Annotated in this window: 42 protein-coding genes, 2 tRNA genes and 3 rRNA genes (2 of these 47 only partly in view); 18 read left to right on the top strand and 29 right to left on the bottom strand. The window is 37.3% G+C overall.

Features of this window, described 5'->3' with window-relative positions; all coding sequences use genetic code 11:
* Together FLUTA_RS12040 and FLUTA_RS12035 are read left to right on the top strand one after the other, a co-directional pair.
* Positions 1 to 721, top strand: the final stretch of a protein-coding gene (locus FLUTA_RS12040) for a T9SS type B sorting domain-containing protein (RefSeq protein WP_013687155.1). It extends 3,272 nt beyond the left edge of the window; the window shows 721 of its 3,993 coding nt (coding positions 3,273–3,993); the start codon falls outside the window, past its left edge; its stop codon occupies positions 719 to 721.
* A 1-nt stretch (position 722) separates the two neighbouring features.
* The gene (locus FLUTA_RS12035) at positions 723 to 1,757 is read left to right on the top strand and encodes a PorP/SprF family type IX secretion system membrane protein (RefSeq protein WP_013687154.1); all 1,035 of its coding nucleotides are present in this window, start codon (positions 723 to 725) and stop codon (positions 1,755 to 1,757) included.
* A 222-nt stretch (positions 1,758 to 1,979) separates the two neighbouring features.
* Here FLUTA_RS12035 and pruA read toward each other — a convergent pair whose 3' ends face one another.
* Positions 1,980 to 3,608 (bottom strand): L-glutamate gamma-semialdehyde dehydrogenase, encoded by a 1,629-nt coding sequence (pruA, locus tag FLUTA_RS12030; RefSeq protein ID WP_013687153.1) that lies wholly within the window; start codon positions 3,606 to 3,608, stop codon positions 1,980 to 1,982.
* Between the two features lie 135 nt (positions 3,609 to 3,743).
* On the opposite strand from pruA, the gene FLUTA_RS12025 reads away from it, so the two are divergent.
* Positions 3,744 to 5,009, top strand: a complete 1,266-nt coding sequence (locus FLUTA_RS12025) for a tetratricopeptide repeat protein (protein WP_043023796.1) — start codon at positions 3,744 to 3,746, stop codon at positions 5,007 to 5,009.
* Here the strand turns inward: FLUTA_RS12025 and apaG are convergent.
* Positions 5,002 to 5,394, bottom strand: a complete 393-nt coding sequence (gene apaG / locus FLUTA_RS12020) for a Co2+/Mg2+ efflux protein ApaG (protein WP_013687151.1) — start codon at positions 5,392 to 5,394, stop codon at positions 5,002 to 5,004. The genes FLUTA_RS12025 and apaG overlap by 8 nt on opposite strands.
* Positions 5,395 to 5,603: 209 nt before the next feature.
* Between apaG and paaE the strand changes: the two genes are divergently transcribed.
* Genes paaE through FLUTA_RS12000 form a run of 4 tightly spaced genes read left to right on the top strand, consistent with a single transcriptional unit; the run spans position 5,604 to position 9,350 of the window.
* On the top strand, positions 5,604 to 6,674 hold the full coding sequence (gene paaE / locus FLUTA_RS12015) for a 1,2-phenylacetyl-CoA epoxidase subunit PaaE (RefSeq protein ID WP_013687150.1): 1,071 nt from the start codon (positions 5,604 to 5,606) through the stop codon (positions 6,672 to 6,674).
* A 2-nt stretch (positions 6,675 to 6,676) separates the two neighbouring features.
* Positions 6,677 to 7,750 (top strand): 2Fe-2S iron-sulfur cluster-binding protein, encoded by a 1,074-nt coding sequence (locus FLUTA_RS12010; RefSeq protein WP_013687149.1) that lies wholly within the window; start codon positions 6,677 to 6,679, stop codon positions 7,748 to 7,750.
* The gene (locus tag FLUTA_RS12005) at positions 7,743 to 8,414 is read left to right on the top strand and encodes an SDR family NAD(P)-dependent oxidoreductase (RefSeq protein WP_013687148.1); all 672 of its coding nucleotides are present in this window, start codon (positions 7,743 to 7,745) and stop codon (positions 8,412 to 8,414) included. Before FLUTA_RS12010 ends, FLUTA_RS12005 begins: the two co-directional genes overlap by 8 nt.
* 6 nt (positions 8,415 to 8,420) lie before the next feature.
* Complete coding sequence (locus tag FLUTA_RS12000) at positions 8,421 to 9,350, top strand: tRNA dihydrouridine synthase (RefSeq protein WP_013687147.1); 930 nt, start codon at positions 8,421 to 8,423, stop codon at positions 9,348 to 9,350.
* On the opposite strand, the gene FLUTA_RS11995 is transcribed toward FLUTA_RS12000, so the two are convergent.
* From FLUTA_RS11995 to FLUTA_RS11955, 9 genes are all read right to left on the bottom strand, one after another.
* A complete protein-coding gene (locus FLUTA_RS11995) occupies positions 9,347 to 10,045 on the bottom strand; it encodes an MBL fold metallo-hydrolase (protein ID WP_013687146.1) in 699 nt (232 codons plus the stop codon). The genes FLUTA_RS12000 and FLUTA_RS11995 overlap by 4 nt on opposite strands.
* 354 nt (positions 10,046 to 10,399) lie before the next feature.
* Positions 10,400 to 10,513 (bottom strand): 5S ribosomal RNA (gene rrf, locus FLUTA_RS11990).
* 123 nt (positions 10,514 to 10,636) lie between these two features.
* A 23S ribosomal RNA gene (locus tag FLUTA_RS11985) occupies positions 10,637 to 13,514 on the bottom strand.
* Between the two features lie 148 nt (positions 13,515 to 13,662).
* Positions 13,663 to 13,736, bottom strand: a tRNA-Ala gene (locus FLUTA_RS11980).
* A gap of 31 nt (positions 13,737 to 13,767) precedes the next feature.
* Positions 13,768 to 13,844: transfer RNA gene (locus tag FLUTA_RS11975), tRNA-Ile, on the bottom strand.
* Positions 13,845 to 13,943: 99 nt separating this feature from the next.
* Positions 13,944 to 15,468, bottom strand: a 16S ribosomal RNA gene (locus FLUTA_RS11970).
* The 16S, 23S and 5S rRNA genes sit together here with 2 tRNA genes alongside, the layout of an rRNA operon.
* 724 nt (positions 15,469 to 16,192) lie before the next feature.
* The gene (locus FLUTA_RS11965) at positions 16,193 to 16,786 is read right to left on the bottom strand and encodes a hypothetical protein (RefSeq protein WP_013687145.1); all 594 of its coding nucleotides are present in this window, start codon (positions 16,784 to 16,786) and stop codon (positions 16,193 to 16,195) included.
* A gap of 22 nt (positions 16,787 to 16,808) precedes the next feature.
* On the bottom strand, positions 16,809 to 18,461 hold the full coding sequence (locus tag FLUTA_RS11960; protein WP_013687144.1) for a peptide MFS transporter: 1,653 nt from the start codon (positions 18,459 to 18,461) through the stop codon (positions 16,809 to 16,811).
* A gap of 65 nt (positions 18,462 to 18,526) precedes the next feature.
* On the bottom strand, positions 18,527 to 20,386 hold the full coding sequence (locus FLUTA_RS11955; protein ID WP_013687143.1) for a peptide MFS transporter: 1,860 nt from the start codon (positions 20,384 to 20,386) through the stop codon (positions 18,527 to 18,529).
* Between the two features lie 93 nt (positions 20,387 to 20,479).
* Here FLUTA_RS11955 and FLUTA_RS11950 point away from each other — a divergent pair, with 93 nt between their 5' ends.
* The 5 genes from FLUTA_RS11950 (at position 20,480) to FLUTA_RS11930 (ending at position 30,553) form a co-directional block, all read left to right on the top strand.
* Positions 20,480 to 21,130, top strand: coding sequence for a TatD family hydrolase (locus FLUTA_RS11950; protein ID WP_013687142.1), 651 nt, complete (start codon positions 20,480 to 20,482; stop codon positions 21,128 to 21,130).
* The gene (locus FLUTA_RS11945; RefSeq protein WP_013687141.1) at positions 21,123 to 21,875 is read left to right on the top strand and encodes a tRNA threonylcarbamoyladenosine dehydratase; all 753 of its coding nucleotides are present in this window, start codon (positions 21,123 to 21,125) and stop codon (positions 21,873 to 21,875) included. Before FLUTA_RS11950 ends, FLUTA_RS11945 begins: the two co-directional genes overlap by 8 nt.
* A gap of 49 nt (positions 21,876 to 21,924) precedes the next feature.
* Positions 21,925 to 23,844, top strand: coding sequence for a M1 family metallopeptidase (locus tag FLUTA_RS11940; protein ID WP_013687140.1), 1,920 nt, complete (start codon positions 21,925 to 21,927; stop codon positions 23,842 to 23,844).
* Between the two features lie 439 nt (positions 23,845 to 24,283).
* Positions 24,284 to 29,842, top strand: a complete 5,559-nt coding sequence (locus FLUTA_RS11935) for an alpha-2-macroglobulin family protein (RefSeq protein ID WP_013687139.1) — start codon at positions 24,284 to 24,286, stop codon at positions 29,840 to 29,842.
* A 240-nt stretch (positions 29,843 to 30,082) separates the two neighbouring features.
* Positions 30,083 to 30,553: an Mpo1 family 2-hydroxy fatty acid dioxygenase gene (locus FLUTA_RS11930; protein ID WP_013687138.1), complete on the top strand. Its 471-nt coding sequence runs from the start codon at positions 30,083 to 30,085 to the stop codon at positions 30,551 to 30,553.
* 92 nt (positions 30,554 to 30,645) lie between these two features.
* Here the strand turns inward: FLUTA_RS11930 and FLUTA_RS11925 are convergent, their stop codons facing one another.
* Positions 30,646 to 31,389, bottom strand: a complete 744-nt coding sequence (locus FLUTA_RS11925) for a LytR/AlgR family response regulator transcription factor (RefSeq protein ID WP_013687137.1) — start codon at positions 31,387 to 31,389, stop codon at positions 30,646 to 30,648.
* Positions 31,390 to 34,422, bottom strand: a complete 3,033-nt coding sequence (locus FLUTA_RS11920) for a ligand-binding sensor domain-containing protein (protein WP_013687136.1) — start codon at positions 34,420 to 34,422, stop codon at positions 31,390 to 31,392. It abuts the gene before it with no gap.
* 158 nt (positions 34,423 to 34,580) lie between these two features.
* Between FLUTA_RS11920 and pbpC the strand changes: the two genes are divergently transcribed.
* The 3 genes from pbpC (at position 34,581) to FLUTA_RS11905 (ending at position 37,920) form a co-directional block, all read left to right on the top strand.
* Complete coding sequence (gene pbpC / locus FLUTA_RS11915) at positions 34,581 to 36,911, top strand: penicillin-binding protein 1C (RefSeq protein ID WP_013687135.1); 2,331 nt, start codon at positions 34,581 to 34,583, stop codon at positions 36,909 to 36,911.
* A 130-nt stretch (positions 36,912 to 37,041) separates the two neighbouring features.
* Positions 37,042 to 37,347, top strand: coding sequence for a hypothetical protein (locus FLUTA_RS11910; RefSeq protein ID WP_013687134.1), 306 nt, complete (start codon positions 37,042 to 37,044; stop codon positions 37,345 to 37,347).
* A gap of 99 nt (positions 37,348 to 37,446) precedes the next feature.
* Entirely contained in the window at positions 37,447 to 37,920 is a 474-nt protein-coding gene (locus FLUTA_RS11905) for a hypothetical protein (protein ID WP_013687133.1), read from the top strand.
* A gap of 14 nt (positions 37,921 to 37,934) precedes the next feature.
* Here FLUTA_RS11905 and FLUTA_RS11900 read toward each other — a convergent pair whose 3' ends face one another.
* The 8 genes from FLUTA_RS11900 to FLUTA_RS11865 all read right to left on the bottom strand — a co-directional run bounded on the left by FLUTA_RS11900 (position 37,935) and on the right by FLUTA_RS11865 (position 47,525).
* Positions 37,935 to 38,318, bottom strand: coding sequence for a diacylglycerol kinase family protein (locus FLUTA_RS11900; protein WP_013687132.1), 384 nt, complete (start codon positions 38,316 to 38,318; stop codon positions 37,935 to 37,937).
* A gap of 108 nt (positions 38,319 to 38,426) precedes the next feature.
* Positions 38,427 to 40,586, bottom strand: a complete 2,160-nt coding sequence (locus FLUTA_RS11895) for a polyribonucleotide nucleotidyltransferase (protein ID WP_013687131.1) — start codon at positions 40,584 to 40,586, stop codon at positions 38,427 to 38,429.
* A 204-nt stretch (positions 40,587 to 40,790) separates the two neighbouring features.
* Entirely contained in the window at positions 40,791 to 41,060 is a 270-nt protein-coding gene (gene rpsO, locus FLUTA_RS11890; RefSeq protein WP_013687130.1) for a 30S ribosomal protein S15, read from the bottom strand.
* 102 nt (positions 41,061 to 41,162) lie between these two features.
* Entirely contained in the window at positions 41,163 to 42,083 is a 921-nt protein-coding gene (locus FLUTA_RS11885) for a toxin-antitoxin system YwqK family antitoxin (protein ID WP_148235436.1), read from the bottom strand.
* A gap of 181 nt (positions 42,084 to 42,264) precedes the next feature.
* Positions 42,265 to 42,825, bottom strand: coding sequence for a HutD family protein (locus FLUTA_RS20820; RefSeq protein WP_013687128.1), 561 nt, complete (start codon positions 42,823 to 42,825; stop codon positions 42,265 to 42,267).
* A 45-nt stretch (positions 42,826 to 42,870) separates the two neighbouring features.
* A complete protein-coding gene (gene accD / locus FLUTA_RS11875; RefSeq protein ID WP_013687127.1) occupies positions 42,871 to 43,716 on the bottom strand; it encodes an acetyl-CoA carboxylase, carboxyltransferase subunit beta in 846 nt (281 codons plus the stop codon).
* A gap of 7 nt (positions 43,717 to 43,723) precedes the next feature.
* The gene (fbaA, locus tag FLUTA_RS11870) at positions 43,724 to 44,797 is read right to left on the bottom strand and encodes a class II fructose-bisphosphate aldolase (protein WP_013687126.1); all 1,074 of its coding nucleotides are present in this window, start codon (positions 44,795 to 44,797) and stop codon (positions 43,724 to 43,726) included.
* Between the two features lie 79 nt (positions 44,798 to 44,876).
* Positions 44,877 to 47,525 (bottom strand): BamA/TamA family outer membrane protein, encoded by a 2,649-nt coding sequence (locus FLUTA_RS11865; RefSeq protein ID WP_169312082.1) that lies wholly within the window; start codon positions 47,523 to 47,525, stop codon positions 44,877 to 44,879.
* A gap of 282 nt (positions 47,526 to 47,807) precedes the next feature.
* Here FLUTA_RS11865 and FLUTA_RS11860 point away from each other — a divergent pair, with 282 nt between their 5' ends.
* Both FLUTA_RS11860 and FLUTA_RS11855 read left to right on the top strand, forming a co-directional pair.
* Positions 47,808 to 48,536 carry a TrmH family RNA methyltransferase gene (locus FLUTA_RS11860; RefSeq protein ID WP_013687124.1) on the top strand — a complete coding sequence of 243 codons (729 nt, stop codon included), beginning with the start codon at positions 47,808 to 47,810 and terminating at the stop codon, positions 48,534 to 48,536.
* 2 nt (positions 48,537 to 48,538) lie between these two features.
* A complete protein-coding gene (locus FLUTA_RS11855; RefSeq protein ID WP_013687123.1) occupies positions 48,539 to 49,507 on the top strand; it encodes a tetratricopeptide repeat protein in 969 nt (322 codons plus the stop codon).
* 14 nt (positions 49,508 to 49,521) lie between these two features.
* Here the strand turns inward: FLUTA_RS11855 and FLUTA_RS11850 are convergent, their stop codons facing one another.
* From FLUTA_RS11850 to FLUTA_RS11825, 6 genes are all read right to left on the bottom strand, one after another.
* Positions 49,522 to 51,075, bottom strand: coding sequence for an NAD(P)/FAD-dependent oxidoreductase (locus tag FLUTA_RS11850; RefSeq protein WP_013687122.1), 1,554 nt, complete (start codon positions 51,073 to 51,075; stop codon positions 49,522 to 49,524).
* Positions 51,076 to 51,798 (bottom strand): type IX secretion/gliding motility protein PorT/SprT, encoded by a 723-nt coding sequence (gene porT, locus FLUTA_RS11845; RefSeq protein ID WP_043023794.1) that lies wholly within the window; start codon positions 51,796 to 51,798, stop codon positions 51,076 to 51,078.
* A gap of 114 nt (positions 51,799 to 51,912) precedes the next feature.
* Complete coding sequence (gene ubiE, locus FLUTA_RS11840) at positions 51,913 to 52,647, bottom strand: bifunctional demethylmenaquinone methyltransferase/2-methoxy-6-polyprenyl-1,4-benzoquinol methylase UbiE (protein ID WP_013687120.1); 735 nt, start codon at positions 52,645 to 52,647, stop codon at positions 51,913 to 51,915.
* Positions 52,648 to 52,651: 4 nt separating this feature from the next.
* The gene (locus FLUTA_RS11835; protein WP_013687119.1) at positions 52,652 to 53,641 is read right to left on the bottom strand and encodes a bifunctional heptose 7-phosphate kinase/heptose 1-phosphate adenyltransferase; all 990 of its coding nucleotides are present in this window, start codon (positions 53,639 to 53,641) and stop codon (positions 52,652 to 52,654) included.
* Entirely contained in the window at positions 53,642 to 54,832 is a 1,191-nt protein-coding gene (locus FLUTA_RS11830) for a pyridoxal phosphate-dependent aminotransferase (RefSeq protein ID WP_013687118.1), read from the bottom strand. It abuts the gene before it with no gap.
* Between the two features lie 106 nt (positions 54,833 to 54,938).
* Positions 54,939 to 55,817 (bottom strand): winged helix-turn-helix domain-containing protein, encoded by an 879-nt coding sequence (locus FLUTA_RS11825; protein ID WP_013687117.1) that lies wholly within the window; start codon positions 55,815 to 55,817, stop codon positions 54,939 to 54,941.
* Positions 55,818 to 55,937: 120 nt separating this feature from the next.
* Between FLUTA_RS11825 and FLUTA_RS11820 the strand changes: the two genes are divergently transcribed.
* Positions 55,938 to 56,978, top strand: a complete 1,041-nt coding sequence (locus FLUTA_RS11820) for a ligand-binding sensor domain-containing protein (RefSeq protein WP_013687116.1) — start codon at positions 55,938 to 55,940, stop codon at positions 56,976 to 56,978.
* Positions 56,979 to 57,001: 23 nt separating this feature from the next.
* Here the strand turns inward: FLUTA_RS11820 and FLUTA_RS11815 are convergent, their stop codons facing one another.
* Positions 57,002 to 57,556 carry a transposase gene (locus FLUTA_RS11815; RefSeq protein WP_013687115.1) on the bottom strand — a complete coding sequence of 185 codons (555 nt, stop codon included), beginning with the start codon at positions 57,554 to 57,556 and terminating at the stop codon, positions 57,002 to 57,004.
* Positions 57,557 to 57,648: 92 nt separating this feature from the next.
* Positions 57,649 to 57,671, bottom strand: partial view of a hypothetical protein gene (locus FLUTA_RS11810; RefSeq protein ID WP_013687114.1) — the end only. It continues 1,378 nt past the right edge of the window; only the last 23 of its 1,401 coding nucleotides appear in the window; the start codon falls outside the window, past its right edge; the stop codon is at positions 57,649 to 57,651.

Below are 57,671 nucleotides of genomic sequence, written 5' to 3'. Positions count from 1 at the left end.
TGTTGACTGCTCTGGAACTATACCTGGCAGTATGGATGTTTCAGCTTCAGGAGGAGTAAATCCTTACACCTATTATTGGCCAGATTTCAACAGCAATGCATCTTTGATTTCAAGTATTCCTTCTGGTGATTATGCCATTTCAGTTACTGATTCAAATGGGTGTATTATCAATGAAGTAATCGTATTAGGAACAGCTGGAATATTAACGGTTGAAGCCAATCCAGATTCTGTTAGTGTGAATATTGGAACTGAAATCCCATTCTCAGTAACTGGAGCCACAAATTACAGCTGGTCACCAGATCAATTTTTAAGCTGTGACAATTGTTCTAATCCGATTTGCACACCTTCATCTTCTACTGTTTACATTGTTACAGGTTCAAATCCAAATGGATGTATTGGAAATGATACCGTGATTGTTCACGTTTATGTAGATTGTCACAACTTATCTTTACCTAACGTATTTTCTCCAAACAATAGTGGTCCAGAAGCGAATAACACTTTTGGATTACTTGGAACATTACCTTGTTTAGAAACATATCAATTACTCGTTTTTAATCGCTGGGGAGAACAGGTTTTTGAAACTCAATCAACAGAATTATTTTGGGATGGTACTTATAAAGGAAAACCTCAAAATACGGGCGTTTATTTTTATCGCGTTGATATGAAGTTAGTAAATGGCGAAGAGATTAAGAAATCGGGTAACATAACATTAGTCAGATAATATGAAAAAAATAGCTCTTTGCATATTACTACTTATTCAACTATTTGCTAAAAATGCAAATGCTCAAGATACGCATTTTGCACAAGCTGAATATGCCCCTATGTTATTGAATCCTGCATTATCAGGAGCATTTTCACACATGCAGGCAATTGTAAATTACCGCAACCAATGGAGCAGTATTGCTTCTCCCTATCAAACAATTGCAGCTTCTTTTGATGTGCGTTTACAACGAAAAGATGCCGACAATAACAGCTTTCTTGCTTTAGGCCTGAATTTTTTCAATGATGTTGCTGGAGATATGAAGGTTACGACGAACCAATTCAATTTGGATTTAGCTTATCATATTAAAATGGGGAAACATAGCTTATTAAGGCTGGGGATTTACGGAGGTATGAATCAACGAATGCTCAATGCGAATGCTGGTCGCTGGGCAAGTCAATTTGATGGAGACGCAATTAATTCTGGAGTTTCTAGTGGAGAAAACTTTGGTTCGTACAATCATACTTTCATGGATGCAGGTGCTGGAATTGTTTATTCATTTCGCAAAATGCGTTATTCCGTAAATCACAATGTGAACAACAATATTAACTGCGGACTTGCTGCATATCATGTAAATCAACCATCCTCTTCGTTTATTTCACTTGCGCAAGATAAATTAGCCATGAGAATATCCGGATTCATCAATACGTCATTCAATATTCCAAAAACCCGATTAGCAATTCAACCAGCAATATATCTGCAATTACAATCCAAATACTCTGAAATCATGTTTGGAACGTATTTGCGATTCAATATTCGTGAGGCATCTCATTACACTGGATCAATTAAACCGGTAGCAATCGCATTGGGGATTTTTAGCCGATACAAGGATGCATTTGTTGCCAAAGGTTACTTTCAATACAACCAACTTTCACTGGGATTGGGCTATGATTTTAACTTGTCTCGCTTAACTCCTGTTTCTAAATCGCGGGGTGGATTTGAAATTTTCTTGCGATTCAATTTAGATGACCGCTTGAATAACCCGACTCTTTGGTAAGAAACAAGGTTCAAATTGTTCAATGTTTAAACTTTTTGAACATTAAATCTATTCCTTCAAATTAAGGAAGGTACTATAAAATAATAGCTTCGTGTTCCTTGTGGTTAAAGAATCTGAAGGTTTACCACGAAGTACACGAAGAAAATATGCAAATCTTATTCTGAGTACAATAAACAAAAAAGGGCATCTTTCGACACCCTTATTATTCAATTATAGTTTGTTTTATCCTAAGAACGGGTACTTATAGTCCGTTGGGGGAACAAATGTTTCTTTAATTGTGCGAGCTGAAACCCAACGCAACAAGTTCATAGATGCTCCAGCTTTATCGTTTGTCCCGGAACCTCTAGCTCCACCAAATGGTTGTTGACCTACAACAGCTCCCGTTGGTTTATCATTGATATAGAAATTTCCCGCTGAATTCTCCAAAGCTTTTGTAGCTACTTGAATTGCATAACGATCATTCGAAATAATCGAACCAGTCAATGCGTATTCAGAAGTTTCGTCCAACAATTTCAACGTTTCTTCGAATTGATTTTCAGGATAAACATAGATTGTTAATACTGGACCAAAAATTTCTTCAGACAAAGTTCTAAATTTCGGATTTGTTGTAACGATAACTGTTGCATCAATAAAGTATCCTGTTGATTTATCGTATGAACCTCCTACAATAATTTCAGCATCTGATTGTCCTTTTGCATAATCAATAAATCCAGCAATTTTATCAAAAGCACGTTCATCAATTACGGCATTCATAAAGTTGGAAGAATCTTCTGGTGAACCCATTTTGAAGGATTTCACTTGATTAACCAAAATATCTTTGACATCTCCCCAAATATTTGAAGGAACGTATGCACGTGAAGCAGCTGAACATTTTTGTCCTTGGAATTCGAATGCTCCTCGAGACAATGCTGTTGCAACTTCTGCTGCATTTGCACTTTTATGAACCATTACGAAATCTTTTCCTCCCGTTTCACCAACGATACGAGGATACGTTCTATAATTCTCAATATTATTTCCGATTTCTTTCCACAAATGACGGAAAACCCCTGTAGATCCAGTAAAATGTAATCCAGCCAAATGTTTGTTTTTAAAGATTACATCTCCAGCAACAGAACCTTCAACAGAAATCATATTAATTACTCCATCCGGAACTCCTGCAGCTCTAAATACTTCCATAATAACTTGAGCGGAGTACATTTGAGATTCAGCAGGTTTCCAAACAATTACATTCCCCATCATTGCTGGAGCAGCGCATAAGTTTGCCGCAATTGACGTGAAATTAAATGGTGTAACAGCGAAAACAAACCCTTCTAAAGGACGGTATTCCAATCGATTCCACATTCCTGGCAAAGATTCAGGTTGTTCTTTGTAAATCTGAGTCAAATACTGAACATTGAAACGGAAAAAATCAATTAACTCACATGCTGCATCAATTTCAGCTTGCATTACATTTTTTGATTGAGCAAGCATAGTAGCAGCATTCATTCTATTTCTGAAAGGTCCAGCCAACAAATCAGCTGCTTTCAAAAAGATTGCCGCACGTTGTTCCCAAGGCAAATTTGCCCATTGGTCACGAGCATTTAACGCAGCTTCAATTGCTTTGTTCACATGCGATGCATCGCCATAATTAAAATGCCCAAGCACCTTTTTATGATCATGTGGCGGAGACATTGGTTTCTTATTATTGGTTTTAACCAACTCAGATCCGATATACATTGGAATCTCAATTGGATCTTGGTTCAATAATTTTTTATATTCAGAAATCAATGCTGTATGTTCAGCACTTCCGGGAACATAAGCCTTCACTGGTTCATTAATTGCTTTTGGAACCGTAAATAACGCGTTTGACATAGTATACATTTTTGCTACACAAATGTACACATTATGCATTGAGTTCTATCATTTCATTCGTGTCATATTCTTGAACTTCCAACCCGAAATCAAAAGATTGTTCTTATGTTTGGTAAAATGTTTTTCCTACACACTATGAAGACACAATTACTCAATCTCATTTTCCTTTTATTCACCATTTCTTTTTCATACTCCCAAAGTAATGATTCCAAAAATCAATGGAGTAAATTAACAAATGGAAGTGAAACCGAAAGAATTGAAGCAGCAAAACAACTGAGTCTTTACTATCAATCTGAATCAATAGACACATTAAGAATTGTTGGTGAAACAATCTTCTTTTATGGAATTGATAATCATTACCAACCCGCAATTGAATTTGGAAAAATCACATTGGCCGAATTTTACGTCATGAATGGTCGTATTAACGATGGAATTGTAATGGCAAAAGCAACACTTTCTAACTTACAAGAACGTGGAGATCTGGGACTTTTAAGTAATGTTAGCCGCATCATTTCTTCTGGTTATCGGAAATTGGAAGATGGAAATTCGGCGATGCTTTGGGCAAAAAAAGCCATTGAATACAACAAAGGGAATAAAGAATCAATTGACAAAACAGAAGGAATGATTTCCTTGGCCGAAGCTTTTTTGCTTCAAAAGAAAGAATCAAAAGCCATTGAAACCTATCAAGACTACATTTCAATAGCCACAAAATCTAAAAATTTCAGAGGATTAAGCTCAGCTTACTCCCGTTTGGGAGATATCTATCGCATTTCAGGAAAATTGGATCTTTCTGAAAGTTATTTCAAAAAGTCATTCCAAATGGCTAAAAAGACCAACTTAACTTCCCCTAAAGCACATGCTTTAAATAATTTAGCAATCATTTATTTTGAAAAAGGAGACACCTTGAATGCCCGATTAAGTTTTGAAAAGGCTTTAACTTTACGAGAAGCTGTGAACGATCTCAAATCAATTTCTGAAAGTTATTATAACTTAGGTGATTATCATTTTTACATTGAACAATATTCAAAAGCACTTTTTTGGTATAAAAAATCTGCTGAAATAGCTCGTCGAAATCACCTTTTGAAGGAAGAAAAAGATGCCTTACTAGCGAGTGCTAACGTTTACAAAAAACAGTCTGAATCTGTTCAAGAGATACTATGTCTTGAAAAAGTGATTGCTCTTGGAAATGATATCAAGCTGACACAAAATGCTGATGCAGAAGATTTGACAAACCTGCAACATGAAATTTGGAAAACTGATTTTGAGCAAACGAAAACAAAAGAAATTCAGAAAGAAAATTCACTAAAATTTTACATTTTATTGATTATTTCGTGTTCACTTGCTATCGCTTTAATATTGGTATTGGTGAAATTGAAAAAGATGAAAAAATCAACTAATTAAGCTTACCTGGAAAACTTAATTGAAAAACAGGAATATCCACTTTGAAGAGCTGATCGGTATCCAAATTTTTAAAGGTGTAAAATCCGTGCATGGAACCTAATTCAGATTTCAATTCACAACCGCTTGTATATTGATACAATTCGCCTGATTCTAGAATAGGCTGCTGACCAACAACACCTTCTCCACTTACATGAATTACGGGGTTTAGGGAATCAAAGATGAACCAATCGCGGTGAAGCAATTGAACCTTAAATTGATTTTGATTTTCAATATCAATTCTGTAGCTAAAGAAATAGCTCGAATCAGTTGTTTGTGAAACATCTGCACGAAACTGAGTCGAAACTCGAATTAAAACTCCCTCCGTAAGTGCTGTTATCTGAGCCATATTTTTTGGACTTGTGACGAAGAAAGTTAGTAACTAAAATTAAGGTAGGCAAATTTTTCACAATTTTTATCGAACTTTCTATTGAATATGGATTAATTACACTGCGGTTGTTAAATACTGAATAATCACTGAAATTCGTTGGATTTCCACGAAATAAACAGCCATAAAGCCGAATAAAATTCTATTTTTGTATTCAAAAAAAATCAGAAATGACTCCGAAATTTCATCCTTTAGTTGTTCAAGATATAAGAAAAGAAACGATTGATACTGTTTCAATTGCTTTCGATATCCCATCAGAACTGGCGAATGATTACCAATTTATATCTGGTCAATACATTACCATTCGAAAAATAATTGACGGTGAAGAACTAAGACGATCATATTCCATTTGTGCTACACCACAAGATGGTGAGTTACGAGTAGCCGTGAAACGCGTTGAAGATGGAAAATTTTCCTCTTGGGCTACTTCTGATTTAAAAATTGGAGAAGTTCTGGATGTAATGACTCCAAGTGGTCATTTTCAAGTAACTCCTGAAATTAGTGCAACGAAGAATTATGCACTTTTTGCAGCTGGAAGTGGAATTACACCAATTATTTCGATTGCTAAAACAATCTTGGCTAACGAGCCGATGAGCACCGTAACTCTTATTTATGGTAATAAAGGTTTTGCAAGCATTATTTTTAGAGAAGAATTAGAAGGATTAAAAAATAAATACATCAATCGCTTTCAACTCGTTCATGTTTTGAGTAGAGAAAGTTTAGGAAATCCTTTACAAAAAGGGCGTATTGACCAAGAAAAGGTAGAATTAATTGGTCGAACACTACTTCGTGGAGAAACAATTGATGCCGTATATTCATGTGGGCCAGAAGAAATGATTCATGCCGTGAAAAATGCGATGATGCAATCAGGAGTTGCTGAAAACAAGATTCATTTCGAATTATTTGGAACAAAAACTGCTGGATCTCAAGCAAAAGTAGTGATTCCAACGGATCAAAATGTTCTAGCGAAAGTAACCATCATTTTAGATGGAGATCGCATAGAAGTTGACTTAAATACAGCTGGAACATCTATTTTAGAAGCAGGCTATCAAGCTGGCGCAGACTTACCTTATGCATGTAAAGGTGGTGTTTGCTGTACTTGTAAAGCTAAAATATTGGAAGGAAATGCAGTGATGGATGTCAATTATGCACTTGAAAAAGATGAAGTTGAAGCAGGATACATTTTAACTTGCCAAGCGCACCCTACTTCAGAGAAATTAACAGTATCATTTGACGATTAATTATGGGTTTATTTTCAAAATTCAAAAAAGATTCTGGTTCGAAAAAATCGCGTTCTGGAATAGTTACAGTTGCAAATAACGAGCGTATTACTGCTGTAGGAAGTCGTATTCACTTTGAAATCCCTTCAGATTTGAAAGATCAATTTGTTCATGAGCCAGGACAATATGTAAATGTTCATCTGACTTTGAACGGAACAAAACATTCACGTTCGTATTCCATTTGTAGCGGACCAAACGAGAAAAATTTGGCTGTTGCTGTAAAGGCAATTGACAAAGGGCTTGTTTCAAATTATTTGGTAAATGAATTAAAAGCTGGCGAGGAAATTGAGCTAGATTTTCCCTTAGGTAATTTCAAATTGGATCCAAAAGCACCAAACATTGTCTGTTTTGCAGCAGGAAGTGGAATTACTCCATTTATGTCTTTTGCCAAATCATTAGGCGCGAATCAAAAAATGCGTTTGATTTACGGAAATTCAAAAATGGAAACAGCATTTTTCATAGATGAAATCAAAGCCTTTCCAAATGTTACTACCACCTTTTTCTTCAGTCAAGAAAAAAATGAAGGACATCAAGAAGGAAGATTAGACAAACATACTATTAGCGAATTAATCAAATCTGAATTATCCCTTCTGAGAGCCGATGGTTTTTACATCTGTGGTCCTGAAGAAATGATTATGGGAATTCAAGAGGTTCTAAATGTCTTTGGAATTGCTAAAGAAAAAATTCACTTCGAATTATTTACGACACCAGTCTTGATGAAACAGGAAGAAACTACCGTTGTCGGTAATTTTACAGGTATTTCTCAAGTAAGTGCCATTTTGGATGGAGAAGTAAAAAGAATAGAACTCGCTACCAATGGAAAAAGTATTTTGGATGCTCTAGACCAATCAGGTATGGATGTTCCATTCTCATGTAAAGGCGGTGTTTGCTGTACATGTAAGGCGAAAATAATAGAAGGAAGTGCACAAATGACTATCAACTATGCCTTAACCGATGAAGAAGTAAAAGAAGGATATATTTTAACTTGTCAATCACATCCAACGAGTGAAGTCTTAAAATTAGATTTCGATGTCTAAAACTGTTTTAGTTATCGGTGCTAGCAGAGGAATTGGTAAAGAATTGGTTCATCAATTTGCTGCTAAAGATTTGGAGACATTTGGCTTTGCACGAAATTTACAAAATGGTTCCGACAATAAGGTGCATTCTATTCATTTGGACCTTTTAAGCCCGACAATCAAATCTGATTTCGAAAAGGCAATTTCAGAGATTGATCAGATCGATTACCTGATCCACAATGCTGGTTTTATTGCCGTAAAACCTTTTTTAGAATTGACTAGGGAAGATATTCACAATTGCTATCAAGTGAATGTATTATCTGTTATGGAAATCACGCAAATTTGTATTCCAAAAATGAAATCAGGTAGTCATATCGTTATGATTTCATCGATTGGAGGTTTTCAGGGAAGTTCTAAATTCCCAGGTTTAGCGGCATATTCCACTTCAAAAGCGGCTTTGGTTTCATTGACAGAATTATTGGCGGAAGAATTTAAAAATTCTGGAATTTCAATCAATTGTTTGTGTTTAGGAGCTGTTCAAACAGAAATGATGGAAGAAGCTTTCCCAGGTTACAAAGCACCTCACCAACCAGCTGAAATTGCTGAATTCATAGTTGATTTCACAATGAATAATGGTAAATACTTTCATGGAAAAATCATTCCAGTTAGTGTTTCCAATCCTTAAGGTCTGATGCAATTAGCCTTAGCGCCTTTGCAGACATATACCGATTATCACTTTCGAAATGCACATCAGCAAGTTTATTCGAATGTCGATAAATTCTATGCTCCCTATTTAAAACTGAACAATGATGGCACTATCAAGAATAATCCGAAAATAGATATTCTTGTCAAGAATAATCCTTTTCAAAAAATTGTTCCTCAACTAATGGCTTGCAATAAAGATGATTTCTTTGTGATGGCCGATTATATAGAATCATTGGGATACACCGAAGTTAATTGGAATATGGGATGTCCATATCCAATGGTCACAAATAAGAACCTAGGGGCAGGAATATTAAATAAACCCGACGAAATTTTAAGGCTTTTGGATAGTATTCTTCCAAAAACAAAACTCGGAATTGGAATTAAAATGAGAATGGGTTTGGAAAGCACACAAGAAATTATTGAATTCCTTCCTGCGTTGAATAATTATCCTTTGACCGAAATTATTATACATGCTCGTAATGCGAAACAACTATACAATGGAACTTGTGATCACGAGCGATTTCTAGAATGTATCTCACTAACCGACCATTCACTTACTTATAATGGTGACATTCAATCCAAAGAAGACTTTGAGTTTCTTCAAAAGAAATTTTCAGGTATTAATAACTGGATGATTGGAAGAGGAGCGATGATAAACCCTTGTATTTTTGACGAGATAAAAACAGGTATCTTTGACTCTAGTGAAGTTTACCGAAACAAACTACTAAAATTCTCGGGCTTACTGACTGAAAGCTTATTGGAATGTAATCCAGACCGCGGATACGCATTAAGTAAAATGAAATCTTACTGGGAATACCTTTCTGAAGGTCTTTCTGATGGAAAACAACTTTATCGCAAGTTGAAGAAAGCAAAACTCATTGAAGATTTCAATGAGTTTATCATTGAGATGGTTTAATCAAAAGAAATTTCCTGACCTGATTTAAGATAAGTTACAAAATCTGCATCTGAAACATAGTCTTTAATAGCCAATTTTTCTACAAGTCCTTTTCCAAGTTTACGTTCATCATGGGTTGACAAAAATAATTCAGCTCCACATCTCTCGTAGAGAGTCTTCGCACTCTTTATACCCAAATTAACAGTTCCTCCAAGCCAAAATGGCAAATGATACAAAGTTGTCGTACTAATCAATATATCAGCTTTAGGCAGTTGTTTTGTTTTCGCTCCATGAGGAGCAAATAGAATAGTCCCATCCTTCAATTCAAACAAATAAGCACTGTGTACCAAATCTAAAAATTGACTTGGTTTATACTCTGTAACTACAATTGGAGAATCTTCTAATCCAATTAAAGAGTTAAAATGGTTCCATTTTCCAATTTTTTTCAAGATACTTCTTTTGGCAATAACGGGGATAGAAGAATCAAATTGCAAGAGTGTTTCTTTATTACAATGATCCGTAAATGGGTTAGAAATAAAGAGAAAATCTATCTGAGTCAGGCTTGAGACAGAAGGCTGGGGTGTTTGATGAAACTGTTCACTAAACAAACGATGACCATCAATTTGAGAAGGTGTAAACCAAGGATCGACAATTATTTTAAGTCCATTCAATTCCCACAACCAAGAACAATCATCATTTAATTTTCGAAATTTCATTCTTTAAAATTAGTCAAAATTTGATGAGAATAAATCGTTCAAAAAGTTCTTTATAATCATTTTCTTTAAAAGGTATAAACACAAAAAGCCATTCCTTTATGGGAAATTGCCTTTATAAAAGTGACATTGTTCGGACAGTTATCAGGGTCTCTCTCATCAATTAGGCCACTGACAGTTCCTTATGATCAAGAACGAGGTACAACATTCCTTCCCAAAAAAAGGTCACAAAAAAACCCTTACAGAAAACTGTAAGGGTTTATAAAAGTGGCATCGTCCCGATAGCTATCGGGATACTCTCCCAACTTCAAAAATATGGACAAAAAAAAGCCGCTCCTTTTGGGAACGGCTTTATAAAAGTGGCATCGACTTACTCTCCCACCCTCAAAAGGGCAGTACCATCAGCGCTAACGGGCTTAACTTCTCTGTTCGGAATGGGAAGAGGTGGACCTCGTTGCTATAGACACCTAAAATCGTGGAATGATGAGTTATGAATGTTGAATTATGAGAAGTTAATCTCTGCATTCTTGATTCATCATTCTTAATTTCTTAAGATCTTGACGAATTGGCGATTGAAGTAATAAGAAAAAGAGGTATTATAAGTCTACGGGTAATTAGTACTACTCGGCTTTGACATTACTGTCTTTACACCTGTAGCCTATCAACGTGGTCGTCTTCCACGACCCTTAAAAGAAATCTCATCTTGAGGTGAGTTTCGTGCTTAGATGCTTTCAGCGCTTATCTCATCCGAACATAGCTACCCTGCGATGCAGCTGGCGCCACAACAGGTACACCAGAGGTTCGTCCACCCCGGTCCTCTCGTACTAGAGGCAGGTCCTCTCAAATTTCTAACGCCCACAACAGATAGAGACCGAACTGTCTCACGACGTTCTGAACCCAGCTCGCGTGCCACTTTAATGGGCGAACAGCCCAACCCTTGGGACCTTCTCCAGCCCCAGGATGTGACGAGCCGACATCGAGGTGCCAAACCACTCCGTCGATGTGAGCTCTTGGGAGTGATCAGCCTGTTATCCCCGGAGTACCTTTTATCCTTTGAGCGATGGCCCTTCCATACGGAACCACCGGATCACTATGCTCTAGTTTCCTACCTGGTCGACTTGTCGGTCTCTCAGTCAAGCACCCTTATGCCATTACACTCTACGCACGGTTACCAAGCGTGCTGAGGGTACCTTTAGGAGCCTCCGTTACTCTTTTGGAGGCGACCACCCCAGTCAAACTACCCACCACACAATGTCTTCCCCAGAGGAGAATTAGACATCAGATAATTCAAGGGTTGTATTTCAAGGACGACTAATCTACGCCTAGCGACGCAGCCTCAAAGTCTCCAACCTATCCTACACATGAATTACCCAATATCAATGTGAAGCTATAGTAAAGGTTCACGGGGTCTTTTCGTCCCGTTGCGGGTAATCGGCATCTTCACCGATACTACAATTTCACCGAGCTCATGGCTGAGACAGTACCCAGATCGTTACACCATTCGTGCAGGTCGGAACTTACCCGACAAGGAATTTCGCTACCTTAGGACCGTTATAGTTACGGCCGCCGTTTACTGGGGCTTCAATTCAATGCTTCGCCGAAACTAACATCTCCTCTTAACCTTCCAGCACCGGGCAGGTGTCAGGCCTTATACTTCATCTTTCGATTTTGCAAAGCCATGTGTTTTTGATAAACAGTCGCCTGGGCCTATTCACTGCGGCCACATTGCTGTGGCGTCTCTTCTCCCGAAGTTACGAGACCATTTTGCCTAGTTCCTTAGCCATGAATCACTCGAGCACCTTAGGATTCTCTCCTCGACTACCTGTGTCGGTTTACGGTACGAGTTGCTTTAACCTGAAGCTTAGAGGTTTTTCTTGGAAGCTTTTAGGGACACTATCCACTTGGCCGAAGCCGCGCGGTACTATCGGTCTTTGCCATTCTGAACGCATTTAACTATCCAAAATATAGCTACAACCTTCAACGCACTATTCCGTCAGTGCGCGGTCCTTTCAATACTCCGTCACCCCATCGCAGTTAAAGCAAGTACGGGAATATTAACCCGTTTGCCATCCACTACCCCCTTCGGGTTCGCGTTAGGTCCCGACTAACTCTGGGACGATTAGCGTCGCCCAGAAAACCTTAGTCTTTCGGTGTGCAGGTTTCTCGCCTGCATTATCGTTACTTATTCCTACATTTGCTTTTCTAGCCGCTCCAGCACACATCACCATGCACCTTCGACGCTGACTAGAATGCTCCCCTACCAGACGTAATAAATTACGAATCCATAGCTTCGGTAATACACTTAATGCCCGCTTATTATCCACGCACGATCGCTCGACTAGTGAGCTGTTACGCACTCTTTAAATGAATGGCTGCTTCCAAGCCAACATCCTAGCTGTCAATGCAACCGCACAACGTTAGTTCAACTTAGTGTATATTTGGGGACCTTAGCTGATGGTCTGGGTTCTTTCCCTCTCGGACATGGACCTTAGCACCCATGCCCTCACTGCTGTGTATATCATATAGCATTCGGAGTTTGTCAGGATTTGGTAGGCGGTGAAGCCCCCTAGTCCAATCAGTAGCTCTACCTCTATATGACTCTACCACAACGCTGCACCTAAATGCATTTCGGGGAGTACGAGCTATTTCCCAGTTTGATTGGCCTTTCACCCCTACCCACAGGTCATCCGGAAACTTTTCAACGTTTATCGGTTCGGTCCTCCATTCCATGTTACTGGAACTTCAACCTGCCCATGGGTAGATCACAAGGTTTCGCGTCTACCCCCACTGACTAAAGCGCCCTATTCAGACTCGCTTTCGCTTCGGCTCCGGTACTTAATACCTTAACCTTGCCAATGAGGAGTAACTCGTAGGATCATTATGCAAAAGGCACGCCGTCACCAATTAAGGCTCCGACCGCTTGTAGGCACACGGTTTCAGGGTCTATTTCACTCCCTTGTTCAGGGTTCTTTTCACCTTTCCCTCACGGTACTCGTTCGCTATCGGTCTCTCAGGAGTATTTAGCCTTACCGGATGGTTCCGGTTGATTCAGACAGGATTTCACATGTCCCGCCCTACTCAGGATACTACTAGGTAATTATACTATTTCGAGTACAGGCCTTTCACCTTCTATGGAGCGAATTTCCAAACGCTTCCTCTATAATATAATAGTCCACATCGTAGTCCTACAACCCCAGATCTGCCGAAACAAACCTGGTTTGGGCTATTTCCATTTCGCTCGCCGCTACTCCGGAAATCACTATTGTTTTCTCTTCCTACGCCTACTTAGATGTTTCAGTTCAGCGCGTTCGCCCACTTACGTGTAACTAGTCTTCAACTAGCTAGGTTTCCCCATTCAGAAATCTACGGATCAAATCTTATTTGCAAATCCCCGTAGCTTATCGCAGCTTATCACGTCTTTCTTCGCCTCTGAGAGCCAAGGCATCCCCCGTGTGCCCTTAGTAACTTATTAATATCTCTACTAATTATTCTTATTACTTCAATCAATTCCAATATGTCAAAGAACTTTATAGTTCAGAACAAAAACACTTAAGTTTTAGACCAAATGATGACTAGCATCCTAATTTTAATAAAAATCAAACCGTTGTCTGATTAAAAAGTGGAGAATATCGGAGTCGAACCGATGACCTCCTGCGTGCAAGGCAGGCGCTCTAGCCAGCTGAGCTAATCCCCCAATTGAAAAATATAGAAATATTTATTCAAAGTGGTAGTCCCGAGCGGATTTGAACCGCTGACCCCTACATTATCAGTGTAGTGCTCTAACCAACTGAGCTACGGGACTGTTTAGTCCCTCCTACTTTCTGACTCCTGTAAGGGGAGGACTTTTAATTTCAATAGATTAAGAAATGGAAACAACGTTTACGACTAAACGAGCCTCTAGAAAGGAGATGTTCCAGCCGCACCTTCCGGTACGGCTACCTTGTTACGACTTAACACCAGTTACTAGTTTTACCCTAGGCAGCTCCTTACGGTTACCGACTTCAGGCACCCCCAGCTTCCATTGTTTGACGGGCGGTGTGTACAAGGCCCGGGAACGTATTCACCGCGCCATGGCTGATGCGCGATTACTAGCGATTCCAGCTTCATAGAGTCGAGTTGCAGACTCCAATCCGAACTGAGATCGGCTTTCGAGATTCGCATCCTATCGCTAGGTAGCTGCCCTCTGTACCGACCATTGTAGCACGTGTGTGGCCCAGGACGTAAGGGCCGTGATGACTTGACGTCGTCCCCGCCTTCCTCACTACTTGCGTAGGCAGTTTCTTTAGAGTCCCCGACATGACTCGCTGGCAACTAAAGATAGGGGTTGCGCTCGTTGCGGGACTTAACCCAACACCTCACGGCACGAGCTGACGACAGCCATGCAGCACCTTGTAGACGGTCCGAAGACTATAATGTTTCCACTATATTCCCTCTACATTTAAGCCCTGGTAAGGTTCCTCGCGTATCATCGAATTAAACCACATGCTCCACCGCTTGTGCGGGCCCCCGTCAATTCCTTTGAGTTTCAACCTTGCGATCGTACTCCCCAGGTGCAATACTTATCACTTTCGCTTGGTCCCCAACCCCTAAAGGGCTGAGAACGAGTATTGATAGTTTACGGCGTGGACTACCAGGGTATCTAATCCTGTTTGCTCCCCACGCTTTCGTCCCTGAGCGTCAATCCAGACCTAGTGAGCTGCCTTCGCTATCGGTGTTCTATGACATATCTAAGCATTTCACCGCTACATGTCATATTCCGCCCACTTCGATCGAATTCAAGTCTTACAGTATCAATGGCAGTTCTACAGTTGAGCTGTAGGATTTCACCACTGACTTATAAGACCGCCTGCGGACCCTTTAAACCCAATGATTCCGGATAACGCTTGCACCCTCCGTATTACCGCGGCTGCTGGCACGGAGTTAGCCGGTGCTTATTCATTAGGTACCTTCAGCTCTCTACACGTAAAGAGGTTTATTCCCTAATAAAAGCAGTTTACAATCCATAGGACCGTCTTCCTGCACGCGGCATGGCTGGTTCAGGCTTGCGCCCATTGACCAATATTCCTCACTGCTGCCTCCCGTAGGAGTCTGGTCCGTGTCTCAGTACCAGTGTGGGGGACCACCCTCTCAGGCCCCCTACCCATCGTCGCCATGGTGAGCCGTTACCTCACCATCTAGCTAATGGGACGCATGCCCATCTTATACCGTAACCTTTAATTATCAAACCATGCGATTCAATAATACTATGGGGGATTAATCCGAATTTCTCCGGGCTATACCCCAGTATAAGGTAGGTTGCATACGCGTTACGCACCCGTGCGCCGGTCGTCAGCAATAAAGCAAGCTTTATCCTGCTACCCCTCGACTTGCATGTGTTAGGCCTGCCGCTAGCGTTCATCCTGAGCCAGGATCAAACTCTCCGTTGTAAAAAACTTTGAATTTGTTGATGTGCTCGTTTAATTTTTCTGTTTACGCTGTTTCCTTATTTCCTAATCTGTCAAAGAACTTTTTTGTCGTTACTAAGAGGGTCAACTCTTTATTAACTGTAAGACTTAATTTTATAACCGTTGTTAATTTTGTCTTTCTTTATATAAAAGCTAAGCTTTCGTTTTCAATTTTAAAAGCGAACCGTTGTTCTCTTTTTTATTTCCCTTTAGTGTTTCGGGGTTGCAAAGGTAAGCAAGTTTTTCTTTTTAACAAGTGTTTGTGAAAAATATTTTAAAGTTTTTTCTAAACTCTTATTTCATTTTAAAACCGCTCGTCTGCTGGCTTTCCGTTGTTAAGCGGGGTGCAAAGGTAATCATCTTTTTTATTCTTGCAAGCTTTTTAAAAACTTTTTTTTGATTACTTTTTTTTCCTTCTTCTCAACTCCTTTCAGGTTAACACCTGTGCTTAGCGTTCTAAGCGGGGTGCAAAAGTAATCATCTTTTTTATTCTAACAAGCTTTTCTTAAAAACTTTTTTTTGATGACCTTTTATCTTTTCAAATCCCTCCGTTTCCAAAGTGCTTATCGTTCTAAGCGGGGGCAAAGGTACCCACTTCTTTTACTTTTACAAGCTTTTTGTAAAGTTATTTTTGAAGGATTTGAAAATAAACTCATAACACACTGATAATATATTCGTTATCTGGGCGAAAAAAAATGAGAAAATATCAGTTGTTGTAGTACAAAGCCTTCAATTGCTCGATTATTGGCTGTTTAGATACGAGTAATGACTCAATAGTTGAAGTGTTTTTTAATGTATTTTGTAGTAAAGTGGGGTTTATTAAGATGAATTTCCCATCAGAAATCTTCAATTCGCCCGAATTATTTGTTTGATCAAAGACAATCATCTTCCCTTTAAGGGATTTATAGGACTCATTATATACAGTCAATATTTGCAACAAGGCATAAGATAACATGTCATCTACATTTAATTGATCACGTGTTGTATCGTCAAATTGCAAATCAGCAATCAGTTTTCCCATCCGTTTTTCCAAGATTTTCTTTTCAGACTTTGACATTAGTCGGTATATCGGACTGATTTCATTCAAATAGTAGCGATGATTTACATTAAACTTCACCCCATCATTCGATAATTTCTTCTTTAAAGCATTTCTCAACCAAATTCGAAGGGCTACAGTAACAATTAGTATCAATATCACTCCAACAACTTTCGCAGATACCAATTGCTGATAAATTAACAATGCTGGAACTACTGATAGCAGAATAGCAAATAATACAATCCAAGGAATAAACTTTCTCATTTTTATTAAATGTATGCAGATTTTATTTCTTCTGTTCTCTAAACACTTTCAATAACCAAGGTAATAGGACAATCAAAATAAGGGTTGCACCCATCATTAAGTAAAAGTTCAACATGAAGAATGAAGCTTTATCATCATATTCATCCCACAAAGATGCAAGAACCCCACTTAATTTATTCCCGATTGACGTAGAAATAAACCAAGCTCCCATCAATAATGCGGTTAATCTTGCTGGAGATAATTTGGAAACCATAGACAATCCAATAGGTGACAAACACAATTCTCCAATAGTTATAACCCCATAAGCGCCGAAGAACCACCAATAACTCGATTTTACTTCACCGTTCATTGATGCATTTGCTGCTGCAACCATTACCAAACAAGATAGACCTGTAATGAACAAACCTAGAACAAACTTAATCGGAATAGACGGTTCCAACTTTCTTAAACGCAGGAATCTGAATATCCCTACTATTAAAGGAGTCAAAACAATTACCCAAAACGGATTCACAGATTGAAAGATATTCGAATTGAAGACCACCACTTGCTCCCCTTCTTTCAACTTTGGAGTATTTTCGTAATTTTTAAAATAGCTCGGATACTGAATAGCTTCCTCTTTCCCAATCTTTCTAAAATGCTTATCGAGAACTGGACTCGGCTTCTCTGCTTTTGAATAGTTGATAGTATCTGCCAAGTACATGCTCTTCAAGCCGTTTTTCATGGAACTTGGCACATCTCTATTGGTGTAATTATTTGCCCAAGTATTCAATACAGTTCCATTCTGCTTGAAAATTGCCCAAAAAGGAATCACCGCAATACACACAACTAAAATTGCACTAACTACTCTTCGTTCATGTTTTGGAGCAGTGAATAGCACATACCCAAAAAAGAAAATTACAGGAATACACGCAAAAAGGAATGCATCCGTCACATCGTCCTTCACCAAGAAGGAATGTTCATTTGTTTCAGAAGGAACACCATTAATAAAGTATCCAATGATTGCGAAAAGGATTGCTGGAACAACCACAATTAACAAATCAATCCACCAAGCTTTTTCACCAGGAACAGCTACTTTCTTAACGTCACCTTCTGTATAATGTTTATTCCCCAAAAGAAATACAATTACACCAATGAACATTCCAACTCCAGCACCAATGAATGCGACTGAATATCCATACTTGTTAATCAAGAATGCTGAAACAATATTACAAACGAAAGCACCTATATTAATCCCCATATAGAAAATGTTGTAACCTTCATCTTTCTGGTTGATGAATTGGTCCTTATTATAGAGGTTTCCTAAAAGAGTTGAAATATTTGGTTTGAAAAGTCCATTTCCTAAAATCACCAAAACCATTCCTGAATACAACATCGTGTAGGAATGTATTCCCATCATACAATATCCGACCCCCATCAAAAGTCCACCAATTACAATTGGCACGCGGTAACCTAAAACACGATCGGCAAGAAGTCCACCAATAAACGGTGTAAAAAAGACCAAAGCAATGAACGTTCCATATAAGCTGGCCGATTCTGCTTCTGACATTTCAAAACCTTGCGTACTATCCTTTAAATAGAAGGTGAAAATTCCAATCATTAAATAATAACCAAAACGTTCCCACATTTCTGAAAGGAATAAAAAAGGGAGTGCTTGGGGGTGTTTGCGTTGTTTCATAATTCTCTTTTAACTAAAAAAGTCCCCGATTAACGGGGACTTTAAATTTATAGAATATGGAGCTGTTATTTCACCCCATTCATCATTTTTACTAACAATTTGCTCAACAAGAATAAAATAACAGCTGAACCTCCTGCCAAATATACAAAAAGCCAAAAGAATGATTTCAAATCTGTAATCTGTATTCCTAGGAATGATTTTTTCTTATTGACTGCTCTCTTGGCAAATTCAATTTTTTTCTCTTGAATAAGCTTAGCATTCGCCTCAATTGTCTTTTTGTCTTCTTTATTTTTCACTTCAGGAAGAAGGCGATCAAATTTAATATCGGAGAATTTCACCTCAACAGCCTTACCCTTCTCATCAATTACTTTAACGGTATCAGCAATCGTAGCAGTTTTCACTTCATCCGCAACCAAATAACATTTGTATGTATTTGTAGTGAATTCTTTTTCCAAAGCTCTAACTTCTGTAGCATTCAAAACTGGATCTGGGTAGAATGAGCTCAAGAAGCCAGCGAAGTTATTTGCAGCAGCTGTACTTAAGAACCAAACCCCCATCAATAAAGATGCAAAGCGAACTGGTGCCAATTTATTCACCATTGAAAGTCCAATCGGAGACAAGAATAACTCACCAATCGTGTGAATAAAATACAATCCTGTTAACCAAATAATACTCACTTTCACCCCTGGCTCAACTCCGTCAACTCCAATTGCGATAAACACATAACCTAGTGCTAAAAACAATAATCCAAATGCTTGTTTATACGGTGATGCAGGCTCTAGATTTTTCTTAGCCAATTTCGTCCAAAGAATAGAAATAAGCGGAGCTAAAAGAACAATAAATACGGCATTGAAACTATTAAACCAACTTGCAGGCATTGAAAATCCTAGGATATCTCTATTCGTTTGTTCAGCCGCAAAGAATGTCAAAGAAGCACCGGCCTGCTCAAATGCGGCCCAGAAAAAGATTACGAAGAATGCAACGATAAATATTACCCAAATACGTTGTTTCTCAATTTTACTTAAAGATTTATCTGTAATAATGATTAATGGAATACTAATGGAAATCGCGAAAATAGCTGACGAAATGTAATTATTTACCATGTCTATTGTACTTTCATCTTCTGCCATGAAGACAAAGAAACGCAACAATACCAATAGAATCATTCCAACTAGAACGCCAATATAGATGTTGTTTTTTGATTTTTTACCAGTTTGAGCTTCACCCATTTGATCAGCTGAAAGTCTCTGTACGTTTGGTACAACTCCAATTGGCTCTCCTTCTGGTGTAACCAATACTTTGTTTTTTCTCATTTCAAACGTAATCACTGAAATGATCATCCCTATACATGCACAAAGGAATCCCCATTTGAATGCCCCCGGAATTGCCTCTCCAGCAGAATCATATCTCTCACCCAAGAATCCACAAAGCAATGGAGCTATAAATGCCCCCAAGTTGATACCCATGTAAAAAATGGTGTAAGCGGCATCTTTTCGTTTGTCTGTTTCTGCATATAATTGTCCAACTAATGTCGAAATATTCGGTTTAAAGAATCCATTTCCAAAAATCAAACATGTTAAACCAACAATCATTAATATTAAGGCCAAACTCTGATTCTGATAGACAGATGCTGATAAGAACATAAACAACTGTCCAATTGCCATCATAATACCACCAACAAAAATAGACTTCCTATTCCCCCAAATATTATCAGCAAAATATCCTCCAATAATTGGCGTTAAATATACCAAACTTGTATAAGAACCATAAATTCCTGATGCAGTTTCTTTATCAAACATCAATGCTTTGATTAAGAATAGAGTAAAGATTGCACGCATCCCATAATACGAGAAACGTTCCCACATTTCAGTGGTAAACAATAAATACAATCCTTTTGGATGTCCTTTCGGGGTCGAATTTTCCATATTTCGATTTAATTTTTTAGCGTCGGTGAAAATAGGTAAAAATTGGTTGATTGATTCAGATTGTTTTAATTTTAACTATTAGTTTAATGCTTAATGTCTGATTTAGAGAGCCTTTTCGATTCACACACACACAATTTTGAAACAAAAAATCGTGGAATTGTTCAATTAACGGAACTTTCAGGAAGTCAATTGCCTGAATTTTTCTCTTTTGGCATTCACCCAAAGGAACAACCTTTCAACTTAGAAGAACTGGATCTGATTTGTTCAGAATTATCTTCTAATCCTGGATTTTTGGCAATCGGTGAAATTGGGTTGGATAATCGATATGATGCGATTCAGAAACAAGAAGAATTGTATGTGTTTCAGTTGAAAATTGCTCAAAAACTTCAAAAACCAGTTATTCTTCATTGCGTGAATACTTGGGATAGATGTCGTTTTCTACATGAAAAGAATGCTCCTAATACCTCGATAATATACCACGGCTTCAATAAAGCTTCCATTACTAAGAATGTGTTGGAATATCAACAAGCAATCATCAGTATTGGCGAATCCATCTTAACCAATCAAAAACTTCAATCGGGTATTCAACAAATTCCTTTGGAGCGCTTATTACTGGAGACAGATATGGGAGAAATTGACCTGATTGAAACCTACCAAATGGTCGCTGAAATAAAAAAAGTATCTTTGTATGCCCTAACCGAACAACTAAATAAAAACGCAAACCGAATTTTTAAGTATGAGTAAGTGGTTGGAGCGTACAGAGTTGATTTTAGGACCCGAAGAAATGAATCGTCTGAAATCAGCTCATGTACTCATTGTGGGACTTGGAGGAATTGGATCTTTTGCTGCAGAATTTATTGCTAGAGCAGGAGTTGGAACGATGACTATTGTGGATGGAGATACTTTTGACATCACCAATAAAAACAGACAACTAACCGCTTTAGATTCTACCATTGGGAAAAATAAAGCAGTTGTTTTAGGTGAACGTATCAAAGATATCAATCCAGATATTCACTTAAACATCGTCGAAGAGTTTGTGCTTCCTGCACGTGTTTGGGAATTACTAGATCAGTACAAACCTAATTATGTGATGGATTGTATCGACAGTGTGACTCCAAAACTAGAATGGATTATAGCTTGTAAAAGTCGAAAAATAAAAGTCATCACACATTTAGGAGCAGGTGGTAAAATTGATCCAGCACGCGTTCATGTTGCCAAACTACCTGATAGCTACAATTGTAAATTAGGAGCACATATCAAAAAAAGACTCAAGAAAAAAAATGTTGGGTTTGAAAAAATTAAATGTGTGTATTCGTCCGAATTACAGCTGAAAGATTCTTTAAAAATGACCGATGGAAACAACTACAAACGCTCATTTTATGGAACGGTAAGCTACATGCCTGCCTTGTTTGGATTAATGGGTGCCGCAGAAGTAATTCGTTATTTGACGAAAAAAGAAACAAGAGAAAGCAAAGCTCTTGATAAATAATGAAGGTATTCAAAGAAAAAAGTATATTCGCAAACCTCAAACTGAAAAAATGAAACTAAAATACTTGTTCAGCATCGCTGCTCTTATTCTATTTATATCTAGTTGCGGAAACGATGCAGAGCCTTTGGATAAGGATCAATCCATCAATGGAGTAGTTGCAAGTCACGATGCACATTCCTTTTCAAATACAGATGAAATTCGAACAAAACACTTGGATTTAGAAATCGATGTCGATTTTGAGAAAAAAACAATCTATGGTGTTGCGCGTCATCATATGCAACGATTGAAAGACACTGATACAGCCATTTTTGACATCAACGGACCTGAAATTCAAAAAGTAACTCTTGGAAAAAAAGGGCACGAAAAGGAAACCGATTTCATTATCGGAACCATGCAAGAATTTTTGGGGCAACCTTTAAGTGTGAAAATTGACAAGAATACCGAATACATCAATATTTACTACAAAACAACCGAAAATGCAGGTGCATTGGATTGGATGGATCCTGAATTGACTGAAGGAAAAGAACATCCTTACTTGTATACGCAAGGTCAAGCAATTCTCACGCGTACTTGGATTCCTGTACAAGGAACACCTGCAAATCGAATTACTTATAGCGCTGATGTAACTGTTCCTTCTGAATTATTGGCATTGATGAGTGCTTCAAATCCGAAAGTGAAAAACCCAGAAGGAAAGTATCACTTCGAGATGAAACAACCTATTCCAGTTTACTTGATTGCTTTAGCTGTTGGTGATTTGGAGTATAAAAGCTTAGGTAAAAACTGTGGAATTTATACAGAACCTTCAATGGTTGATAAAGCTGCATGGGAGTTTGAAGATCTTCCAAAAATGATTCACGCTGCTGAAAACTTATACGGACCTTACCAATGGGAACAATATGATGTGATTGTTTTACCTTACTCCTTCCCTTTTGGTGGGATGGAAAATCCACGTTTGACTTTTGCGAATCCAACATTGATTGCTGGAGATCGAAGTGCCGTTTCTGTTATTGCTCACGAATTGGCACATTCTTGGTCAGGGAATTTGGTTACAAATGCCAGTTGGAATGACTTCTGGTTAAATGAAGGGTTCACGGTTTACTTTGAGAATCGAATCATGGAAGAATTATACGGAAAAGAAGTAGCCGACATGCTTGCTTTAATCGAATTCCAAGAACTTCAAACAGAAATGTCTGAATTAGACGAAGAAGATACGCATTTAAAACTCGAACTTTCCAAAAGAAATCCAGATGATGGAATGACTTCTATCGCATATGTAAAAGGTGCATTCTTATTAAAAACCTTGGAACGCGATTTTGGAAGACAACGTTTTGATGCATTCTTGAAAAAATATTTCTCCGATCACGCATTTCAAACACTCACTACGGAGCAGTTCAAAAATTACTTAAATGAAAACCTGATTAGTCAAACAGATGTGAATTTCAACATTGATGAATGGTTATACAAATCAGGATTGCCCAAAAATTGTTATGCTGTTAGTTCTCCTCGTTTCGAGAAAATTCAAAGTTTAGCCCATGAATTTGCAGGTGGAAAGGACATTTTCAAAAAACCAGCGAAGAAAAAAGGGAAAAAGCAACTTCCAGCTTTAACGCGTGATCAATATGTTCCACAAGAATGGCAAGCATTCATTCGCGCTTTACCTAAGAAAATGGATCCGAAACGATTAGCTCTTATCGATGAAAAATTGCATTTCAATAATTGGGGAAATGCTGAAGTTGCCACAGAATGGTATGTACTTGGAATCAATTCAAACTACACAGACATTCGACCTGATATTGAACGATTCATTTCTAAAGTTGGACGTAGAAAGTTCTTATTGCCGATTTATACAGCATTGAATAAAAACAAAGAAAGCAAAGCTTGGGGATTGGAAGTTTACAAAAAAGTGAGAATGAATTATCATCCTGTTTCAACAATGACTATGGATGAATTATTGGGATATAAACCGTGATATTATAAATACATAAACAGTAGGCACGCGATGCGTCGGGAATTAATCACAATTCACACCCAGACTTAATTTCTACCACAAATGCACAAATTTTAGCTCGGCTACCGCACTCGCTTTTGAACCGGATAAACATCTATTTATTTGTGTTTACAGGCTATAGAGGCGACTGGTAAGCGCCTCCAACATTTGTGCATTTGTGGAAAAATATAACACAGTTTGTATGATAAAATGGTTTGGGTGCGAATAATACATGTCCCACGACGAATCACGTGCCTACTGTTTTTAACGATAATTCGTAACCGACGTAATATTGCGGAATTACATTTTATCAAATAATCTCCTTTCAACCACGAATAATCAAAAGGTACTCTCGACTCCTAAAACGACTCCTTTTCTTCTTTTAGATACACTCATCTTTGACATAACAAATACAACAGTTATGTCTCGCTTCATTATTCTTCTATCTATTGCTACCAGTTTACTCGCAACAATCTTTGCTTGTTCCAGCAATAAAATCATTTCAGTAGATCCCAAATTTAGAAAATGGGTTTCTGGATACACTTCGGGAATTATATCCAATTCCGATCATATTGAAATCGAACTCCGAGATCAATTGGATTCAACCAAATTGATGGAATTAGGCATGAAATCCCGCATGGACGATAAAGTATTAAAAAAAATCGTTGAAATCAGTCCTGCTGTAGATGCAGATATTCAATGGGTCGATTTCAGAACTATTCAGATAACACCTAAAAAATCGTTGAGTTCCAACCAAATCTATACGGTTAGCTTGAATTTGAAAGAAATCATGAACGTGGAAGATGGTTACGAAGAATTCAATTTTCAATTCGCAACAAAACCACAAAAAATAGATGTTTCAGAGCCAAATTTAATTGAATACGATTCATACAATTTAGAATGGTACTCCTTACGCGGGAATTTTTCTGTAACGGACCACTTTGACACCACAAAATTGAAAGAACTTATTTCCGTGGAGTATCAAGGTCAAAAATCAAAAATGCGGTTTGAAGAAGGTTATGGAGGCAACGAATTTTTCTATATCGTTGACAGTATAAAACGTTCAGAGAAAGAAGGTAAACTAACCGTAAACTGGAATGGTGATGCAATTTCATCCTTTTCAACGGGTTCTACAAGCATTAAAGTTCCTGCTCTTGGCGATTTTGAGTTGAGCTCTTTTGAAGTAAATGACGACGATGACCAAAGTATTCGCCTTTCATTTTCAGAGCCATTATCAACCAATCAAGACTTAAATGGATTGATTGACTTAGAAGGTATTACTGGTGAAACGTTTTCTATCTATTACAATGAAGTAACGGTCTTTATTCCAAAACGAATTGAAGGAGATTACAAACTAAAAGTCAATTCGGGAATCAAGAACATCAAAAATTACTCGATGTTAAAAGGCACTGAGCGTTCATTGCAATTTACTGCCTCCAAACCAAAAATCAGGATTACAGGAAGTGGCTCTATTCTACCCGACTCGAAAGGATTGATTTTTCCCTTTGAAACCATTGGATTGAAATCTGTTACCGTTCGAATTATCAAAATCTATGAGGAAAATGTACATCATTTCTTGCAAGTAAACAATTTGAATGAATCGGATGCGATATTCCGTTTCGGAAAGAAGATTGCTGAAAAACACATTCAGTTGGGAGTCAAAAAAGAAGATAAAAGCGATTGGAAGTCCCATGTTCTCGATTTGGAGAAATGGATCCGACCAGAACCAGGAGCAATTTACCGCATCTCAATCAAGTTTGAACAAGCAGATGCCTTGTGTGATTGTGCTGCTACCGCTGAAGAAAACTCAGAAGAATCTGCTTCATCCGAAGAATCATCAACAGACAAAAGCTGGTCTGAAGAACCTTGGCACATGGAAGATTGGGATGATGGATACAATGATTGGGGCGGTTATGGAAACGAATCTCCATGCAGCCCAAGTTATTACTATGGAAAAGCAGTTTCTCGCAACATTTTAGCTTCAAATATCGGGGTAATCTATAAAATGGATGCGAAAAAAGAAGCACATGTTTTCCTCACAGACATGATTACGACTCAACCCATTCCAAATGCTTCCGTGACTTTCTATGATTTTTCCAAACAAGTAATTGCTTCTGGAACAACCAATTCAGAAGGAATGTACACCAAGACACTTTCTGAAAAACCGTTTCTATTGATTGCAAAATATGGAAAACAGCGCGGCTATCTAAAATTGGGCGATCGCCATTCGAATATGCTGTCGGAATTTGATGTAGAAGGTGAAGAAGTTCAAAATGGATTAAAAGGCTACATATATGCTGAACGTGGAGTTTGGAGACCAGGAGATTCGATGTATGTCAATTTTGTACTTCGAGATTACGAAAACAAACTTCCACTCAATCACCCTGTAAATTTCACGTTATCAGACCCTTCTGGAAATGAAGTTAGTAAGATAATCAAATCGAAAGGAATCAATGGACATTACGATTTTAGAACGGCTACTCGTCATGATTCTCAAACTGGAATCTATACTGCTAGAATTAGTGTTGGATCGCGAGAATTTACCAAATATTTGAAAGTAGAAACAGTAAAACCCAACCGCTTGAAGTTGAAATTAACTGTTCCCAGCAATGCAAACTCAGATAGTTTATTGAAACTCGAATCGTATTGGTTACACGGAGCTCCAGCAAAAAACTTAAGAGCTACAGTCGATGTGGAATATCAGTCCACCAAAACAATCATTCCCGGGTTTTCGAAATTTGAATTTGATTCTCCTGTCCGAAAAATCAACTCCGACAAAAACACCTTGTTTGATGATGATTTGGATGTCAACGGGAAAGCTTCCCTCAAACAAGAAGTATCCTCACTTTCACAAGCTTCCGGAATGTTGAAAGCAACCTATACTATGCGTGTTTTCGAACAAGGAGGAAACTTCTCAATCGACCGTTTTTCACAGATCTATTCACCTTTCAAGCAATATGTAGGATTTAGAACTCCTGACCTAGAAGCTGATAATTCATTAGTCTCTGGAAAGAAACATGCATTCGATGTAGTTTTGGTTGATGGAAATGGACAATTATTGAAAAAGCCATCCAAGGTGCGGGTGAAAATTTACCGCATGGAATGGAGATGGTGGTATGAAACAGGAGATGATGATTTAGGGAACTTCATGGCACGAAATGGAAACATGCTGGTTTACGATACCTTATTGAATAATTCAACAGGAAAAGCAGACTTCAAGTTCGGTTTAAAAGAACAAGATTATGGACGCTTTTTGATCACTGTAACAGACGAAGAAGGTTTTCATCAATCTGGGAAAACTGTATCCATTGATGTTCCTTATTGGAGTCGCGGAAATCAAAAAAACAATGAATATGCTTCCATGTTGAACTTCTCAACAGATAAAAAATCCTATATAAAAGGAGAAACGGTCAAATTGAGTATTCCATCTCCTGCTATTGGAAAAGCACTCATTTCGATTGAAACACGCACTAAAATCATCAAGAAATTTTGGGTAAATACCATTAAAGGTGAAACAACTTGTTCTTTTGAAACAACAGAAGACATGGCTCCAAATGCATATGTTCATGTGAGTTTGATTCAACCCCATAGTGCAACAACCAATGATTTACCGATTCGAATGTACGGAATTGTTCCAATAAGTGTCGATGATCCAGCAACTCATTTGCATCCAAAAATTGAAGTTGCAAAAGAATGGCGACCAGAATCAACTGCAAAAGTAACTGTGAAAGAAGAATTAGGAAAAGGTATGACCTATACTTTAGCAATTGTGGACGAAGGATTGTTAGATTTAACGCGTTTCAATACACCAAACCCATGGAATACATTCTATGCAAAAGAAGCTCTTGGGATCAAAACATGGGATATGTACAATTCTGTGATTGGTGCGTATTCTGGTAAATTGAATCGCTTATTGAGTATTGGCGGAGATGGTTCAGCAGATGATGGCGCCGGACCAAAAGCCAATCGTTTCAAGCCAATGGTTTATTTCTTAGGACCCTTTGTTTTGCCAGCAGGATCTTCAAAAACACATCAAATTGAACTTCCAACGTATATCGGATCCGTTCGTGTTATGGTCGTAGCTCATGCTGCAACTGCATTCGGAAGTTCAGAAGAAACAGTAACAATTAAAAAGCCTTTGATGGTTTTGGGAACTTTACCTCGTGTAATCGGACCAAGTGAAACGATTCAATTACCTGTTGATGTCTTCGCAATGAAAGACAACATTAAAAATGTTGACGTACAAGTTACTTGCAATGATTTATTAGTAGTCAACGGTTCAAAAAATCAAGGAATTAAATTTGCTGCAGAAGGTGATCAGATTGTTAATTTCGAATTGAAAGTTGCGAATAAATTGGGAGTTGCGAAAATCAAGATCTTTGCGAAATCGGGGAATGAAACAGCAACCCAAGAATTCGAAGTCGATGTGCGAAGTCCAAATCCGCAAGTTTTGGAAAGCGAAACAAAAGTAATAGAACCAGGTTCTTCAGTTAGTTTTTCCATGGAGCAAGACGGAATCAAGGGTTCTCACTCCTACTCATTGGAGGCAAGTCAATTTACTTCCATCAATCTAAGCGGGCGAATGTCAGAATTAATCAATTACCCGCATGGATGCATTGAACAAACAACTTCGGCTGTGTTTCCTCAGCTTTTCGCAATGGATATTATGCAATTCAGTGAAAAAGATAAAAGTAAAATGACTGCAAACATTCGCGCAGCCATCACAAAGTATCAAAGCTTTCAGCAATACGAAGGTGGATTTGCTTACTGGCCTGGAGATCGAGAAGCAAGTGATTGGGGTTCAAATTATGCCGGACATTTCATCATCGAAGCAGAGCAACATGGATTTACTTTACCTGCAAATTTAAAATCGCGTTGGATCGATTATCAGAAAAATAAGGCAAATAATTGGTCTTCTGAATCGTATTCTAGCTATTCCAATCATGCGGAAGAATCCAATCAACTGATTCAAGCTTATCGCTTATATACCTTGGCTTTGGCAGGAAAACCTGAATTGGGTGCAATGAATCGCCTAAAAGAAAATTCCAAATTGGGAATTACTGCCAAATGGAGATTAGCGGCCGCTTATTATTTGGTTGGTCAGAAAGATTTGGCAAAACAAATGACTCGTAATTTGAGTTTCACAGCTACTGCTTACCGTGAATATTCGTATTCATACGGTTCAACTTTGCGTGATAAAGCCATGAATCTGGAAGCAGGATTAATGATTGAATCAAAATCTACGGATCAATTGGAAAAAGAAATTGCAGATGTCCTAAAATCGAATCAGTGGTTGAGTACACAAGAAGCGGGTTATTGTATTCTTTCCTTAACAAGTGGAAAAATAAAGAATGGTGGAGCGCTTCAATTTGAGGTAAACTCAGAAAAAGTGACTGCTAACAAATGCATGACCACCAAAAATTACACGGAAGCTGACGGGTCTAAAATGAAGCGATTGAGTGTTAAGAATACTTCTGCAAAAAAAATCTACTTGACTTTCTGTACCACGAAAGTTCCGCAAATTGGCAAGGAGAAACACATTCGCAGTAATCTTGACATGGATATTACGTATACGAATTTGAATGGTGTAAAAATCGATCCAACTAAAATTGTGCAAGGAACGGATTTCATTATGGAAGTAAAATTGAAAAATCCTACGAAAGATCAATTCTACCGGGAAATGGCGTTGAGTCAGATTATGCCGAGTGGTTGGGAAATACATAATGCCAGATTGTACGACGAAGAAAGCACTCCCAATATTGATTACCAAGATTACAGAGATGACCGTGTTTACAGTTATTTCAAATTGGCTCCGAATGAAACGAAGATTTTTAAAATTCAGTTGAATGCATCTTACTTGGGGAAATTCTATTTACCAGCAGTTTTTTCAGAAGCAATGTATGACCATTCGGTGAATGCGCAGGAAAAAGGCCGATGGGTTGAAGTGACTAAAATTGTAAAACAACCTAAATCATCCTGATAATTAATGAAGGCTGCTCGTTAAAAAATGAGCAGCCCTTTTTACAAACTAAAAAAAAACATTAAATAATTGATAAACAGTGCTATAACTGTAAAATTGTTCACATCTTTATGAACAAGTAAATTTGAAACTTTTAGAATTTTCGAAGACTATTTTTTGAAAATTCTAGAAGTTCGATCTTTATACTCAAAGAGTCATTGCAAGAAACCATCTCATTTCGTAACTTGGTTCAAAAAACCAATGAGAACTCTCGACGAATGGTTTGCCGAATATTCTGTGAGTCACCAAAATATGACCAACAAAAAGATTCATTATATCTGTGTTCCGGCAATATTTTTTTCCGTCGTCGGACTTTTAATGAGTATCCCAAATCGTGGATTAATCAGTTTGGTTCATTCAGATAACTTTCTATTGGTCAATTGGGCTGTTGCTGCCCTGATTCTCGTGCTTTACTTCTACTTGCGTCTATGTCTCCGAATGGCACTTTACATTTTAATTTTCTCCGCCTTATGCGTGATTGGAAATTTCTATTTAGCCAAGATTGGACCTTTATGGATTACTTCTCTTATTATTTTCAGTGTTGCTTGGATTGGACAATTCTACGGGCATAAACTCGAAGGTAAGAAACCTTCCTTTTTCAAAGACATCCAGTTTTTATTGATTGGTCCAGCTTGGATTCTAACTAGTTTTCTAAGTCCGAAAAAGACTTAGAAAAACAGTTCAAAAAGTTGAAACGTTCAATAGTTCCAATTTGAACTCTTAAATTCTTTGAACCTTTTAACTTTTTGAACCCTTTGAACTTGTTACAGCTGTTCCAACATTTTCACCACATCCGCGCGCTTTCTTGTAGAAACAGGAATCATTTTTCCGTCTGACATAATCAAATGTCCACCTTCCACTTTCACAAATTCCTGAATCATTTTCGTATTCACCAAATGTGATTGATGTACTCGGAAGAAGCCCAATTCACCTAGAATATCTTCGAAATCCTTTAAGGTTCTGGAAACAACAATCCGTTTTGAATTCGTGAAAAAGAACTCCGTATAATTCACATTACTTTCACAACGAATAATATCTGCAATTTGTACAATGTGGATTTTATCTTGCGCATGAAGAGCCAATCTTTCTTGCACTTTATTGCTTTGCTTCAAAGATTCGTTCAGCAAACGGTAATTGTCCTGCTCGTTGTGATTGTGATTACGGAATTTTTTCAATGCTTCAATCAATTCATCTGGATCAACGGGTTTGAGTAAATAATCAATTGCAGCATATCGAAAAGCTTTAATTGCATGTGCGTCGCTTGCTGTAATAAAAATGATTTTAAATGGAATTTCAGGCAAAATATCCAACAGATCAAAGCCCGAACCATCTTGCATTTGAATATCCAAAAACAAGATATCAATCTTCATATGCTTCAACAACTTTGCACCTTCCACAACGCCAGAAGCTTCATCCACAACCTGAATATCGGGAGCATAGACTTCCAGATCTTTCTTAAAAGTAATGCGCGCCTGTTCTATATCGTCAATAATTACAGCTCTAATCATTTACAAGGGTATAAAAAGTTGAACTTCGGTTCCAATAACAATTCCATCATCGTCATACAAATCTACAATTCTTACTTTATGACCATTCGAATTAGTACTTAATAAATCCAATCTTTCTTTCGTAACATTGAATCCCCGCGAAATATGTTGTGGTTCATTGCTTGCTTCTTGGTTCTTTCCAGCAGCTTCTCTACCAATTCCATTGTCTCGAATCACGCAGGTAATTCCATCATTTACTTCTTGAAACAAACAAGTGATTTTACCCGTTCGAGAATCAGTTACATCATATTTAAATCCATGTTTAATGGCATTTTCAACAAAAGGTTGAATAAGCATTGGAGGAATTTGAATGAAGTTCAATTCGGTTTCCAAATCTGCGATAATTTCATATTCGAAACGGTTTCCATTGCAAAATTGTTCAATTAATAGGTAGTTTTCCAACGTAGAAATTTCCTCTTCCAAAGAAATGGTGGTATTTCTAGAATTATCTAAAATCTGACGCATCAATCGGGAGAATTTGGCCAAATAATAACGCGCTTTGGTTTCATTTTCAGTTCCAATGAGTCCTTGAATCGAATTCAGTGCATTGAAAATAAAATGCGGATTCATTTGTAAACGCAGAGCCTTTTGTTCCAATTCCAATAGATTACGAGCAAATTCCGCATCCTTTTGAGCCAGTTTTGCTTTTCGTCTTATACGAGCCGTTTGAACCCAAATGATAAACCAAATAAGCGCTCCTCCTAAAATACATTCAATGAAAATGAACCAAGCCGTTTTCCAAAAAGGAGTTGCGATTGTAAAGGAGAAACTTTCAGGAATTGGATTAATGAAACCATCTTCATTGCGCGAACGAAGCAAAAAGGTATATTTCCCTGAAGACATATTCGAATAAACGATACGTTGTTCTTTCGTCCATGGCGACCATTTATTCTCAAAACCACTCATTTTCCAAGAATACTCCACTCCTTCTGGATTCTTCAAATTAATTCCTCGAAACAAGAAACTCAAATGATTCTGATCATGCGGCAAATGAAGGGTTTTATAACTATTCCAAGGCAATAGCACATCGTTGTATTTTGTTTTGGAAAGCGATTCATAAAACAATTGGATATCCAAAATACTTAAAATAGGAGCTGTTTTATTCACTTTCAAATTCGATAAATTATAACAACTCGCTCCATTGATTGTTCCAAACCAAATTTTTCCGTCTTTATCTTTCCAAACACTATTCTGACAAGTTTCAACTCCTAAGAAACCATCGCTTTTGCCATAATGTTTAATACTTTTAATCTGATTGGTTTCATTCAAATCCAAAATGTCTAGACCAGATTCAGAACCTAAAATCAAGTGATTATTGACATCAAAAACCATCAAATAAACATTCGAAGAATGCAGTCCTGATTCAATACTGATCTTCTTTGTTACTTTTAATTTAGTTCCGTATTCCACACAATTAATTCCAGCTCCTGCCGTTCCGACCCAAATTCTACCTTTCGAATCTTCCACAATACTTCGAATGGCATCTGCACTCAATCCTGAATCCTTTGTCAAAATCTTGGTGGTTCTCGTTTTTGGATCGTAGCAGGCAAGTCCAGCTGATTCTGCACCATACCAAACCAATCCTCTTGAATCTACAAAAACGGAAGTTAAACGCATGTGCAGTAACCCCTCATCAAAAGAAACATTTTCAATATGTTTCCCCTGTTCTGAAATTCGAATCAATCCAGAACCTGATGTTGCAACCCAAATCACACCATCTTTGTCCTTAGACATTTGCCGGACATAATACTTCCGTGTCTCATCAATCCATGAAAAACCACCAGCTGAGAGCATTCCAATTCCTTGTCCTTCCGTTCCGAAGTACATCAAACCATTATTATCCTCAATAATTGCCTTGACTTTTATGGCATCAAAACCATTTTGAACATTCAACTGGCTAAAAACTCCATTTTCATAAACACTTACCCCATTTTGGGAAGTTCCAAACCACAATTTTTCGCTAGAATCTCTGTAAATCGAATAAATAAAATTTCCTCCTAAACCAGCCGAAATGGAATAATGCGAGAATAATTTCCCAGCAAATTGCGAAACACCACCACCTGATGTTCCGATCCACAAATCACCCCAAGTATCCTTGATAACTGATCGAACATGATTATTTCCTAAGCCATTTCGTTCAGTGTAACTTGTAAATTCTTTACTTTTCTGATCGTATTGAACCAATCCAGCATTCAAGCTTGCAATCCAGCATACATTATTTTCATCACAAAAAATATTGAAAACCGTTTGTTTATAGAGCTCATGATGTAAATCAACACGGTAAAAGTCTTTTCGATTGTAAACGTAAGCTCCATCACCATAAGTTCCAATCCATATTTTTCCTTGTTGATCCTCACTCAAACACGTAATGGCATTCCGCATCACGCGATTTTTGAATCCATGATTGACTGTGAATTGCTTTCCCCCGTTTTGCTGGAAAGAAAGGAGTCCAGTTCCCGTTCCCATCCAAAGAACTCCTTTTGAGTCGGAAAAAATCGCGTTGACTGTTCCGTCTCCAATTTCCAAAAATCGATTCATGGAAATCAACGAATCTCCTTTTAGAGTAAAAACTCCATGATTTGTAGCGAGCCACAATTTATCTTTGGAATCTAAAGTCAAACCAAAAACAGCAAAATGATTCGCGTACTTCGGATGTTTGTAAGTCCTAATTTTTTGTCCATTGTATGAGGAAAGCCCATCATTGGTTCCAATCCAAAGTGTATGATTCGAATCTTCCTTTAGCGAATAGATGTAATTATTCACCAATCCCTGCCTGTCTGTAAATGACTCGAAATTCTGTCCATCAAAACGCGATAAACCTCCACCTCTTGTTCCAAACCACAAATATCCTTTATGATCTTGAATTACACTGTAAACCTGAGATTGCCCCAAACCGTCTTCCACCGAAAAGTTTCGAAAACTAGCCAATTGCCCAAAAAGTTGATTCGCAAAAATCAAGTACATAAAGAGCAATAAAACAGATTTTTTTTTCATGGTTTCGTTCCAATCTTACTTCGTTGAAATTACTAAAAAGCCTGCAACCAATGACTTTTAAATAATCAAAAAGTATATACGCTTTTTAGTACAAACACAACGAATAATAAAAGCATGTATTTCATTCAATTCAGACTACTTACTTTCAGTAAAAAACGATGAGAGAGAAACTATTTTGGTGGAGAGAACAATGGCGCTGGAAAAAGCGATTCATCAAACGTATCTGCTTTTATTCGTTTCTGATTTGGTACGTGCAAGCACTGCCATCAACTATTTTCAATGATCCCTACTCCACAGTATTGGTTGGAAAGAGTGGAAAATTGTTAGGTGCACACATTGCAAAAGATGGTCAATGGCGATTTCCTCCAAGTGGAAAAACTCCTCCAAAAATTGCTGTTTGCTTAGTCACTTTTGAAGATAAAAATTTTCACCAGCATCTTGGAGTAAGTCTTCAAGGAATTGGGCGCGCTTTTTATCAAAACATCTCACAAGGCAAAATTGTAAGTGGAGGAAGTACGATTACGCAACAAGTCATTCGATTGATGCGCAAAAATCCATCCCGAACTTATTCAGAAAAAATGGTCGAAATCATCCTTGCCACACGATTAGAGTTTCGTCATTCGAAAGAAGAAATCTTGAATTTATACACAGCAAATGCTCCGTTTGGAAACAATGTCGTGGGTATCGATGCTGCTTCTTGGCGTTATTTTGGAAGAGCTCCAGAAAATTTAAGTTGGGCAGAAAGCGCAACCTTAGCAGTTTTACCCAATGCTCCAGGACTCATTTATCCAGGGAAAAATCACCAAAGTTTACATAGAAAACGAAATCGATTACTAAAAATGCTTCACGAACAAGGGGTAATTGACAAACTCAATTACTTTTTGGCTTTGGAAGAACCACTTCCTGACAAACCACTTCCTCTGCCACAAGAGGCTCCACATTTATTGCAACGCTGTATTTTACAGGGACAGAAAGAGCAATTGATTCAATCTACTTTGGACGAGCAAATTCAAGCAATGGTGAATCAAGAAGCGGAACAATATGCTTTGCGCATGAACGAATACGGAATTTTCAATGCTGCAGTTTTGATTACGTCCGTCGAAACTGGTGAGGTTTTAGCTTACAAAGGCAACTTGAATCACACAGATGAAGAACATGCATTTGATGTCGATTGTATTCAAGCTCCTCGGAGTACTGGAAGTATTTTAAAGCCTTTGCTCTATGCAAAATCCTTGGAAGCTGGATTGATTACCCCCAAGCAATTATTATGTGATTTCCCTTCGCGTTTTGGAACATTTGCTCCGAACAATTTTAATCGTCAATTTTCTGGAGCATTGCCTGCAAATAAAGCTTTGTCAAAGAGTTTGAATATTCCCATGGTATTTCTCCTGCGCGAATATGGTCAGGCGAAATTCCACCAAGATTTAAAACAACTCGGATTTCGACACATGAATAAGCGATCGAGTCATTATGGTCTATCCTTAATTCTTGGTGGAGCAGAAGCCAATCTTTGGGAAGTGAATGCTTGCTACAATTCATTGGCGCAGCATCTTCAAAATGAAACAAACACCACCATTCACTTTTCTCAAAAAGTACAAATAGGCTCCAAACCACTTTTAAACAAAGGGTGTATTTACTCCACCTTTGAAGCACTCGTTGATGTAAACAGGCCTGATGAAGAAAATAATTGGCGCGCATTTGAATCTTCTCAGAAAATTTCCTGGAAAACGGGAACAAGTTTTGGGTTTAGAGATGCTTGGGCAGTTGGTATTACTCCCAAATACGTGGTTTCCGTTTGGGTTGGGAATGCCGATGGTGAAGGGAGACCTGGACTTACAGGAGTAAAAGCTGCTGCTCCTCTATTATTTTCAATTTTCAGAAATTTAGATGCTCCTCAAAAATGGTTTTCAAAACCAGTAGCAGAAATGACTCGAACAGAAATCTGTAATGAAAGCGGTCAAATATCTAATCGCTTTTGTGAACACACACATTTTGAACAAATCCCGTCAAGTAGTTTAATTAGTAAGAGTTGTGGTTATCATCAATTGGTTCATTTGAATCAAAAAGAAACATTCCGTGTAAATGCGGATTGCGAAGGTGGTCATACTATGAAACATAAATCGTGGTTTATCCTTCCACCAAGCATGGAAAAGTATTATGTACAACAAAACCCAAATTATCATTCAGTTCCTCCTTTTGATCCAAAATGCACTTCCAATAAACCCGAAAATATCATGGGATTCATTTATCCGAAGCATCAGACCAAGATTTACATTCCAAAAGAATTGAGTGGAAGCCGTGGAAAGGTCATTTTTGAAATGGCACATACGCGACAAAACAGCATTCTCTATTGGCACATTGATGAAGAGTTTATTGGTACCACTTCTGAAATACATCAAATTGCTGTGCAGCCTGAAAAAGGAAAACATAAAGTAACCGTTGTGGATGAAACAGGAGTTCTGTTAACAGAAGCCTTTGAAGTACTTTAATTTTTATCCCATAAACGCACACTTTAATCCATGAAAGATACAGTTAAGATTTTTTAAGATTTTCTAGTACAACCTTGTCCGTTTTATTGCGTTAATTGAATAGAGAAACAGCACTAAAATTTTGTCAATCATGAACAGCACGGTAATCAATCAATTAGAAAACTACAAAGCTATCGAAGCAGTTTGTGTGAAAAATCATTCAACTTGGACAGATGTAAAAGAATTTAGAGGAGTATTTTCTCGCTTTGCTTTAAAAGTGGGGCAATTAGATTTAATTTCTGAAAGCTCCAATTCTTTATCACATCATCACACTGAAAATTTGATCAAAGAAATTGAGCAAATTCTAAACATCCATTTTGATCGATTTTTCGACTATTTGAGTCAAAAGAATGATGAGTTATTTCAGATATATAATCGAATTCGAAGAAATAATTAGTTGAATTTGAAAGATTTATTCATTCCAAAAAGCTGTTAACCACAATTTTTGTCGTACTTTTATCTTAATAACTAACATTATTCATGAGGATTACTGCAAATGAAAACTATCTTATTTACCACATTAGCCCTCTTTATTTTATGTACATCTTGTAAAAAGAAAGAGGAAAACACTCCAACAGCACAAACACCAAATACTCCAATTTCAAACAATCTATTTAGTTTGAAAGGAGATGGAGTTCCATTTACCACAAATAATGCAGAAGTCTCATCAAACGAGCAAACGATTGGTGTTTCTGTGGGTTTTATTTCCGAAACCAGTGATTATTATTCATTGGGAATTAAGAAGGATCTTGCACCTGGAACATATTCATATAATGGGAATGATTCATTCTCATTTATCATGTATTCATACGACTATTTTTACAGGGTTGATAGTGGTTCCATTACAATCTTATCAAACGACACCATTCTAAAGAAAATGGAAGCAACTTTCGAATTTGAAATGATGGAAACCGATTATCACTCAGATACAATCCAAATTACGGAGGGACACTTGAATATTTCCTATTAATTGAGTTTTTCCAGTTAGTTGTAAATAATGTGATGGATTTTAGGACAGAAAATAATGATTCCAACTACTAGAGCTACCAATGCACCAATTAGTACAGAAGCTGCTGCTAAATCTTTCACTTTTTTAATTTGAGGATGTTTTTCAGGTGATGCAAAGTCGGCCATTGCTTCCAAAGACGTATTAATCAACTCACAAATGAATACCAGCCCCATAACTATCACCAAAACAATCCATTCATTCAAAGAGATTTTCAAGACAACTCCCAAAATAATTGCAATAAGAGCCGAAACCAAATGAATTCGAGCATTGTGTTCTTCAATGAAGAGTATTTTCAAACCTGCAAAGGCATATTTAAAGCTTTTGATGCGAGCTGAGATGGAGAATGTGTGTTTAGACATCTATGAATTTTTGGTATTAACGCTGAAAATCAGGTTGTGTTTTACTAATTATGAAACAAAAAAAAGACCATCATTTCTGATGGTCTTTTCACTTTATCCTATTTTTTATTACTCAGCTTTTGGAGCTTCTGTTGTTGCTTCAGCAGCTTTCTCTGGTCTTGGCAATAAAACGCGACGAGACAATTTCCATTTTTTAGTTTTTGGATCTTTACCAACAACTTTAAATTTCAATACGTCTCCTTCTTTTACTACGTCTTCCATTTTTGCTACTTTCTCCCAAGAGAACTCAGAAATGTGAATCAATCCGTCTGTTCCAGGAAGAATTTCAACGAATACTCCGAAATCTTTGATAGCTTTCACTTTTCCTTCGTATTCTGCACCTTCATCAACTACCGGAGGGAATGCAATCATTCGAATACGTGAATTTGCAGCATCCATATCTTCTGCATTATTCGACATAATCTGAACACGACCTTCACCTGTTTCCAATTCTTCAATTGTAATAGTTGTTTTTGTGTCTTTTTGAATTCCTTGAATGATTTTTCCTCCAGGTCCGATGATTGCTCCAATCATATCGTTAGGCACATTGAATGCTTCGATACGAGGAGTTTGCGGTTTGAAATCTGGATTTGGAACTGCGATTGTTTCAATAATCTTATTCAAGATATGTATACGTCCCGCACGCGCTTGATCCAAAGCTTGAATCAATACTTCGTATGGTAAACCGTCTACTTTAATATCCATTTGACAAGCTGTGATTCCTTTAGAAGTTCCTGTTACTTTAAAGTCCATATCTCCTAAGTGATCTTCATCTCCTAAGATATCAGACAATACAGCAAATTTACCTTCGTCAGCGACCAATCCCATTGCGATACCAGAAACTGGCGCTTTGATTTGAACACCACCGTCCATCAATGCCAATGTACCAGCACAAACTGTTGCCATTGAAGATGAACCATTTGATTCTAAAATATCAGAAACTAAACGAATAGTATAAGCGTTATCTGCAGGAAGAACCGGTTTCAAAGCACGTAATGCCAAGTTACCGTGTCCAATCTCACGACGAGAAGTTCCACGCAATGGTTTCGCTTCTCCTGTAGAGAATGGAGGGAAATTATAATGTAGCAAGAATTTCTCTGTTCCGTGGAAAGTAACTCCGTCAATCAACTGCTCATCCATTTTACCACCAAGGGTCAATGTTGTCAATGATTGCGTTTCCCCACGTGTAAATACTGCTGATCCGTGAACCATTGGCAAATAATCTACTTCAGCCCAAATCGGACGAATCTCGTCAAATTTACGACCATCCAAACGCTTTTGCTCATTCAACATAACCCAACGAACCGCTTTTTTCTTCACTTCAGAGAAGTAAGTAGAAATAAAACCACTAACTGTAGCCAACTCTTCTTCAGAGAATGCAGCTTTCACTTCCGTTTTGATTGCGTCGAACAATTCTGTACGTTTCGCTTTATTTGCAAGACCTTGACGAGCAACTTCTTTACATTTATCCATCGCCAATTCATACACTTTCGCTTTCACGTTTTCGTCATGCGTTTCGTGCGAATAAACACGTTTTGGATTAGCTGTTGGGATTAGTGCAGCAAGATCTAATTGGAATTGACATTGCTCCTTAATAGCAGCGTGAGCAATTTTAATTGCTTCAACCATTTCCAATTCAGAGATTTCTTGAAATTCTCCTTCAATCATGTTCACATCCTTCATAGTACCAGCAACCATCATATCGATATCTGCTGATTTCATCTCTTCCATTGAAGGGTTAACAATCCACTCACCGTTGATACGACCTACACGTACTTCAGACATCGGTCCGTTGAATGGAATATCAGATACTGCAATTGCTGCAGAAGCTGCCAAACCACACAATGCGTCTGGGTTGTTTACACCATCGTAAGACAACAATTGAATCATCAACTGAACTTCAGCGTGATAATCATCTGGAAATAATGGACGTAATGCACGATCCACTAAACGCATCACCAAGATTTCTGTTTCAGATGGACGAGCTTCACGACGGAAGAATCCACCAGGAAAACGCCCTGCTGCTGCGTATTTTTCACGGTAATCTACCGTTAACGGAAGGAAATCCACTCCGTCTTTTGCCTCTGGTGCTGCAACGACAGTTGCCAATAACACCGTGTTGCCCATTTGTAACACTACTGAACCGTCGGCTTGTTTCGCCAATTTTCCGGTCTCGATGGAAATTTCTTTCCCTCCAGTAACGATGGACTTTTTGATTCCTATATTCATATTTATACTTTACATTTTTGTACGGACGCGAAGCATCGCGTCCCTCCCATTTTTCGTCCCAACGGACGATTTAAACAAAAAAAGGGGACACCGGAATAATCCGACAAGCCCCCCTTTTTAATATGTTATCGTGAAAACTGGCACTTCGACTACGCTGCGCCTATGCTGAAGCTTTAGCGCAAGTATTCAGTGACCTGTTTTTTATTAACGACGTAAACCTAATTCTTTAATCAACGCACGGTATTTCTCGATATCCTTTTTCTTCAGGTAATCTAACATACTACGACGTTTACCAACTAACAATTGTAAAGATCTTTGAGTTCCATAATCTTTACGGTTCTTTTTCAAATGCCCTGTTAAGTGAGCAATACGGTAAGTAAATAATGCTACTTGACCTTCTGTTGAACCTGTGTTTGTTGCTGAACCTCCGTGTTTTGCGAAGATTTCTTCTTTTGCTTTTGAATCTAAATACATGCCAATATTACTTGAATGATTATTATGTAGAACCCCAACTTTTGGAATTACGATGCAAAGATAACAACTAATTACGAATTACGAGTGTGAATTATGAATTAATTACAGTCCTCCATCAGAAACGTAAAGTCCATCTTTGAAAATTCGAACTTTTAATAGAACACCATCTCGGTCATATACAAAGACTTTTCCGTCTTTCAACTGGCCATTTTTAAATTGTCCATCAATCCAAATCTCATCCGTTTCGGTATACAACTTATTAAACCCATTTGGCTGGAAAACAGCACCTTTAGCCACACGTGGAGCATGAACAAAAGGAGCATTCATCAATGAATTTTTTACGGGAGAATTCGAATTTGAGTCCTGAATTCGTTCTAACTTACTGACAACGTTTTGAATTTCAGGGTTTTCAACACTTAAATTACGCGGTGTTCGAACATTCAAATAAGTGGAATACAATTGCGGGTAATTTTGAGACAACCAATTAAAATTGACATGTGCATTTTGCGTTTGATTTTGATGCATAGATTCCTCTACCCAAAATTGGTAGGAATAAGGCACACTAAATGCACGTTTTGCAAAAAACACTTGTCCTGCAACCATTTCGCGGTTATGAAATAGCATTCTACAATCAAAAACACCATTATGTGCTTCTAAACTTTGTAATTGTGATATTTTTCTTGGAACTGTACTCGCTTGAAGTAATTCTCCTTTTTCATCAAAACGGAAATAAGCGCCACCTGGTCTATTATCGTTATACTCACCAATTAAACTTGGAGTTTTTCCATCGGGATAATAACAAATCCATGCTCCAAATTTTCGCCCCTTGATGTATTTACCTTCTTTTCTTTTGGTTTTACTTTGAAGAGTTGTAGCATCATTGCTTTCATCAACCACCCAGTACCCCGTTCTTTTCCCTTTCGAATCGAGTTGATTCAATGTATCCATTTCACGATTTTTTGCAGCCAAACTAACATTGGAGAGCAAAAAAGTAACTGATAATATGAAAAGTAATTTGTTCAAGGCAAAAATATTTTAGTCTGTAATAGCTTTCAGTTGAACGAATATATATTTTTCAATCAAATCAAAGGACACATAATGAAAATATTTTCCCAACAAATGAATATTCAACCTATTTCAACGAACAATGAAATTAAAATTTTAGGCGTCATAATTGGATACACGAAAGCGCTTCCTGGTCACTTCAAGAGAAGGCGTTTAATTGGACACAGACGAATATGCAATCCGTTAAACAATTAATAATCAAATCTTCTGGTGAAAAATCCATCATTAAAACAGGCGAGTTAAAACATTCATTATTTAGCTGAATCGAACCCTCATATAAATAAAAAGCAATTGGAGAAATCTTTATTTCAAGGGGCAAATTTTTCTTTCCAAAAATGAGTTCAACTTTCGGATTAAATTTCGACTTAAAGATGAAATTGAAATCTGTAAGCTTCCCTTTTCCTTTGGTTTGCCAATTCCCATCAAATCGTGCCAACTCAAATTTTGACACTTTTTGAATCAGTTCTCCAGTCGGAATTTGATGAATCATTTCTAAATCACCCGTAAGTGGAATCAAAATGCGTTCATATCCTTCAAACAAACTAAAATCGGATTCTTCCTCTTCCACTACAGCAGAACTAATTCTCCAATCGAAATCACGAGCAGTTACAGAAGCGTTTTCTGGAAAAATAAACAGTTCGGTAGTAACACCACCAGCCCATTTTGCAACTTTAAATTGATTGTTTTTAATGATTTTCATATGAAAAAAATCCCGACCTGCTATTGCTGACCGGGAATTGTGTATTTAAGATCGGAAAAGCTTGAGTGAATGACCCAATTTTTCTTTTAATTCAGTTCTACTAACTATGTAATCCAAGAAACCATGTTCCAAAACGAACTCTGACGTTTGAAATCCATCTGGTAAATCGCGACCAATTGTTTCTTTCACAACACGCGGTCCCGCAAATGCAATTAATGCTTCTGGTTCAGCAATATTAATATCACCCAACATCGCAAAAGAAGCAGTAACTCCTCCCGTTGTTGGATCTGTTAAATAAGAAATGTATGGCAATTTGTGACTTGCCAATTGCCCCAACTTACCTGAAACTTTTGCCATTTGCATCAATGAAAAACCTGCTTCCATCATACGAGCTCCACCTGATTTTGAAATAATCATAAATGGTGCCTTCAATTCGATTGCTTTATCAATAGCACGAGCAATTTTCTCCCCCATTACAGAACCCATTGAACCTCCAATAAATGCAAAGTCCATAGAAGCAACAACAAATGGAATTCCATTCAATTCTCCATAAGCGGTTCTAATTGCATCTTTCAAACCTGTAGCCTTTTGAGTAGCTTTAATCCGATCTGTATACTTTTTAGTATCGACGAATTCTAATGGATCTCCAGAAGTTACTTTCTCATTGATTTCAGTATACTTTCCTCCGTCAAATACAACATGGAAATATTGCTCAGATCCAATTCTCTCATGATTAGAACAGCGATCACACACCCATGAATTTCGTTCTAAATCTTGAGCAGTAAATACTGTTTTACATCTAGAACACTTACTCCAAAGTCCTTCTGGAGTTTCTTTTTTATCTTTTGTAGAGGTTGTAATACCTTCTTTGGAACGTTTAAACCAACTCATATGCTTTCTATTTAATCAATGTATTTACGTTATTCAAATCTGAAAAGGATTTTTCTAAACGTTTCACAAATGTCAATTCACCTTCACGCAACCATTTACGTGGGTCGTAATACTTTTTATTTGGAGAATCTGCTCCTTCTGGGCTACCAATTTGAGTCTTCAAATAATCAATATTCGAAGTTACATAATCGCGAACACCTTCTGTAAATGCAAACTGTAAATCTGTATCTAAGTTCATTTTAATGACTCCATAACCAATGGCCTCACGAATCTCTTCAACCGTAGAACCAGAACCTCCGTGAAACACAAAATCAACTGGATTATGACCCGTATTGTATTTTTGTTGTACGAAATTTTGAGAATTCAACAAAATTTTCGGAGTCAACTTCACATTTCCAGGCTTGTAGACACCATGAACATTTCCAAAAGCTGCCGCAATTGTAAAGCAAGGGCTTACCTTCAATAATTCTTCGTAAGCAAATGCGACTTCTTCTGGTTGTGTATACAATTTAGAGGAATCAACATCTGTATTATCCACACCATCTTCCTCACCTCCTGTTATTCCTAATTCAATTTCTAAGGTCATTCCGATTTTACTCATTCGAGCAAGATACTCTTTGCATATTTCGATATTTTCTTCGATTGGTTCTTCCGACAAATCAATCATATGCGAGGAATACAAAGGTTTTCCAGTTTCTTTATAGAAAACTTCACCAGCATCTAATAACCCATCAATCCAAGGTAATAATTTCTTCGCGCAATGATCCGTGTGTAAAATAACCGTTACACCATAAGCTTCAGCCAATGCATGCACGTGTTTTGCACCAGAAATACCACCTAAAATTGCTGCCTGTTCATCTTTGTTTGAAAGTGTTTTACCAGCAAAAAAGTGAGCTCCTCCATTTGAAAATTGGATAATTACTGGAGCATTCATCTTTGCAGCTGTTTCCATTACAGCGTTTACAGTAGAAGTACTCGTAACGTTCACTGCAGGAAGTGCAAAGCCTTTTTCCTTTGCATAGCGAAAAATTTCTTGAACCTCATTTCCTGAGGCAACTCCAGGTTTAATTGAATAAGCCATTTTAGTAATTATTTGGGGTGTAAAAGTAATGAAATGCGCCAAATAATGAAGAACAAACGATAAAATTCACACTTAAGTATCAGAAAGGGAAACCAATACCAAAGTTCAAACGAGCTTGAAAAAGATATATAGGCAAACGCGATTGGTAATCTGGCCCATAAACTTGTTCTGCTTTTGCATAGAAATTTGGTTTTTTCGAATAAATCCAACGTTCCCCCTCAGGCAATGATGGATTGTGAATTGGGATACCCAAATCTGCTCTGATAATGAAATAATTAAAATCAAGTCTTAATCCATATCCAACAGAAACTCCTAATTCTTTTAAAAACCGTGTGGAAATTTGACCACCAGGACGATTGGGGTCGTTTTTCATCGTCCAAATATTTCCTGCATCTACAAAAAGTGCATGATTTATAACGCCTCCAGAACCAAATCGAAACTCTAGTGAAGTATTGAAACGAACATCCCCTATTTGGGTAATTACAAAATTAGGATCTAAAAGTTGTTGATAGCTACCAACACCTAAAGTTCTTGCGGACCAACCTCTATTATCATTGGAACCACCACCAAAGAAAGAATAATCGTAAGGAAGAGAAGTTGGTGAGTTTTTCATTGGAAAACCTACTCCCGCCATCGTTCTAAATGCCAAAATTTTATTTTTTCCCACATTTAGATAGGCAATTAACTTGTTATCAAAAACCGTAAACTGTGCATAAGAAACTCCTAAAAATAATTTATGCCCTAGAGTGTCATATTTTGGATTAATTGACGTAAGTCCATTTAATAGATTTCCTGCAATTGAAAAACTTGCTGAATATAATATACGTAAACGAGGACTGATTCTTTTTACTTTTTCTTGATTATCAAAATCGAAGGTGATTTTAAAATCCTCCCAAATAAATTGATTTCGATAGGCATTCTTCAGGTACAAATCATTCAAGGAATTAATCTTCGCTTCGAATTCAGGTTGTGGATTTATTGAAACATACTTAATAACTGAAGCACCTGGTAATCCAAAAGAAAAACTCTGCGTTTTTCCAACCAAAAATTTGTACAAATAATTAAACTGAATTAAACCTCTTGAAAAATCAGGCCTTTTTTGATAATTGTATGCTCCTGAAAGCTCTGTTCTAGGTCTTTGTCTTTTACTTAGGATATTTACTCCAAAGGGAAATAATCCAGGTATATCCAACTTTACAGAAGGGCCTATTTCAATCGTATTAAAGCTTCTACCTTGCGTTTTCACCTTTTTTCCCGTATCATCTTTGGCAAATACGCTTGGATTGGATTCGAAACCTCCAGAAATTGAAAACGTAAAATTAGTCCCTGACCTAAAAATATTCTTGTTGGAATAATTTAATGATGCTGTTAATCCTAAAAAGCCATTGGAATTCTTAGCTCTCGGTTCGAAACTAAAACTTTGCTTGGTTACAGGAACCAAATAATAATGAACTTCAACTATTCCGCTTCCTGGAAAAGTTTCAATAATTTCAGGTTTTATGATTGAAAATAAACCGAGCTGAACCAACCTAGAAAAGGAGCGCTCCAGATAGTATTCCTTATAGTAATTTTCATTTTCTAAGTAATTCTGAGATTCAATGACATTTGGATGAACAAACATCTGACCATTATAATAAAATGTCGCAATTCTAAATTTATCAAAGTCGATGCTGTCTTTTGGTTTTCCATAAATAGTATGATATACTTTACTTTTTACGATAACCTTGTGACCTACTTTTTCAGATTCAGCATAATCTTCGACCTTTTTCTTTAATTCTTTGTACAAAAAGCTATCTTTTGTTATTAAAAAATTGTTTTTCTTTAAATCAGAATCGATCGCTTTCATTTCTTCTCTGAAATTTCCTTTGTAACGAGTAGTATCACAAAAATGGAAATACACATTTTGTATTTTTGTTGAGACATGCTTCACATAACGAATGGTATCCGAAGAATTTTGATCTTGAACAGCTCGATCTCCAAATACAATGGTCAAACTCATTTTCAAATTAGAACCCTTATTGTTACCAGCCCGCATTGTATCTGCTTTATAACTTATATTCGTTGGAATAAATCCAAAATAAGTCTGGTCCCGCATGTATCTGGCAAGTTCTGTTCTGTATGCCTTAAATTTGTCAGCATCGAAGGGAAGGTTGATTGGTTTTCCTTCTAAAATACTGGATTTAAAATCAGCATTCAACCCTTGTTTATCCGTTTGTTTTTTAAGAAAATTATTGAAGTCATTTCTTACAGATAAATTTTCGCAAATCACTTTAACCGTATCAATATAGTAGCGTATCCCTGTTGTAATATTATACCTTGCTATAACTTTTTTCTTGGTTTTATGCTTATTCAGCAATCTATGAATCGTATCAAACCTACTCGTTACTTCTGAATAGAAATAACCTTTCGAATGCATATATGCTTGGATTTGAGTTCTTGACTTTGATAAGGCTCCAGTATCAGCAATTACGGGCGCTTCTCCAAATTTGTATTTGATTAATTGACGAAGTGTTGAATTCGGATCAAGTGTATCTCTTAACTGAATCCTTTTATAGATATAATCTTTATCTCCTTTTCGAATTGCACGTTGCCTGCGTCTTTCATTGATTCGAATTTCACGTCTTCCTTTACGTAAATTTGTTTTGTTAAGTCGATTCAATTTTCGAATTCTTCCATGCTCTGTTTTTGAGCTGTCAATGGAATTAAATAAAGCGAGGCGTACGCGCATCCCCAAAAATTTCAGATTGGGTTTTTGTTTTAAAACATCTCCAACCTCAGAACTATTAATCTTATCGCCCTTTACTTTAATCTTATTCTTAACTAATAAATGTTTATTAGCAGGAATTAATTTGGTAGACGAACAACTATGGACGCCAAGAGCAATCGCGAAAAATGCAATGAAATGGATTAATTTAAGTCGCTCAAATTGCCTCAACATACAACAAAAGTAAGAAACGAAAACAAAATTTCATTTTATACTCAACTTATTATGTAAGTTTGGCAAAAAAAAGTGGAAGCTCTTTCAAAAGCGAAGCAAAAATGGGTCCGATCGCTACATCAAAAAAAAATGCGTGATTTAGAATCCATTTTCATTGTAGAAGGCGAAAAACTGGTACTTGAAGGAATTCAAATGGGTCTTTCTAATCTAGAAATGATAATCACATCCGAAGCTTTTTTCGACCAGATTCCAGCTTCCCTTCATTTTAAAACCTTTACAGTTTCAACTAAGGAATTAGAACAAGTTTCAGAACTCAAAACTCCCAATAAGTGTCTCGCTATTTTCAAACGAGAAAAATACACTCTTTTAGAAAAATCATTCACCCTTGTTTTAGATGGCGTCCAAGATCCTGGAAATATGGGAACAATGCTTCGATTAGCAGATTGGTTTGGCGTCAAACAAGTCATTTGCTCAAAAGACACTGTTGATTGCTACAATTCAAAGGTGATTCAATCTTCCATGGGAGCCATTTATCGAATCCCTGTCCATTACCTCGATTTGGCAAGCTATTTGAAAGACAATCAGCAACAAAAATTTGGAGCTATGTTGCACGGAACAAACTATAAGAAAGTAAGTTATCCGAAAGATTCTATTTTAATAATGGGAAATGAAGGAAAAGGAGTTCGACCTGAAATTGAAGCACTTTTTGATGTTCCGGTAACAATTCCTCGCTATGGCGAAGCAGAATCATTGAATGTAGCAACTGCAACAGCTATTTTATTGGCTGAAATTGTTCAATAGTTATGGAAATTTTAACCACTTTCATACTGAGCTGTATTTCAACTGTTGTTTTCTCTCAATTTGATCCAGAAATTGACACAAGTAAATATACCTCTTATCGTTTATCTGTCCGAATTGCTAGCAACAGAATCAAAATTGACAGTACGAATGCGGAAGCTTATTTGCAACGTGGATATTACCTATTCCTTTTAAAGGATTTCGACGCATCGTTGAGAGATACCGACAAATTCATTTCACTCGAACCAAAGGTAGCTTCTGCCTATCAATCAAGAGCAAAAGTCTCTTATTCTCAAGGCAATATTGACCAAGCCATTCAAGACATCAACAAAGCAATCAGTCTTGAGCCTGATAATATTGACATGATTAATGATCGCTCAACGCTGTATTATAAAGCGGGGAATTACGAAGCTTGCAAAAAAGATTTACTCTACTTATTAAAGAAAGATCCCGAAAACTTATCATTTTTGCTCTATTTGGGATATTGTGAGACCAAGCAAAAGAATTATTCAAAAGCAATTACTCATTTTCAAACACTTATTTCAAAAGATTCATTGTACAAAGAAGCATACAACAACTTAGGCTTTTGTTATTACAGTTTAGGAGATAATATCAAAGCTTTGAAAGCTATCAATAAAGCCTTGGAAATTGACCCCAGGTATCCAGAAGCTTATGATAAACGCTCACAAGTTTGGATGGCAACAGGAGACTATAAAAAAGCATTGGAGGATTTAAACAAAGCACTTTCACTCTATCCATTCTTAAGTACTTCACTGAACAACAGAGCACTTATATATCTTGAGATGAAACAATACAGCGATGCTTTAGGAGATATGAACTTACTCTTACAAACCGCTAAGCCAACTGCTGATTTACTCATCATTCGTGCTCAAATCTATAAAGAGATGGGAAATTTTGAGTTGATGGAACAAGATTTGAAAATCGCTGAAGTACTATTGAGTCAAGAAAAGTAATTGCTCATTGATAATTATTTGTCGTAGTATACTTTAACCGCCTCCACACACTTCATTCCATCAATTGCTGCAGAAATAATTCCACCAGCATAGCCAGCACCTTCTCCACACGGAAAAACTCCTTTTGTATTCACACTCATACAGGTTTCATTGTCTCTAGGAACTGAAACAGGGCTAGATGTTCGAGATTCGGGAGCATGAAGAACTGCATCATTAGTCAAAAAACCGCGCATTTTTCGGTCGAAATCTACGAAAGCCTTTCTCAATCTCGAAGCAATAAAATCTGGTAAAACGGTATTTAAATCAACCGAAATGATTCCAGGCTGATAAGATGTTCTAGGAAAATCCTTAGACTTCTTTCCTTCTACAAAATCCTTCAATCTTTGAGCAGGAACAGCTTGAGTACTTCCTGCGGCCTTCCAACAATTCCTCTCCACTTCTTGCTGAAACTCTAAACTAACAAGTGGATTATCCGAAGTATAATTAGGCAGTTCTGTTGGCTCTACACTCACCACGATTCCTGAATTTGAAGTAGGATTATTTCGCTTGGAAGGAGACCAACCATTCGTTACTACTTCTCCATTTTCAGTGGCACATGGAGCAATAATTCCTCCAGGACACATGCAAAATGAATACACTCCTTTATCAGCAACTTGAGTCACTAATGCATAGGACGCTGGTGGTAAAAACTCATCGTTATGTCTTCCGTGATATTGGATTTCATCTATTAAATCTTGTGAATGCTCTACTCGAACTCCCAACGCAAACGCTTTTGCCTGTATTGCAATCCTTTTAGACTGAAACAAATAGAAAATATCTCGCGCAGAATGACCTGTTGCGAAAATAACCGCCTTTGCTTCAAATTTATGTTTTTCATTGATTGTAATCGAGCAAATTGCTCCATCGGCGATTTCAAGATCTGTCAATTTGGATTCAAAATGCACTTCACCTCCAAAATCAATGATGCAATCGCGCATAGAAACGATGATTTGTGGCAATTTATTCGTTCCAATATGTGGATGCGCATCTACAATGATATCTTCATGCGCACCAAAGTGAACAAACCACTTGAGCGCTTTCATAACATCACCGCGCTTTTTCGAACGAGTATATAATTTTCCGTCAGAATAAGTTCCTGCACCTCCTTCTCCAAAACAATAATTCGATTCAGAATTGACTAGGTGCTCTTTGTTCAATTGAGCTAAATCGCGTCTTCGAGACCGAACATCTTTTCCACGTTCAAAAATGATTGGTTTCAAACCCAATTCTAAGGCTCGTAAGCCGGCGTAAAGTCCTGCAGGACCAGCACCAATGATGTAAACAACTTTTGAATCGTCAGTTACTTTTTGCGGGTTGAATTCAGGTTCGAAATCAGGAATTACCCCATCTAAGAATACTTCAAAACTAGCATTAACTTTAATATCTCTTTTACGCGCATCAAAAGAACGTTTGTGCCATTTATAGCTAAAGGGATGGTCACTTGGAAGCTTTAGTTCTTTACTAATTGCTTTGCGAATGAAAGAATCATCTTTAGCTTCTTCGGGCGAAAATTGAAATTGGATTTGCATTTAGCCTTCAAAGATAAGCGAAAACCAAAGCACTTTATTATACAATCGATCTATTGGTAAAGAAACCGGCGTTTTGTCTTGTATAAATGAGCTAGAAAAGCTTTGCGAAAATTTTACCTCGAAACCAAATTTAAAAAACTGTGCAAACCATTCCAGTCCACCTCCAACCTGGCCCTGAAAATCATGTGCTCGAATTTTCACAAAGGGATCAATTAAACTTTGATTGGCATCTTCTTGAGACTGCAAATCGTAAGAATATTGTCCTCCAACCAACACATAAGCCGCAAAATTATTGATTCGTAATGTTCGAAATTGCAGCATCAATGGAAAATCCAAGTTGGTAGAATTGACGCGTTCTTCTACGAATAAATCCGTCGTTTTTGAAGGATCTGGATTGGTAAAATAATATCGAACAGCACGTTCCTGAAAGGATAAAGTTGGAACGAATCGTAAACGGATAGTTGGGTGACCTAGCTTAAGAGTTCCAACAATCCCGACTTGTCCTCCTGGCTGTCGTTTTGTTTCCAAGGATTTCAAGTTGTAACTTGCATAGGCATCATTGACTGGAATTGCCTTAAAATTAGCCATGTTCGCACCAAGCATGAACCCGAAATGAATCCAGCGTCGATCAAAATTTTTGTAATTTTTATTTTTTTCAGGCTGCGCAAAAATCGTACTCGTAAGTAAGACCAGTAAGACTGTTAAAACAAAATTTCTATTCATACCCTTCAAACGTTGTTTGGCATTTTTTATTCTAAAAAATGAGTTCAAAAAGTTTAAAATGTTCAAAGGAATAAAATATTAAACTTTTTGAACTCGTTAACTTATAAACTCTTTTTACTTCACTCCAGAATAAATCGTTGCTATTCCTCCGGAAACCAATCTGGAAGCAACTTTGGTATATCCCACCTTCTCAAGAATATCCGTAAAATCTTTCCCTTCTGGAAATGCTGCTACCGATTCAGGTAAATAAGCATACGCCTTGTCATCTTTCGAAATGCGTTTTCCAAAGAATGGAATGATGTATTTCGAATGGAATGAATAATATTGTTTTACTGGGAATTTCTTAGGTTTGGAGAATTCCAAAATAATTAATTTCCCTCCTGAACGCACAACACGTAACATTTCAGAAAGCCCCTTTTCTAGGTTTTCGTAGTTACGAACTCCAAAACCTACCGTCAATGCATCAAAGTAATTATCCTCAAATGGAAGATTTTCTGAATCTCCCAATTGCATGGAAATGATTTTCTCAAAACCACGTTTCTTCATTTTTACGCGACCAACTTCCAACATCCCTTCAGAAATATCCATTCCTACAATTTCAGTTGGGTTTAGTTTGAGTAATTGAATCGCAAAATCTCCTGTTCCAGTTGCCAAATCTAAAATCCGCTTTGGTTGGATTTCTTTTAGCATATTTACAGCTTTTCTTCTCCAAATGCGATCAATGCCAACGGATAAAAAGTGATTGAGAAAGTCGTAGCGCTTCGATATTTTATTGAACATCTCAGCAACCTCTTCTTTCTTTGATTTATCATCAGTACCGTATGGCTTTACAACTTTTCTTTCTTCCATCTTATTAATTGAACTGTTTTCCTTCACATTCTTGTATCAACTGATCTGGTTCGATACTTACCACTCCACTTTTTTCACAAACCAATCCACCTGCCAAATTTGAAAGCTCAGCAATACTTTCGATGGAAAGTTCAGTTGCCAAGCACAAAGTTGCAACTGAAATCACCGTATCTCCAGCACCACTAACATCCGCAATATTGCGAATATGAGCTGGCGTATGATATGTTTTATTTCGATCTTTTATATAAACTCCATACTCAGAAAGTGTTACGAAAGTGATCTCATTTCCGAGGTTTGTTTCCAATAAATCAATCGCTTGATTAAAAGATTCTCTCTTTTGAAAGCTACAATCAATCCCAACACCTTCTTTCAACTCTTTTAAGTTGGGCTTGAAGAGTGTCACTCCTTTGTAGGCCAAAAAATTTTCTTTTTTAGGATCAACTGTTGTTGGAATTTGATACCCCTTCGCTAAAGCAATAATTCCTTCGATCACTTTTGGAGTTAAAAGTCCTTTGTTGTAATCCTCGAAAATAATGGCATCTATTTTCTCATTTTCCAATGTCTTCTTTACAGATGCAACAAACAATTGTTCTTCTTGTTCATTCAAAGCATGTGTATCTTCTGCATCAATGCGCAATAATTGTTGGTTATTCCCAATAACTCGGGTTTTAACCGTAGTAATTCGATTTTCACTCGAAACAATACCTGTTGAAAGCATATTTTGTTCTTCCAACAATTTTTTAAGTTGTATTCCTTCTTTGTCTGAACCTACAACAGCACACAAAACAGGCGTTGCCCCTAAAGATTGAAGATTCAACGCAACATTTGCGGCCCCTCCCAATCGTTGTTCTTGACTTTCCAAGCTAACAATTGGAACAGGTGCTTCAGGGCTCACTCTGTGAACTTTCCCCAACATATAGGCATCAATCATTACATCACCAATCACCAAAATGCGCTTGGTCTTAAATGCCGCAAGTATTTCGTGTATCGTCATTTAATTCAATTCTGCTAAAGCATTTGCAACCCTTTTCATTGCTTCTGTCAATGTTTCTTCTGATGCTGCATACGAAATACGCATACAATTTGCATCTCCAAATGCTTCTCCTGAAACAAGTGCAACACCTTTATCTAGCAAGTACATACATAAATCTTCTGCACTTTGGATTGTTGTATTCTTATTTTTCTTGCCAAAAAAGCTAGAAACATCTGGAAATACGTAAAATGCTCCACCTGGCTTATTCGTTTTTACCCCTGGCATCTTATCCAATGCATCTAATACTAAAGCACGTCTATTTTCAAACGCTTTCACCATGTCCTTCAAAACAACAGGATCTGCATTTACAGCTGCTATTGTTGCTCTTTGTGCAATTGAACAGGTTCCCGAAGTAAACTGACCTTGAATTTTATTACAGGCATCAGCAATATCTTTTGGAGCACCAATGTATCCAACCCTCCAACCAGTCATTGCCCAAGCTTTCGAAACACCATTTACGGTAACGATTTGCTCTCGAACATCTTCAAATTGAGCCATCGAATGATTGTGACCTACGAAATTTATATGTTCGTAAATCTCATCAGACATGACAATAATACTCGGGTTTTCTTTCACAACATCTGCTAAAGCTCTCAATTCTTCCTTCGTGTAAACTGTTCCAGTAGGATTACATGGAGAGGAAAACATCATCATCTTCGTTTTCGGAGAAATGGCTTTTCGAAATTGATCTGGTGTAAATTTGAAATCACTTTCAATGGTTGTGGCAACTACAACTGGAACACCACCAGCAACCTTTACGATTTCAGCATAAGAAACCCAATATGGAGCAGGAATAATGACCTCATCTCCAGGATTAATTACAGCCATCACCAAATTAGCAATCGATTGTTTTGCTCCTGTAGAAACAACGATATGCTCTCGTTTATACGGAATCCCATTATCTCGATTAAACTTGTTTGCAATTGCATCTCTCAAATCATCATAACCAGGAACTGGAGTATAAGTGGTGAAATTCTGCTCCATTGCCTCTGCGGCGGCTTGTTTAATAAAATCTGGAGTATGAAAATCGGGCTCTCCCAAACTCAATGAAATAATGTCTTTTCCTTGGGCGCGAAGTTCTCTACTTTTTCGAGACATCGCCAAGGTAGCCGACTCTTCCATTTCCAATACACGATTTGATAATTGAATCATAAAATTGCTTCGTTAATGAGTCCCAAATTTACTGATAATTCAGAATAACAATGCAATAAATTCGGGAATACTTCGCTATCAAATATGGAACTTCTAGCTGAAGTTTCTATCCAACCACCAACTTGTATCCCACTCCACGAATATTCAAGATTCTAACAGTTGAATCAGCTTCCAATTTTTTACGCAATTTGGAAATAAAGACGTCCAATGTTCTACCAATATAATCGCCATCATCTCCCCAAACAGTTTGTAAAATCACATCTCGATCTACAATTTGATTGACTGAATTATAAAGTTGCGCAAGTAAATCAACCTCTTTTCCTGTTAATTCATATTCTCCATCAGGATGAATCAATTTCATTTGAATGGGATCAAATTGAAAACTTCCAATACCAATCAAGTCTGTTGATTTTTCAACATCTGGTCTTTTCTTTTTCCATTGAAAAAGGAACCAACTAACTCCTAGAGAAATGGAAATGAACACGCCAATCAAAATCCATTTCATCTTTTGGTTTGACTGGAAAGAGGTTTCTGAAATGGAAACTTTGGATTCCCAAATGGTAAAGACCAAGTTATAGCAAGCTTTTGGCAGTAGTCTTCCACCACAAGAAGGCCGATCTAAAACATCGGAAGTTTTATACTGATAACTATAGACGACCTCTTTAGAATTACAAGATTGTACTTCGACCAAGTAGTTATTGATTATTGGCAGATCTTTCAGTTCAGAGTTTATAATTGTCGTCAAGTTTTCTGGATTGAGTTGAAATTCAGAAGCAAATCCCACCCTAAAAACCCCATCTTTTTTCTCAATTGGTAAAACTCGCGAAGTACTATCATTGGCCAAAAGCAGGAGCTCGTGTCCAATTTTTCGCAAGTGAGCTTTCATTATTCCTTCATTTGTGTTTTCTTGGCCATGCAAAACAGAACCTATTACAAAGAGTCCAATTATCAGTAAAGAAAATGTTGGATTTATTTTTCCGAGCATAGAACAAAGATATTTGATTCAGGTTTCATTTGAACATCTTTTTCATTCAATTTACACTAATTTACATTTGTTTAAATGACTTAAAATCAACATTTTTTAGATTTATAGAAACAGAAAATTATGAAATTATTTTTTATTGGGATAACTGTAATCACATTTCTTTACAGTGCGCAATCCGTAACGATTAAAAAGTCAATCATCAATATTCCTCAATCGAAGAACTGGGATGATAGCCTCATGTACGGACCTCAACTTCCTTGTTATTACTCGAATGCTATCAGCGAATACATCCGTCGTGTTTTTCAAGATAGCAAAGGAAACCTCTGGTTTGGAACAAATACAGATGGACTTGCTTTGTATAACGGGAAAAATCTTTCTTATATAAATACAAATCAAGGATTAAGCGGTTCGCAGATTACTGGAATTATTGAAGACACAGAAGGAAACATGTGGTTTTCAACGAACAATGGAGTCACCAAATATGATCAAAAAAACTACATGATTTTTGGAGAGAAAGAGGGCTTAAGTCATAATAGTGTTTGGAGTATTTTTCAGGACAGTAAAGGAACCATTTGGGTAGGAACGTTGACTGGATTGTGCAGATTTAATGGAAAAGTATTTGACCCCCTTCCAATACCGAATACTGAACAAATTTGGATTCGTTCAATCACCGAAGACTATCAAGGCAACCTTTGGTTTGGAACAGCAGGGAAAGGAGCATTTAAATTTGACGGAACAACATTTCATCGATTTTCTAAAGAAAACGGTTTATGTTCTAACGATTTAACAACAATATTAGTCGACAAAAAAGGAACTGTTTGGTTTGGCTCAATGGATGGCGGATTAAGCCTTTACAATGGAAAAGATTTTACGACAATTAACTCAGACAACGGAATCGGCAACAATGAGGTTTGGACAATCTACGAAGATCCAAAAGGAGCAATTTGGTTTTCATCCGAAGGCTTTGGAGTTTACCGATACATCAATGAAAAGCTTACTCATTTTGGAGAAAAAGAAGGTTTTCATATGCGAGCAGTACAAGCTATTTTTCAAGATCGTGAAGGAAGACTTTGGCTTGGAGGAGGAAATGGCTTGTATCGTTCAAATGGAGAAGTATTTGAACCTGTAACCAAAAACGGCCCTTGGGAAGATCCGTGTTAATCTCGATAGAATCATCGGTTTTTTTACAAAATTTTAAGCGGAAGATTTTTCATCAATGCTTCTAGTTCATAATTAAATGATAATTGGTGTTTCAACCGATTATTTCGAATATACGCAAAGGTGTTGAGCAATTGATCTGTGCTCCGAATTACTTTGCAATAGTACTTCTGTGTCCAAAAAGGAATCGATCCATCTTTCAAGGGTCGGGGCTCATATCTACCACGTGTGCTGTCAAGAGGATTAATCCCCTTGGACGCGCGATGCGCGTTGCACACACGAGCAGTTCGACCTTTTATGCGATGCATGATTTTCGGAACCTCATCATAATCACAATAAACCAATAAATGCATGTGATCTCTACAAACATTGAGAGCTACTAACTCAACATCCAATCCTTTCGAAAGTGATAAAACCTCTTTGGCAACCAAAACTTCTTCATCCATGTTCATGTAGTAAACTTCAGGATATGGAAGTGTTCCGTGAAAACGTCTTTGGCGCGCATTGTAGTCAATCATTCTTTGAGAAGTTCTACTGTCGTGAAGACAAGTTGTCACATGATAATAAGCTTGTTGATTCATTGTGAAATAGTGTTTTTCTTATTTAAGCTAAGAAAAAAGGTTGGCTGAAACAACAAAAAGGTTGGAAATTAATTCTCCAACCTTTCGTTCTTTTAAAATTTCATCAGTCCATATC

Origin of the sequence: Fluviicola taffensis DSM 16823 (genome assembly GCF_000194605.1) — a bacterium.
GTDB classification, from domain to species: Bacteria; Bacteroidota; Bacteroidia; order Flavobacteriales_D; family Crocinitomicaceae; genus Fluviicola; species Fluviicola taffensis.
Note: the sequence above shows the minus strand (reverse complement) of the source record. Positions and strands in the feature narration are given on the sequence as shown.

What these genes read in the sequence shown, in the direction of transcription:
- FLUTA_RS12035 (WP_013687154.1), top strand. Translation starts at nt 723, where the DNA reads ATGAAAAAAATAGCTCTTTGCATATTACTACTTATTCAACTATTTGCT.
- pruA (WP_013687153.1), bottom strand. Translation starts at nt 3,608, where the DNA reads ATGTCAAACGCGTTATTTACGGTTCCAAAAGCAATTAATGAACCAGTG.
- FLUTA_RS12025 (WP_043023796.1), top strand. Translation starts at nt 3,744, where the DNA reads ATGAAGACACAATTACTCAATCTCATTTTCCTTTTATTCACCATTTCT.
- apaG (WP_013687151.1), bottom strand. Translation starts at nt 5,394, where the DNA reads ATGGCTCAGATAACAGCACTTACGGAGGGAGTTTTAATTCGAGTTTCG.
- paaE (WP_013687150.1), top strand. Translation starts at nt 5,604, where the DNA reads ATGACTCCGAAATTTCATCCTTTAGTTGTTCAAGATATAAGAAAAGAA.
- FLUTA_RS12010 (WP_013687149.1), top strand. Translation starts at nt 6,677, where the DNA reads ATGGGTTTATTTTCAAAATTCAAAAAAGATTCTGGTTCGAAAAAATCG.
- FLUTA_RS12005 (WP_013687148.1), top strand. Translation starts at nt 7,743, where the DNA reads ATGTCTAAAACTGTTTTAGTTATCGGTGCTAGCAGAGGAATTGGTAAA.
- FLUTA_RS12000 (WP_013687147.1), top strand. Translation starts at nt 8,421, where the DNA reads ATGCAATTAGCCTTAGCGCCTTTGCAGACATATACCGATTATCACTTT.
- FLUTA_RS11995 (WP_013687146.1), bottom strand. Translation starts at nt 10,045, where the DNA reads ATGAAATTTCGAAAATTAAATGATGATTGTTCTTGGTTGTGGGAATTG.
- FLUTA_RS11965 (WP_013687145.1), bottom strand. Translation starts at nt 16,786, where the DNA reads ATGAGAAAGTTTATTCCTTGGATTGTATTATTTGCTATTCTGCTATCA.
- FLUTA_RS11960 (WP_013687144.1), bottom strand. Translation starts at nt 18,461, where the DNA reads ATGAAACAACGCAAACACCCCCAAGCACTCCCTTTTTTATTCCTTTCA.
- FLUTA_RS11955 (WP_013687143.1), bottom strand. Translation starts at nt 20,386, where the DNA reads ATGGAAAATTCGACCCCGAAAGGACATCCAAAAGGATTGTATTTATTG.
- FLUTA_RS11950 (WP_013687142.1), top strand. Translation starts at nt 20,480, where the DNA reads ATGTCTGATTTAGAGAGCCTTTTCGATTCACACACACACAATTTTGAA.
- FLUTA_RS11945 (WP_013687141.1), top strand. Translation starts at nt 21,123, where the DNA reads ATGAGTAAGTGGTTGGAGCGTACAGAGTTGATTTTAGGACCCGAAGAA.
- FLUTA_RS11940 (WP_013687140.1), top strand. Translation starts at nt 21,925, where the DNA reads ATGAAACTAAAATACTTGTTCAGCATCGCTGCTCTTATTCTATTTATA.
- FLUTA_RS11935 (WP_013687139.1), top strand. Translation starts at nt 24,284, where the DNA reads ATGTCTCGCTTCATTATTCTTCTATCTATTGCTACCAGTTTACTCGCA.
- FLUTA_RS11930 (WP_013687138.1), top strand. Translation starts at nt 30,083, where the DNA reads ATGAGAACTCTCGACGAATGGTTTGCCGAATATTCTGTGAGTCACCAA.
- FLUTA_RS11925 (WP_013687137.1), bottom strand. Translation starts at nt 31,389, where the DNA reads ATGATTAGAGCTGTAATTATTGACGATATAGAACAGGCGCGCATTACT.
- FLUTA_RS11920 (WP_013687136.1), bottom strand. Translation starts at nt 34,422, where the DNA reads ATGAAAAAAAAATCTGTTTTATTGCTCTTTATGTACTTGATTTTTGCG.
- pbpC (WP_013687135.1), top strand. Translation starts at nt 34,581, where the DNA reads ATGAGAGAGAAACTATTTTGGTGGAGAGAACAATGGCGCTGGAAAAAG.
- FLUTA_RS11910 (WP_013687134.1), top strand. Translation starts at nt 37,042, where the DNA reads ATGAACAGCACGGTAATCAATCAATTAGAAAACTACAAAGCTATCGAA.
- FLUTA_RS11905 (WP_013687133.1), top strand. Translation starts at nt 37,447, where the DNA reads ATGAAAACTATCTTATTTACCACATTAGCCCTCTTTATTTTATGTACA.
- FLUTA_RS11900 (WP_013687132.1), bottom strand. Translation starts at nt 38,318, where the DNA reads ATGTCTAAACACACATTCTCCATCTCAGCTCGCATCAAAAGCTTTAAA.
- FLUTA_RS11895 (WP_013687131.1), bottom strand. Translation starts at nt 40,586, where the DNA reads ATGAATATAGGAATCAAAAAGTCCATCGTTACTGGAGGGAAAGAAATT.
- rpsO (WP_013687130.1), bottom strand. Translation starts at nt 41,060, where the DNA reads ATGTATTTAGATTCAAAAGCAAAAGAAGAAATCTTCGCAAAACACGGA.
- FLUTA_RS20820 (WP_013687128.1), bottom strand. Translation starts at nt 42,825, where the DNA reads ATGAAAATCATTAAAAACAATCAATTTAAAGTTGCAAAATGGGCTGGT.
- accD (WP_013687127.1), bottom strand. Translation starts at nt 43,716, where the DNA reads ATGAGTTGGTTTAAACGTTCCAAAGAAGGTATTACAACCTCTACAAAA.
- fbaA (WP_013687126.1), bottom strand. Translation starts at nt 44,797, where the DNA reads ATGGCTTATTCAATTAAACCTGGAGTTGCCTCAGGAAATGAGGTTCAA.
- FLUTA_RS11865 (WP_169312082.1), bottom strand. Translation starts at nt 47,525, where the DNA reads ATGCGCGTACGCCTCGCTTTATTTAATTCCATTGACAGCTCAAAAACA.
- FLUTA_RS11855 (WP_013687123.1), top strand. Translation starts at nt 48,539, where the DNA reads ATGGAAATTTTAACCACTTTCATACTGAGCTGTATTTCAACTGTTGTT.
- FLUTA_RS11850 (WP_013687122.1), bottom strand. Translation starts at nt 51,075, where the DNA reads ATGCAAATCCAATTTCAATTTTCGCCCGAAGAAGCTAAAGATGATTCT.
- porT (WP_043023794.1), bottom strand. Translation starts at nt 51,798, where the DNA reads ATGAATAGAAATTTTGTTTTAACAGTCTTACTGGTCTTACTTACGAGT.
- ubiE (WP_013687120.1), bottom strand. Translation starts at nt 52,647, where the DNA reads ATGGAAGAAAGAAAAGTTGTAAAGCCATACGGTACTGATGATAAATCA.
- FLUTA_RS11835 (WP_013687119.1), bottom strand. Translation starts at nt 53,641, where the DNA reads ATGACGATACACGAAATACTTGCGGCATTTAAGACCAAGCGCATTTTG.
- FLUTA_RS11830 (WP_013687118.1), bottom strand. Translation starts at nt 54,832, where the DNA reads ATGATTCAATTATCAAATCGTGTATTGGAAATGGAAGAGTCGGCTACC.
- FLUTA_RS11825 (WP_013687117.1), bottom strand. Translation starts at nt 55,817, where the DNA reads ATGCTCGGAAAAATAAATCCAACATTTTCTTTACTGATAATTGGACTC.
- FLUTA_RS11820 (WP_013687116.1), top strand. Translation starts at nt 55,938, where the DNA reads ATGAAATTATTTTTTATTGGGATAACTGTAATCACATTTCTTTACAGT.
- FLUTA_RS11815 (WP_013687115.1), bottom strand. Translation starts at nt 57,556, where the DNA reads ATGAATCAACAAGCTTATTATCATGTGACAACTTGTCTTCACGACAGT.